Source organism: Achromobacter colocynthidis, from assembly GCF_057334535.1.
In genome coordinates, this window is the sequence record NZ_JBHFIZ010000006.1 from 149,002 (window position 1) to 196,681 (window position 47,680).

General features: G+C 64.2%; 44 protein-coding genes. 28 read left to right on the top strand and 16 right to left on the bottom strand.

Annotated elements, in window-relative coordinates; genetic code table 11:
• Positions 1 to 74 precede the first annotated feature (74 nt).
• The 6 genes from ACE04A_RS03605 (at position 75) to ppa (ending at position 6,079) form a co-directional block, all read left to right on the top strand.
• Positions 75 to 794 (top strand): TerC family protein, encoded by a 720-nt coding sequence (locus tag ACE04A_RS03605; RefSeq protein ID WP_100857878.1) that lies wholly within the window; start codon positions 75 to 77, stop codon positions 792 to 794.
• Between the two features lie 118 nt (positions 795 to 912).
• A complete protein-coding gene (hemC, locus tag ACE04A_RS03610) occupies positions 913 to 1,860 on the top strand; it encodes a hydroxymethylbilane synthase (RefSeq protein WP_448718469.1) in 948 nt (315 codons plus the stop codon).
• Positions 1,860 to 2,660, top strand: a complete 801-nt coding sequence (locus ACE04A_RS03615) for a uroporphyrinogen-III synthase (protein ID WP_448718468.1) — start codon at positions 1,860 to 1,862, stop codon at positions 2,658 to 2,660. Before hemC ends, ACE04A_RS03615 begins: the two co-directional genes overlap by 1 nt.
• 37 nt (positions 2,661 to 2,697) lie before the next feature.
• Positions 2,698 to 3,891, top strand: a complete 1,194-nt coding sequence (locus ACE04A_RS03620; RefSeq protein WP_279997502.1) for a uroporphyrinogen-III C-methyltransferase — start codon at positions 2,698 to 2,700, stop codon at positions 3,889 to 3,891.
• Positions 3,892 to 3,896: 5 nt separating this feature from the next.
• Positions 3,897 to 5,516 carry a heme biosynthesis HemY N-terminal domain-containing protein gene (locus tag ACE04A_RS03625; protein WP_259251659.1) on the top strand — a complete coding sequence of 540 codons (1,620 nt, stop codon included), beginning with the start codon at positions 3,897 to 3,899 and terminating at the stop codon, positions 5,514 to 5,516.
• A gap of 32 nt (positions 5,517 to 5,548) precedes the next feature.
• Entirely contained in the window at positions 5,549 to 6,079 is a 531-nt protein-coding gene (gene ppa, locus ACE04A_RS03630; RefSeq protein WP_050446009.1) for an inorganic diphosphatase, read from the top strand.
• On the opposite strand, the gene ACE04A_RS03635 is transcribed toward ppa, so the two are convergent.
• From ACE04A_RS03635 to ACE04A_RS03650, 4 genes are all read right to left on the bottom strand, one after another.
• Positions 6,080 to 6,916, bottom strand: a complete 837-nt coding sequence (locus ACE04A_RS03635; RefSeq protein ID WP_100857093.1) for an IclR family transcriptional regulator — start codon at positions 6,914 to 6,916, stop codon at positions 6,080 to 6,082.
• Positions 6,917 to 6,931: 15 nt separating this feature from the next.
• The gene (locus ACE04A_RS03640) at positions 6,932 to 7,693 is read right to left on the bottom strand and encodes an SDR family oxidoreductase (RefSeq protein WP_485819864.1); all 762 of its coding nucleotides are present in this window, start codon (positions 7,691 to 7,693) and stop codon (positions 6,932 to 6,934) included.
• Positions 7,693 to 8,904 carry an ABC transporter substrate-binding protein gene (locus tag ACE04A_RS03645; protein ID WP_279997500.1) on the bottom strand — a complete coding sequence of 404 codons (1,212 nt, stop codon included), beginning with the start codon at positions 8,902 to 8,904 and terminating at the stop codon, positions 7,693 to 7,695. Before ACE04A_RS03645 ends, ACE04A_RS03640 begins: the two co-directional genes overlap by 1 nt.
• 100 nt (positions 8,905 to 9,004) lie before the next feature.
• A complete protein-coding gene (locus tag ACE04A_RS03650; RefSeq protein WP_050446001.1) occupies positions 9,005 to 9,403 on the bottom strand; it encodes a cupin domain-containing protein in 399 nt (132 codons plus the stop codon).
• A 172-nt stretch (positions 9,404 to 9,575) separates the two neighbouring features.
• On the opposite strand from ACE04A_RS03650, the gene ACE04A_RS03655 reads away from it, so the two are divergent.
• The 7 genes from ACE04A_RS03655 to ACE04A_RS03685 all read left to right on the top strand — a co-directional run bounded on the left by ACE04A_RS03655 (position 9,576) and on the right by ACE04A_RS03685 (position 15,041).
• Positions 9,576 to 10,355 (top strand): SDR family NAD(P)-dependent oxidoreductase, encoded by a 780-nt coding sequence (locus ACE04A_RS03655; RefSeq protein WP_485819865.1) that lies wholly within the window; start codon positions 9,576 to 9,578, stop codon positions 10,353 to 10,355.
• A gap of 10 nt (positions 10,356 to 10,365) precedes the next feature.
• On the top strand, positions 10,366 to 11,136 hold the full coding sequence (locus ACE04A_RS03660; protein WP_050445998.1) for an ABC transporter ATP-binding protein: 771 nt from the start codon (positions 10,366 to 10,368) through the stop codon (positions 11,134 to 11,136).
• A 1-nt stretch (position 11,137) separates the two neighbouring features.
• Positions 11,138 to 11,830, top strand: a complete 693-nt coding sequence (locus ACE04A_RS03665; protein WP_050445997.1) for an ABC transporter ATP-binding protein — start codon at positions 11,138 to 11,140, stop codon at positions 11,828 to 11,830.
• 13 nt (positions 11,831 to 11,843) lie between these two features.
• Positions 11,844 to 13,721 carry an ABC transporter permease gene (locus ACE04A_RS03670; RefSeq protein ID WP_485819866.1) on the top strand — a complete coding sequence of 626 codons (1,878 nt, stop codon included), beginning with the start codon at positions 11,844 to 11,846 and terminating at the stop codon, positions 13,719 to 13,721.
• Entirely contained in the window at positions 13,721 to 14,023 is a 303-nt protein-coding gene (locus ACE04A_RS03675; RefSeq protein ID WP_259251653.1) for a Dabb family protein, read from the top strand. Before ACE04A_RS03670 ends, ACE04A_RS03675 begins: the two co-directional genes overlap by 1 nt.
• Before the next feature lie 151 nt (positions 14,024 to 14,174).
• Positions 14,175 to 14,870 (top strand): fumarylacetoacetate hydrolase family protein, encoded by a 696-nt coding sequence (locus ACE04A_RS03680; RefSeq protein WP_050445993.1) that lies wholly within the window; start codon positions 14,175 to 14,177, stop codon positions 14,868 to 14,870.
• 39 nt (positions 14,871 to 14,909) lie between these two features.
• Positions 14,910 to 15,041: an entericidin A/B family lipoprotein gene (locus ACE04A_RS03685; protein ID WP_006218367.1), complete on the top strand. Its 132-nt coding sequence runs from the start codon at positions 14,910 to 14,912 to the stop codon at positions 15,039 to 15,041.
• An 83-nt stretch (positions 15,042 to 15,124) separates the two neighbouring features.
• Here the strand turns inward: ACE04A_RS03685 and ACE04A_RS03690 are convergent, their stop codons facing one another.
• From ACE04A_RS03690 to ACE04A_RS03700, 3 genes are read right to left on the bottom strand one after another with little or no spacing between them, the layout of a single operon-like run.
• Complete coding sequence (locus tag ACE04A_RS03690) at positions 15,125 to 16,825, bottom strand: PhoH family protein (RefSeq protein ID WP_259251652.1); 1,701 nt, start codon at positions 16,823 to 16,825, stop codon at positions 15,125 to 15,127.
• A gap of 57 nt (positions 16,826 to 16,882) precedes the next feature.
• Positions 16,883 to 17,347, bottom strand: a complete 465-nt coding sequence (locus ACE04A_RS03695) for a peroxiredoxin (RefSeq protein ID WP_100857083.1) — start codon at positions 17,345 to 17,347, stop codon at positions 16,883 to 16,885.
• Complete coding sequence (locus tag ACE04A_RS03700) at positions 17,344 to 17,805, bottom strand: Mth938-like domain-containing protein (RefSeq protein ID WP_050445990.1); 462 nt, start codon at positions 17,803 to 17,805, stop codon at positions 17,344 to 17,346. The genes ACE04A_RS03695 and ACE04A_RS03700 overlap by 4 nt, the downstream gene beginning before the upstream one ends.
• Positions 17,806 to 18,133: 328 nt before the next feature.
• Here ACE04A_RS03700 and alaC point away from each other — a divergent pair, with 328 nt between their 5' ends.
• The 4 genes from alaC (at position 18,134) to ACE04A_RS03720 (ending at position 22,484) form a co-directional block, all read left to right on the top strand.
• Entirely contained in the window at positions 18,134 to 19,321 is a 1,188-nt protein-coding gene (gene alaC / locus ACE04A_RS03705) for an alanine transaminase (protein WP_006218372.1), read from the top strand.
• Between the two features lie 47 nt (positions 19,322 to 19,368).
• Positions 19,369 to 20,673 carry a homoserine dehydrogenase gene (locus ACE04A_RS03710; protein WP_046805560.1) on the top strand — a complete coding sequence of 435 codons (1,305 nt, stop codon included), beginning with the start codon at positions 19,369 to 19,371 and terminating at the stop codon, positions 20,671 to 20,673.
• Positions 20,670 to 22,079: a threonine synthase gene (gene thrC, locus ACE04A_RS03715; RefSeq protein WP_259251651.1), complete on the top strand. Its 1,410-nt coding sequence runs from the start codon at positions 20,670 to 20,672 to the stop codon at positions 22,077 to 22,079. The genes ACE04A_RS03710 and thrC overlap by 4 nt, the downstream gene beginning before the upstream one ends.
• Positions 22,080 to 22,262: 183 nt before the next feature.
• Positions 22,263 to 22,484, top strand: coding sequence for a YgdI/YgdR family lipoprotein (locus tag ACE04A_RS03720; protein ID WP_259251649.1), 222 nt, complete (start codon positions 22,263 to 22,265; stop codon positions 22,482 to 22,484).
• Between the two features lie 73 nt (positions 22,485 to 22,557).
• Here the strand turns inward: ACE04A_RS03720 and ACE04A_RS03725 are convergent, their stop codons facing one another.
• Together ACE04A_RS03725 and pepN are read right to left on the bottom strand one after the other, a co-directional pair.
• Complete coding sequence (locus ACE04A_RS03725; RefSeq protein WP_259251648.1) at positions 22,558 to 23,577, bottom strand: class 1 fructose-bisphosphatase; 1,020 nt, start codon at positions 23,575 to 23,577, stop codon at positions 22,558 to 22,560.
• Positions 23,578 to 23,586: 9 nt separating this feature from the next.
• Positions 23,587 to 26,292 carry an aminopeptidase N gene (pepN, locus tag ACE04A_RS03730; RefSeq protein ID WP_448718463.1) on the bottom strand — a complete coding sequence of 902 codons (2,706 nt, stop codon included), beginning with the start codon at positions 26,290 to 26,292 and terminating at the stop codon, positions 23,587 to 23,589.
• A gap of 150 nt (positions 26,293 to 26,442) precedes the next feature.
• On the opposite strand from pepN, the gene ACE04A_RS03735 reads away from it, so the two are divergent.
• Entirely contained in the window at positions 26,443 to 27,090 is a 648-nt protein-coding gene (locus ACE04A_RS03735; protein WP_279997495.1) for a DUF4136 domain-containing protein, read from the top strand.
• A gap of 87 nt (positions 27,091 to 27,177) precedes the next feature.
• Here the strand turns inward: ACE04A_RS03735 and ACE04A_RS03740 are convergent, their stop codons facing one another.
• Entirely contained in the window at positions 27,178 to 27,561 is a 384-nt protein-coding gene (locus tag ACE04A_RS03740; RefSeq protein ID WP_485819867.1) for an H-NS histone family protein, read from the bottom strand.
• Positions 27,562 to 28,376: 815 nt separating this feature from the next.
• Here ACE04A_RS03740 and tldD point away from each other — a divergent pair.
• From tldD to glcF, 6 genes are all read left to right on the top strand, one after another.
• The gene (gene tldD, locus ACE04A_RS03745; RefSeq protein WP_050445979.1) at positions 28,377 to 29,837 is read left to right on the top strand and encodes a metalloprotease TldD; all 1,461 of its coding nucleotides are present in this window, start codon (positions 28,377 to 28,379) and stop codon (positions 29,835 to 29,837) included.
• A 278-nt stretch (positions 29,838 to 30,115) separates the two neighbouring features.
• The gene (aroG, locus tag ACE04A_RS03750; protein WP_100857077.1) at positions 30,116 to 31,189 is read left to right on the top strand and encodes a 3-deoxy-7-phosphoheptulonate synthase AroG; all 1,074 of its coding nucleotides are present in this window, start codon (positions 30,116 to 30,118) and stop codon (positions 31,187 to 31,189) included.
• Between the two features lie 151 nt (positions 31,190 to 31,340).
• Entirely contained in the window at positions 31,341 to 32,750 is a 1,410-nt protein-coding gene (locus tag ACE04A_RS03755; RefSeq protein ID WP_100857875.1) for an FAD-binding oxidoreductase, read from the top strand.
• A gap of 163 nt (positions 32,751 to 32,913) precedes the next feature.
• Complete coding sequence (locus tag ACE04A_RS03760; RefSeq protein ID WP_100857076.1) at positions 32,914 to 34,413, top strand: FAD-linked oxidase C-terminal domain-containing protein; 1,500 nt, start codon at positions 32,914 to 32,916, stop codon at positions 34,411 to 34,413.
• Between the two features lie 11 nt (positions 34,414 to 34,424).
• Complete coding sequence (gene glcE / locus ACE04A_RS03765; protein ID WP_485819868.1) at positions 34,425 to 35,531, top strand: glycolate oxidase subunit GlcE; 1,107 nt, start codon at positions 34,425 to 34,427, stop codon at positions 35,529 to 35,531.
• Between the two features lie 6 nt (positions 35,532 to 35,537).
• Entirely contained in the window at positions 35,538 to 36,773 is a 1,236-nt protein-coding gene (glcF, locus tag ACE04A_RS03770) for a glycolate oxidase subunit GlcF (protein ID WP_448718460.1), read from the top strand.
• Between the two features lie 77 nt (positions 36,774 to 36,850).
• Here the strand turns inward: glcF and ACE04A_RS03775 are convergent, their stop codons facing one another.
• From ACE04A_RS03775 to ACE04A_RS03795, 5 genes are all read right to left on the bottom strand, one after another.
• Positions 36,851 to 38,290, bottom strand: coding sequence for an NAD(P)(+) transhydrogenase (Re/Si-specific) subunit beta (locus tag ACE04A_RS03775; RefSeq protein ID WP_448718459.1), 1,440 nt, complete (start codon positions 38,288 to 38,290; stop codon positions 36,851 to 36,853).
• The gene (locus ACE04A_RS03780) at positions 38,287 to 38,604 is read right to left on the bottom strand and encodes an NAD(P) transhydrogenase subunit alpha part 2 (protein WP_006224972.1); all 318 of its coding nucleotides are present in this window, start codon (positions 38,602 to 38,604) and stop codon (positions 38,287 to 38,289) included. Before ACE04A_RS03780 ends, ACE04A_RS03775 begins: the two co-directional genes overlap by 4 nt.
• Before the next feature lie 2 nt (positions 38,605 to 38,606).
• Positions 38,607 to 39,725, bottom strand: a complete 1,119-nt coding sequence (locus tag ACE04A_RS03785) for a Re/Si-specific NAD(P)(+) transhydrogenase subunit alpha (RefSeq protein WP_438857892.1) — start codon at positions 39,723 to 39,725, stop codon at positions 38,607 to 38,609.
• A gap of 488 nt (positions 39,726 to 40,213) precedes the next feature.
• Entirely contained in the window at positions 40,214 to 41,089 is an 876-nt protein-coding gene (locus tag ACE04A_RS03790; protein WP_259251639.1) for an N-formylglutamate amidohydrolase, read from the bottom strand.
• 70 nt (positions 41,090 to 41,159) lie between these two features.
• Positions 41,160 to 42,149: a Bug family tripartite tricarboxylate transporter substrate binding protein gene (locus tag ACE04A_RS03795; protein ID WP_259251638.1), complete on the bottom strand. Its 990-nt coding sequence runs from the start codon at positions 42,147 to 42,149 to the stop codon at positions 41,160 to 41,162.
• Positions 42,150 to 42,408: 259 nt separating this feature from the next.
• Between ACE04A_RS03795 and ACE04A_RS03800 the strand changes: the two genes are divergently transcribed.
• From ACE04A_RS03800 to ACE04A_RS03810, 3 genes are all read left to right on the top strand, one after another.
• Entirely contained in the window at positions 42,409 to 43,335 is a 927-nt protein-coding gene (locus tag ACE04A_RS03800) for a LysR substrate-binding domain-containing protein (RefSeq protein ID WP_259251637.1), read from the top strand.
• A 7-nt stretch (positions 43,336 to 43,342) separates the two neighbouring features.
• The gene (gene mnmA, locus ACE04A_RS03805) at positions 43,343 to 44,461 is read left to right on the top strand and encodes a tRNA 2-thiouridine(34) synthase MnmA (RefSeq protein ID WP_259251636.1); all 1,119 of its coding nucleotides are present in this window, start codon (positions 43,343 to 43,345) and stop codon (positions 44,459 to 44,461) included.
• A 104-nt stretch (positions 44,462 to 44,565) separates the two neighbouring features.
• Positions 44,566 to 45,387 carry a sulfite exporter TauE/SafE family protein gene (locus ACE04A_RS03810; protein WP_100857068.1) on the top strand — a complete coding sequence of 274 codons (822 nt, stop codon included), beginning with the start codon at positions 44,566 to 44,568 and terminating at the stop codon, positions 45,385 to 45,387.
• 119 nt (positions 45,388 to 45,506) lie between these two features.
• Here ACE04A_RS03810 and ACE04A_RS03815 read toward each other — a convergent pair whose 3' ends face one another.
• Positions 45,507 to 46,118, bottom strand: coding sequence for a glutathione S-transferase (locus tag ACE04A_RS03815; RefSeq protein ID WP_100857067.1), 612 nt, complete (start codon positions 46,116 to 46,118; stop codon positions 45,507 to 45,509).
• A 161-nt stretch (positions 46,119 to 46,279) separates the two neighbouring features.
• On the opposite strand from ACE04A_RS03815, the gene purB reads away from it, so the two are divergent.
• Positions 46,280 to 47,656 (top strand): adenylosuccinate lyase, encoded by a 1,377-nt coding sequence (gene purB, locus ACE04A_RS03820; RefSeq protein ID WP_259251635.1) that lies wholly within the window; start codon positions 46,280 to 46,282, stop codon positions 47,654 to 47,656.
• The last annotated feature ends 24 nt before the right edge of the window (positions 47,657 to 47,680 follow it).

A 47,680-nucleotide genomic window follows, 5' to 3' on the forward strand; every position in this document is an offset into this window, starting at 1 on the left:
GCCGCGCGCGGCGCGGCGGGATGGCCGGCTCGGGACCGGCCTTTCTTTTCATAAATGCCTTCGGGGGTTCTATAGTGCTTGAGTTTTTCCAGACGCTGAGTTGGGCAGCGGTATTCCAGATCATTCTCATCGACATCCTGCTCGGCGGCGATAACGCGGTCGTGATCGCGTTGGCGTGCCGCAATTTGGCGCCCAAGCAGCGCATGCAGGGCATTCTTTGGGGCACCGCGGGCGCCATCATCCTGCGTGTCGTGCTGATCGCTTTTGCGTTGACGCTTCTGTCGATTCCGTTCCTGAAGGTCGTTGGCGGTTTGTTGCTGGTCTGGATCGGCGTCAAGCTCCTGGTCCCCGAAGACGATGCGCATGGCAACGTGAAGGGCGGAACGTCCATCGCCGCCGCCATCAAGACCATCATCATCGCCGACTTCGTGATGAGCCTGGACAACGTGATCGCCATTGCCGGCGCGGCCCAGAACGCCCACGCCGACCATCAGATCGGCCTGGTTGCCTTCGGCCTGATCGTCAGTGTGCCGATCATCATCTGGGGCAGCACCCTGGTCCTGAAGCTGATCGACAAGTATCCGCTGGTGGTTACCTTTGGCGCGGCTCTGCTGGGCTGGATCGCGGGTGGCATGCTGATTACCGATGTGGTTGTCGAACGTCAATTCGGTGTTCAGCCGACTACGGTTAAAATCGCTGCAGAAATTATCGGCGCCTTGCTCGTTGTTGTCCTTGGACGGTGGCTTGCAAGCCGCAAAACCGCTTCCAAGGAATCAGCACATGAGTCTGCGTAGATCCGTCGATCCCCAGCAATCCGAATCGGGCCTGAGCCTCCTTCAGGGCCTTTTCGTGCTGGCCATCCTCGGGATAGTCGCGACGGTCATCGTCTCCAATTTCGTTTGATGACCGCTCGTGTCTCTTCCGCAACGCCTGGTCATTGCGACCCGCGCCAGCCGGCTTGCCCTTTGGCAAGCTGAGCATGTGCGCGACCGGCTGCGCACGCTGTACCCAGCGTGCGCGGTTGAGCTTCTTACCCTGACGACCCGAGGCGATCAGATCCTGGACCGAACCTTGTCCAAGGTCGGTGGCAAAGGTTTGTTCGTCAAGGAACTTGAAAACGCGTTGCTCGACGGACGCGCTGATCTGGCCGTGCACTCCTTGAAGGACGTGCCGGTGGATCTGCAAGCTCCGTTCGAGCTGTGCGCCATTCTTGATCGCGCGGATCCGCGCGATGCCTTCGTATCCAATCGCTATGCCAGCCTGGCAGATCTGCCGGCGGGCGCGGTCGTGGGTACGTCCAGCCTGCGCCGCGAATCGCAGATACGCGCGCGCTTTCCGGAACTGGTGGTCAAGCCGCTACGCGGCAATCTGGACACCCGCCTGGGCAAGCTGGATAAAGGCGAATACGACGCCATTGTGCTTGCGGCGGCCGGTCTGGAGCGCCTGGGTCTGGCCGAACGCATCCGTAGCCTGCTGGACCCGGCCGATAGCCTGCCGGCCGCGGGGCAGGGCGCACTCGGCATCGAAATCCGCAACGACCGCGACGACATGCGCGCGTGGCTGGCGCCGCTGATCAGCGCGTCCACCACCTCGTGCGTGCTGGCCGAACGGGCAGTGTCGCGCAAGCTGGGTGGTTCCTGTCAGGTGCCGTTGGCGGCGTTCGCCCAGATCTCGGGCGATACGCTGTCGCTACGTGCGCTGGTCGCCTCGCCGGATGGCAAGCGCATGGTCCACACGGCCCGCAGCGGCCCCGTGGCCGATGCTGAAACGCTGGGCGAAGCCGCTGCACAAGAGCTGCTGGATGCCGGCGCCGCCGCCATCCTCCAGGAACTGCTGCAAGCCGATCCCCGGCCGGACTGATGTCCAGCCCCGCCCGAGTCGCCGTCCTGACGCGGCCCGAGGGCCGCAACGAGGCGCTGGCCGGCCGTCTGACCGACGCCGGCTGGCACGCCTGCACGCTTCCCGCGCTGGAAATTCATGCGTTCGACGTTCCCGCCGCGCAGTTGCCGCGTCCGGCGGACTTCGACATGGTCGTGTTCGTCAGTGGCAACGCGGCCAAGCAATACCTGCGGCAACTCTCGGCGGTGCACGACGAAGGCGCCTGGCCTGCTCAGGTGATAGCCGCCACGGTCGGCCCCGCCAGCGCGCAAGCGCTGCGCGAATCGGCCGCCTTTTGCGCGAATACAACAGTCTTGCATCCTGGCGACGACGCGCCCAGCCACGATTCCGAAGCCTTGTGGGAAGTCCTTTGCGGCCTGCCCGGCTTGCCGTCCCGCGTGCTGCTGGTGCGCGGCACGCAGGGCCGTGACTGGTTGGGCGACAAGCTTGAGGCTCACGGCATAGCCGTCACGCGCCACGCGGCCTATCTCAGGCGTCCGGCTGTCTGGGATGCCGAGGCGCTGGCGGCGTTGAGGCGCTGGGCGGACGCGGGCGTTTTCGCCACCTGGCTCATCACCAGCGGCGAGGGCGCGGATGCCATACGCGCGAACCTGGACGCGGCGGGCCTGGCGCCATGGTGGCAGCAATGCCGTTTTGTGCTGACCCACCCTTCGCTCGCGCGGCGCGTCTTACCCGCCTGTCATGGCGCCGACGCTTCAGCAATGGTAAAAATCTGCTTGCCCAACGACGAGTCGATATTCCAGGCTTTTGTTGCTGCTTGATTCGTTGCATCGGACTGACACCGAATACAATCGCGTCATGACAGACAAGACTCCCGCTACCGATCCGGTCGTTCACACGGCCGCCCCGGGCGCAAGCGCGCCCGCATCGGCCCCGGCCGATCCCGTCAAGGCCCGTCCGGCCAAGCGCGGCAATGGCCCTTTGGTCACCGCCCTGATAATCGTCATCCTGCTGGCCGTCGGCCTGGGTTATGCGCTGTGGAAGCAACGCACCCAGTTTGTGTCCGCCGGACGCGAGGTGGCTTCCCGTATCGACACCCTGACCGCCGACGTGGCGCAGGCACGCAAGGACACGCGCGAAGCGCTGGCCTTGGCCCAGGCGCAAGCCGGCCGCGTGGGCGAGCTTGAAGACACCGTCCGCGAAACGCAAAGCCAATACAACGCGCTGCAACTGGCGTGGCAGAACTTCAATGACAGCGCCAGCGATGAACTGCTGGCCAACGACGTTGAGCGCCTTCTGACCATTGCCAACCAGCAATTGCGCCTGGCCGGCAACGTCTCCAACGCCATCGTTGCGCTGGAAACCGCGCAATCGCGCTTGGCGCGCGCCGACCGCCCGCGTTTCTCCAGCCTGCAGCAAGCCATCAACGGCGACCTGGATCGCCTGCGCGCGGTGTCCACCGTGGACATCCCCGCCCAATCCGCGCGCATCGAGCGCCTGGTGGCGCTGGTGAGCAAGGCGCCGTTGCTGGTGCCCGATTCCGTGGCCCCTGGCGTGGCCGCCGCTGGCGAAAACCAACCGGCTGTCGCGCCCGCGCCTGCCATTGATCCGCAAGCCGGCCTGCCCGCTGACGCGCCGTGGTGGCAGCGTTGGCGCGCGGAAGTTGTCTCGTGGCCCGGCCGCGCCGGGTCGGCACTGGCCCAGGAATTGGGCGGCTTGATCACCATCCAGCGCGTTGACGAACCCGCCGCGCTGCTGCTGTCGCCAGAACAGGCCGATCAAGTGCGCGGCACGCTGCGCCAGCGCCTGTTGACCGTCCAGCTGGCCATGCTGATGCGTCAACCGGCCGTCTGGAAGAGCGAGCTCGACAACGTGGGCGTGACCTTGTCCAAGTACTTCGACAGCCGCTCCCCCGACACCGTCGCCGCGCAGACGCTGGCACGCGAGTTGGCGCAGACCGACATCGCCGTGCGCATGCCCGAAGTGGCTGACAGCTTGAACGCCGTGGCCGCCTTGCGCGCCGCGGGTTTCAAGACTAGCGAGCAGGACTGAGCCTTATGCGTACCTGGTTCTGGACACTGCTGCTCGCCGTCATCGCCGTCGCCCTGGCGGTGGTGCTGCGCTCGCATTCCGGCAACGTGCTGTTGCTGGTCTGGCCGTGGCGCATCAACATGTCGCTCACGCTGGCGGTGCTGCTGGTCGTGGCGACCTTCATCGTGCTTTATGTGGGCCTGCGCCTGTTGGCCTGGCTGCTTGCCATTCCGGACCGCGTCCGCGTGTGGCGCGGCAAGCGTGCGCAGGCGCGCGACCATGAATTGCTGGAACGCGGCTGGATCGGCCTGCTGGAAGGCCGCTACGCCGTCGCCGAAAAAGACCTGACCAAACTGCTCGACCAGACCAAGGTGCAGACGCGCCGAGTGCTGGCCGCCTTGTCCGCGGCTCGCGCCGCGCACGGCTTGGGCGAGTTCGATCGTCGCGACCGCCTGTTGGCCACCGCGCAAGAGCAGGCCGGTACGGATCCGGGCATGGTTGAAGCCACGGCAACGGTATCGGCCGATATGCTGCTGGACCAAGGCCGCCCCGAACGCGCGCTGGCAGTGCTTGCGCCCTTGGCTGACGGCGGCGCTCGCCACCTGCACACGATGCGCCTGCTGCTGCGCGCGCACACTGCGCTGCATCACCACGATCAGGTCTTTACCCTGGCTCGCGGCCTGGTGCGCCGCAACGCGCTGGCTCGCTCCGAAGCCGACGCCCTGATCGACGCTTCCGGCGCGGCGCGCTTGCGCGCGGCGGCCCATGGCGACGGCTGGCGCGCCATCTGGAAAGACCTGAAAGCCGAAGAGCGCCTGCTGCCCGACATCGCCTTGTCTGGCGCCGCCGCCTTTGATGCCGCGGGCGAAGCCAACGAAGCGGCGCGTGTGCTGGAAGCCGCCATTGCCGTCAAGTTCAACCCGACCTTGGTGGCGGCTTACGCTCGCTGCGAAGCCGAGCAGGTGTCGCGCCGCCTTGCCAAGGCCGAGACGTGGCTGCAGCAGCGCCCGACCGACCCGGACCTGCTCACCGCGTTGGGCATGCTGTGCCTGAACGGGCAATTGTGGGGCCAGGCCGAGCGTTATCTCTTGCGCAGCCTGAGCCGGCGCAGCGACGCGCAGACGCATGCTTTGTTGGGCAGCCTCTACGACCGCCTGGACCGGCCCGCCGACGCCATGCGTCACTGGCGCCTGGCAACCGCCGCCAGCATGGCGCTGCCGGTGTTGGCGGCCGATGCCGCCTTGCCCGCCGCGGATACCGGTTCCGATCCGTATCACCTGGACGCCGAAGGCGGCTATGCGGTGGGCATGTCGGACACGGACGGCGATGCCGACGTCACCGGCGATTACCCGCCGCTGCCGCCCGCGGTGGCGGCTTCGGCCTCTGACTACGTGCTGGACCCGGATGCCCGCGTCAGCCGCGACCAGCGCGACCGCGCGCTGGCGCCCGAAGACGCGCCGCTGGCCGGCGGCACGTCCGACATTGACGAGTACTTCGACAGCGCCCCGATTCCGGCGGCGGCTTTCGATGATCCCGTGCCCACGTATACGCCAGCGCCCGCCGCCAGCCCGAAGCCCACGCCCGCCCCGGCATCGGCACCGGTGCCGGCGACCAAGCCGCCGTTCAAGGACGACGGCTCGCTTTGAACATTTCTTCAGACAAACAACAAGGTTGAATCATGAGTCTTGATCGCGTCTCCCCTGGCAAGAAGCTGCCGGAAGACTTCAACGTCATCATCGAAATCCCCATGAACGCCGACCCGGTGAAGTACGAGGTCGACAAGGACACGGGCGCGATTTTCGTTGACCGCTTCATGCTGACCGCCATGCACTACCCGTGCAACTACGGCTACATCCCGCAAACCCTGTCGGAAGACGGCGACCCCGCCGACGTGCTGGTCCTGACCCCGTTCCCCATCCAGATCGGCGCCGTCGTGCGCTGCCGCGCCATCGGCGTGCTGGAAATGGACGATGAGTCGGGCGGCGACGCCAAGCTGTTGGCCGTGCCGATCGAAAAGCTGTACCCCCCGTACCGCAATATCAAGTCGTACGAAGATCTGCCGACCGAAGACGTCGCCCGCATCCAGCACTTTTTCGAGCACTACAAAGATCTCGAAAAGGGCAAGTGGGTCAAGGTCAAGGGTTGGAAGGGCGTGGACGCCGCTCACGAAGAAATCGTGAACAGCGTCGAACGCTACAACAAGGCCTGATCAGGCTTTGGTCCGCGCCGGTGATGCACCGGCCGGGACCCTGATGCGGCGCGGCCGCGACGGCATGATGCCGATCGCCGCCGCGCCGTTGCTTTGTGGGGCTTGCAGGTTCTGCGACACCTCGGCCGCCGCCACCTGGATGCGCGCCTGCAATACTTCCAGGCGCTGCGGCGAGGTATGCGCCTGGGCGGCAATGAACACCAGGCTGCCCACCACTTTCTGCTCGGGGCTGAAGATGGCCGCGCCGATCCCCATCAGGCCACGGTCGACCTCGCCGTGCGACACGCAAACGCCCGCCGTGCGCAGCCGCTTCAGGTTGGCGCGGAATTCGTCCCAGTCTTCGCCCAGTCCGGCTTCGCGGATTTCGGCCGCGTGCCACAGCATCAGGTTGCGCAACTGGTAGGGCGGCAGGTTCGCCAGGATGGGCTTGGCCGTGGCGCCCCGGAACATGGGGAAGGGCCGACCGCGCGCGTAGCTCGATTCAATGGAGTTGTCGGTCCAGTAGCGGTCCACGCACATGACCTTGTCGCCGTAATAGCTGCATAGCATCAGGTTGGCGTGCAGTTCGTCGCCCGTGGCGCGCATGACGTCGCGCGCGGCGCGCATCAAGGGATCGTGCTGGCGCAGATGGCGGTCCAGTTCAATGATGCGCGAACCCAGCACATAGGCGCCGCCCGCCGTGGGTGCCAGCAGCCCGCTTTCGGTCAGTGACTTCAAATACCGATACGCCGTGGCGCGCGAGCAATCCAGATGCGCCATGACGTCCTCCTGGAACGCGGCGGTGGTGTCGTCGCGAAAAAGGTCGAGTATGGACAGCATGCGATCGGGAGTGCTCATTGCTTCGGGACGTGCCTAGTGAATGTGGAAGCCGCCGTTGACGTCGACCACGATGCCGGTTGAATACGAGGACAGGTCCGAGGCCAGGAAGAGTATGGCTTGCGCCACTTCGGCGGGTGAGCCGAAGCGTTGCAGCGGAATGCCCTGTTTGAGTTCTTGTTCCCAATTTTCGCCGAATTTTCCCAGCGTCATGTCGGTTTCAATAATGCCCGGCGCCACGCAGTTGGCGCGCACGCCACGCGGGCCTAGTTCGCGTGCCAACGCCTTGGTGAAGCTGATGACGCCGCCCTTGGACGCCGCGTAGTGTGATCCGCCCAGCAGCCCGCCGCCGCGCAAGGCGGCAGTGGACCCCAGGTTGACGATGGCCGGTTGCCGCGTGCTTTCCAGCAATGCGGGCAGGGCGGCGTGTGTGACGTTGTAGGTGCCGGTCAGGTTGACGTCCACCATGCGACGAAATTCCTCTTCGGGCAAATCCCAGATGCGCGTGGCGGCGACGATGCCGGCGTTGTTGACCAGCACGTCGATGCCGCCCAAGGCCGCGTTGGCCAGTTCCATCGCGGCCTCGCACGAGACGCCGCGCGAGACATCGCAGTGCAGATTGACGCGGCGATCGCTCAGCGCGCTGGCGCCGCCTTCGGGGTAGGCATGGTCCAGCACCGCGACGGTGGCGCCTTGCGCAAGAAACAGGGCGACGACCGCCGCGCCGATGCCACGGGGGTGGGCGCCCCCCGTGACGACGGCGCGCTTGCCGGCCAAGAGCGACAGCGCGCCGTCCATCACGACTTCACCAGCGAGCAGCCGCCGTCCTTGAGCGGGCGGAACGCCTGTTCGGCCGGAATCTTGCGCACCAGCTTGTAGTAGTCCCACTCGCGCTTGGACTCCGACGGCTTCTTGACCTGGAACAGGTACAGGTCGCGCATGATGCGCCCGTCTTCGCGGATACGGCCGTTCTCGGTCATGAAGTCATTGATGGGCGTCTCGTGCATTTTCTTCAGCACGGGTTCTGATGCATCCGAGCCCGCGGCCTTGATGGCGTTCAGGTAGTGCATCGTGGCGCTGTAGTTGCTGGCCTGCACCATCGACGGCATGCGGCCCGTGCGCTTGAAGTAGCGTTCGGACCACTGGCGTGCCTTGTCGTCCTGATCCCAGTAGAAGGGTTCCACCAGGTTCAGCCCCTGCGCGTATTCCAGCCCCACGCTGCGCACGTCGACGATGCTCATGAAAAGCGCGGCCACGCGTTGCTTGCTGCCCATGATGCCGAACTCGAATGCCTGCTTGATGCTGTTGATGGTGTCGCCACTGCCGTTGGCCAGGCCGATGACCTGCGCTTTCGATGCCTGCGCCTGCAACAGGAACGACGAGAAGTCCGAGCTGGCGATGGGATGGCGCACGCTGCCCACCACTTGCCCGCCCTTGGCCTTCACCACGGCCATGGCGTCGCGTTCCAGCGAATGGCCGAAAGCGTAGTCGGACGTGATGAAGAACCAGCTCTTGCCGCCGTCTTCGATCACGCCATTGGCCACGCCGGTGGCGTAGGCATAGGTGTCGTAGGTCCAGTGCATGCCATTGGGCGAACACGCCTTGCCGGTCAAGTCGGCCGAGCCCGCGCTGGTGAAGATCACCACGCGCTTCATCTGGCGGGTCAGGTCCTGCACGGCCAAAGCGATGGCCGAGTTGGGCACGTCCAGGATCAGGTCCACCTTGTCGTTTTCGTACCAGCGCCGCGCGATCGACACCCCGATGTCCACCTTGTTCTGATGGTCGGCCGAGATCACTTCGATGGGCTTGCCCAGCACCTTGCCACCGAAATCCTCAACCGCCATCTTCACGGCCTCGACGCCGAACTTGCCGGACAGGTCCGCCATCATGCCGGACTGGTCGCCCAGCACGCCGATCTTCACGACATCGTCCGATACCTGCGCCATGGCGGGCACGGACAGGGCGCCCAACACGCAGGCGGCAAGGCTGTTCTTGAAACGGGTCTTCATGGGGTGTCTCCTTGGGGGCTAGTTCTTTTGCGCGCCGCCCTGTGCCGGGCGGTCACGCGGGATATGGCAGGGTCTTTGCAGGGTTGAAAAGCCGGGTGGCCTATTCCAGCGTCTGGCCGGCGTAGGCGTCGATGAACAGATTGGGCTTGAGAAAAAAGCTGAGCACCAGCGCGCCGTTGGGCGCGCGGGCCACGTGCTGGTTGCCGCGCGGACGCCAGACGTAATCGCCCGCGCAGACCTCGCCTTCGGCGTCCACGATGGAGCCTTCCAGCACATAGGTTTGTTCGACTTCCACGTGTTCGTGCAGCGGCAGTTCGGTGCCGGGCTGCCAACGGAACAGGGCGGTGAGCAGGCCGCTTTCCTTGTCCTGCATCAGCACCTTCATGTCGATGCCTTCCACCTGCGTGGGCTTCCAGGGCAGCTCGGCCACTTTCAGAAAGCGCGATGCCAGGGGCGGCAGCGCATTGGCGGCGGGGCAGCCGGGGGTTTCGAGGGCCATGATTGTCTCCTAGCCATTACTCGTTATCGAAGATAAAGCAAAAATCTTGTTATTGAGCGTTTAAAAATAGTCGCGTATATTGAGATTGATGTCAACTTTGTTTTTGCAGCCGGAAAGCAAGGACGACACAGGCCGGACCTAGAGATTCGGTGCATAAAACAAGGAGACAAGCTTGAAACACGACTATCTGGACCAGACGTTCGGTCTGGCGGGGCGCGTCGCGCGGGGGACGGGCGCGGCCCGGGGGCTGGGCTACGCCATTGCCGAAGCCCTGGGTCGAGCGGGCGCGCGGGTGGTGGTCAACGACCTGTCGCAAGCCGCGTGCGATGCCGCCGCCACGAAGCTGGCGGCGCTGGGTATCGACGCCCATGGCGCGCCCTTCGACGTGGCCGACGCCGGAGCGGTATCCGACGCGGTGGCTCAGATGGAAGACGCCGGCCTGGCCATTGACGTGTTGGTCAGCAACGCCGGCAATCAAAATCGCAAACCCGTGGTCGAGATGACGCCCGCCGAATGGCAGGCCTTGCAGAACGTGCACGTGAACGGCGCCTTTCATTGTGCGCGCGCCGTGCTGCCGGGCATGGGCAAGCGCGGTTTCGGCCGTATCGTGTTGATGTCTTCGGTGGCGGGGCAGGCCACCATGCCCAACATTGCGGCCTATGCCACCGCCAAGGGCGCCATCGCCGCTTTCACGCGGGCATTGGCCGTGGAATATGGCGCCAGCGGCGTGACGTGCAACGCGCTGGCGCCGGGTTTCGTGCGCACCGACTTCACGCAGGGCCTGCAAGACAACCCGCAGTTTCAATCGTTCCTGTCGGCCTCGGTGCCGGTGGGCCGTTGGGCGACGCCGGAAGATGTCGCGCCCGCCGTGGTGTATCTGGCCTCGAAGGCCGCTTCGTTCGTCAACGGGCATGTCCTGGCGATCGATGGCGGCCTGTTGGCCCGCATGTAAGAGGCCCATCATGACGACCCCAAGCACCCAAGCGGTTCTGTCCGCCCAGGGGCTGGTCAAGCGCTTTGGCGGCTTCAATGCCGTCGACGGCGTGACCCTTGCCCTGCACGAAGGCTCCATCCACGCCCTGATCGGCCCCAACGGCGCCGGCAAGACCACCTGCTTCAACCTCCTGACCAAGTTCCTGACGCCCGATGAAGGCGTCATCCACTACCGTGGCCGCGATATCACGGCGCTGGCGCCGGAACAGATCGCGCGCCTGGGCATCGTGCGGTCATTCCAGATCTCGGCGGTGTTCCTGGGCCTGACGGTGCTTCAGAACATGCGTGTGGCGCTGATGCGCCAGCATGGCGACGGCATGCGCTTCTGGCGCAGCCGGCGCAGCGTGGACCACCTGAACGAACGCGCGATGGAACTGCTGGACGCGGTCGGCCTGGCCAATCTGGCGGACGCGACGGCGGCGCTCTTGCCCTACGGCCGCAAGCGCGCGCTTGAGATCGCGATGACGCTGGCGCTGGAGCCCGAGATCATGCTGCTGGACGAACCCATGGCCGGCCTGGGCCAGGAAGACGTGGTCCGCATCACGGCGCTGATCCGGCGCGTGTCGGCCAATCGCAGCATTCTGATGGTCGAACACAACCTGTCCGTGGTGGCGGACCTGTCCGACACCATCACCGTGCTGGCGCGCGGCGCCGTGCTGGCGCAGGGCGACTACGCGGCGGTGTCGCGCGACGAGCGCGTCATCACCGCGTACATGGGTTCGGACGAGGAGGCGCACTGACATGCTGGCAATCAAGGACCTTAACGCCTGGTACGGCGAATCGCACGTGCTGCACGGCGTGAACATCGACGTGAATCGGGGTGAACTCGTCACCATCCTGGGCCGCAACGGCGCGGGCAAGACGACCACCTTGCGCGCCATCATGGGCATCATGGACAAGCGGCGCGGCTCCATCCGGCTGAACGGCCAAGAAACCGTGGGCATGGCGCCGCACCGCATTCCGCGTCTGGGCGTGGTCTATTGCCCCGAAGAGCGCGCGGTGTTCCGCAGCCTTAGCGTCACCGAAAACCTGATGCTGCCGCCACGGCTGGCCGACGGCGGCATGTCGCTGGACGAGATCTACACGCTGTTTCCAAACCTGCGTGAACGCAGCGCCAGTTCCGGCGGCAACCTGTCGGGCGGCGAGCAGCAGATGCTGGCCATCGCGCGCATCCTGCGCACGGGCGCCCAATTGATCCTGCTGGACGAGCCCACCGAAGGCTTGGCGCCCGTCATCGTGCAACAGATCGGGCAAGCCATCCGCACGCTGAAAGCGCGCGGCTTCACCATCGTGCTGGTCGAGCAGAACTTCCGCTTTGCGACCAAGGTGGCCGACCGCCACTACGTCATGGAGCACGGCTGCGTGGTGGATCAGTTGTCGGCGGATGAGGCGCGCAGCGATCCCGCCCGGATCGCGGCGCGCCTGGGCGTCTGAAAGGAGAATCCCTGTGTTCGAAATTTTCGGTGTGCCGTCCTCGGCGCTGTTCGGCCAGCTTCTGCTTGGCCTGATCAACGGTTCTTTCTACGCCTTGCTCTCGATCGGGCTGGCGGTGATTTTCGGCCTGTTGAACATCATCAACTTCGCCCATGGCGCGCAGTACACGGCCGGCGCGTTCCTGGCCTGGATGCTGCTGAATTACCTGGGCGTGAACTACTGGGCCGCGCTGGTGCTGGTGCCGCTGATCATGGCGGTGTTCGCCGTCGTGGTCGAACGCTTGCTGATTTCCCGCACCTATCGCATGGACCACTTGTATGGGCTGCTGCTGACCTTTGGCATTGCCCTGCTGATTGAAGGGGGGCTGCGCCAGGCCTATGGCGTGTCGGGCTTGCCCTACACCATCCCCAAGGCGTTGACGGGGGGCGTGAACCTGGGCTTCATGTTCCTGCCGTGGTATCGCGGCTGGGCGGTGGTGGTGTCGTTGGTGCTTTGCCTGGCGGTATGGGTGCTGATCGAGAAAACGCGCGGGGGCGCCATGCTGCGCGCCGCGACCGAGAACCCCACCATCGTGCGTTCGTTCGGCATCAACGTGCCCTTGCTGATCACGCTGACCTACGCGCTGGGCGTGGCGCTGGCCTCGGTGGCGGGCGTGATCGCGGCGCCCATCTACCAGGTGAGCCCGATGATGGGGTCGAACCTGGTCGTGGTGGTATTCGCGGTGGTGGTGATTGGCGGCATGGGGTCCATCATGGGCGCCATCGTCAGCGGCTTCGGGCTGGGCATCATCGAAGGCCTGACCAAGGTGTTCTACCCCGAGGCCGCCAACCTGGCGATCTTCATCATCATGGTGCTGGTGCTGCTGTGCAAGCCGGCCGGGCTGTTCGGCAAGCCCTTGCAGGTGCAAAACGTGCTGGCGGCCGAAGCCACGCGCCAACCCGTGCAACTGAGCCGTCGCGCGATGCGCGTGTCGATGGCGGTGCTGGCCGTGGTGGCGTTGGCCGCGCCCTGGTTCGTCTACCCCACGTTCCTGATGAAGGTGTTGTGCTTCGCGCTGTTCGCCGCGGCATTCAATCTGCTGGTGGGCTATGTGGGCCTGCTGTCGTTCGGCCATGCGGCATTCTTTGGCGCGGCCGCGTATGCAACCGGCATCGTGATGAAGTTGTTGGGCGCCACGCCGGAACTCGGGCTCTTGGCGGGCGTGGTGACGGGCGGGCTGCTGGGGCTGGTGTTCGGCGCCATCGCCATCCGTCGCCAGGGCATCTACTTCGCGATGATCACCCTGGCGTTGTCGCAACTGGTCTACTTCATTGCGGTGCAAGCGGGCTTCACGGGTGGTGAAGACGGCTTGCAAAGCGTGCCGCGCGGCAAGCTGTTCGGCATTTTTGATCTGCAAAACGTGATGCCGATGTACTACTTCACGCTGGCCGTATTTGCCCTGGGCTATGCCTTCGTGCTGCGCGTGCTGAACTCCCCGTTCGGTGAAGTGATCCGGTCGGTGCGCGACAACGAGCAGCGGGCGCGCTCATTGGGATATTCCACGTCGCGCTACAAGTTGCTGGCGTTCACGCTGTCGGCCTCGGTGGCGGGCTTGGCGGGCGGGCTGAAGGTGCTGGTGTTCGGCGTGGCGTCGCTGACGGACGTGCACTGGCATGCCAATGGCGAGGTGGTGCTGATGGCGCTTCTGGGCGGCATCGGCACGGTATTCGGTCCGCTGGTCGGCGCCCTGACGTTTGTATCCCTGCAGAATTACCTGGCGCCGCTGGGGTCGTGGGTGCTGATCGTGCAGGGGGCAATCTTTGTTCTATGCGTGCTGCTGTTTCGAGACGGCATCATGGGCTTGGTGTCGCGCGCCTGGTTGGCCGCGACGGGCGCTAAAAAGGAGTCCTGATGTTCCTGCATGTGGTGATGTTGCAACTGTCGCCCGCCGCCAACGGCGATTTTCATGCCCGCGTTCAGGGCTATTGCGAGCGGATCCTGGCCGAATGCGAGGGGGTGTCGGGCTATGCGTTCCGGCCTAACCAGGCCAGCCGGGCCGATGGCCTGACGCACGCCGTGGTGGCGGCTTTCACGGACAGCGCGGCGCATGACCGCTACCAGGTGTCGCCCGCGCATCAGGAAATGAAAACCTACATGGCCGATTTCATCGAGCGCCTGGTGGTGTTCGACGGCGAAATCCCTACGTTTTCCTGAACGCAGGCTGGGCGCGCCGTGCCGCCCGGAACGGGATAAACTCGCGGTTGATTTTTATTGCCGGGCGGCCCCCGGCTGAGAATGCCCCCGGTCGCCGGGGGTAAGATATTGGCCGGTTTACAGTCACGTACTTGTCATAGGTTGATCGCTCATGGACTACGTATTACCTCCCCAACCGCCCGTGGCGGTCCCCGTTGCCGGCAGCGCCGCGCTGTTCCCGGTGCGCCGCGTCTACTGCGTGGGCCGCAACTACGCCGAACACGCCAAGGAAATGGGTTTCACCGGCCGTGAAGACCCGTTCTTCTTCTGCAAGCCCGCCGACGCCGTGCGTTCGGTGGCCGACGGCGAGACGGGCAAGATGACGTACCCGCCCAAGACCTCGAACCTGCATTACGAAATGGAGTTGGTCGTGGTGCTGGGCAAGGGCGGCCGCGACATTCCGGTCGACCAAGCCAACGATTGCGTGTGGGGCTACGCGCTGGGTCTGGACATGACCCGCCGCGACCTGCAAGGCGAAATGAAAAAGCAGGGCCGCCCCTGGGAAATCGGCAAGGCCTTCGATGAGTCCGCCCCGATCGGCCCGATCCACCCGCGCAGCGTCGTCGGTACGCTGGACAAGGGCGCGATCTGGCTGGACGTGAACGGCCAGCGCAAGCAGGCGAGCGACATCTCGCAGATGCTGTGGAATATTCCGGAAAGCATTTCCTACCTGTCGGGCCTGTTTGAACTGCAACCGGGCGACATCATCTTCACCGGCACGCCCGAAGGCGTGGGCGCCGTGGTGCAAGGCGATGTGATCACCGGTGGCGTGGAAGGGCTGGGCGAACTGCGCGTGCAGATCGTCTGACCCCTTTGCTTCGATAATTTTTGTTCAGGAGTTGACAGCATGCGCGGCAAGATCGTGCTGACCGCCTTTGTCGTATTCGGATTCGTGCTCGCCGGTTGCAATACCGTGGCGGGCATGGGCCGCGATATGTCCCGGGCCGGCAATGCCATCACCAACGCGGCCGACAAGTAAGAACGTCGGCCTGGGTGTCCAGGCAAGAAAAAGCCCCTTGAAGCGATTCAAGGGGCTTTTTTTATGCGAAGGAGAACAGTGCCTTACAGCACATCCCCCGCGTAGTCGGCCAGGCGCGAACGTTCGCCGCGCTGCAAGGTGACGTGGCCGGAATGCGGCCAGCCCTTGAAGCGGTCGACGACGAATGTCAGGCCCGAGCTGCCTTCGGTCAGGTACGGCGTATCGATCTGGGCAACGTTGCCCAGGCAGATCACCTTGGTGCCGGGGCCCGCGCGGGTCACCAGCGTCTTCATCTGCTTGGGCGTAAGGTTCTGCGCTTCGTCGATGATCAGGTACTTGTTCAGGAACGTGCGGCCGCGCATGAAGTTCAGCGACTTGACCTTGATGCGCGAACGGATCAGGTCCATGGTAGCGGCGCGCCCCCAGTCCCCGTTGCCTTCGCCTTCGCCCATATTGAGCACATCCAGGTTGTCTTCCAGCGCGCCCATCCAGGGCAACATCTTTTCTTCTTCCGTGCCGGGCAGGAAACCGATGTCTTCGCCGACAGGCACCGTGACGCGCGTCATGATGATTTCGGTGTAGCGCTTGGTTTCCAGTACCTGCGTAATGCCGGCCGCCAGCGCCAACAGCGTCTTGCCCGTGCCCGCCTGGCCCAGCAGCGACACGAAGTCGCACTCCGGGTTCATCAGCAGGTTCATGGCGAAGTTCTGCTCGCGGTTGCGCGCCGTGATGCCCCAGACGTTGTTCTTGCCGTGGGTGTAGTCGCGCAGGGTGGCCAGCACCGCCATCTTGCCGCTGACTTCGCGCACCTGCGCGTAGAGCGGCATCTGGCCTTCGAAGTAAACGAACTGGTTGACGACGAACTGTGAGCACAGCGGGCCGTGGATGCGGTAGAAGGTGGTGCCGCCTTGCTGCCACGATTCCACGTCCTTGCCGTGCTTGTTCCAGAAGTCTTCGGGCAACTGCATCACGCCCGAATACATCAGGTCCGAGTCTTCCAGGACGTGATCGTTGAAGTAGTCTTCCGCCGCCATGCCCAGCGCACGCGCCTTCAGGCGCATGTTGATGTCCTTGGACACCAGCACCACTTCACGCTGCGGGAATTTTTCTTGCAAGGCGCGGACCACGCCCAGGATCTGGTTGTCGGCCTTGCCCATGGGCAAGTCGGACGGCAGCGTGCTGTGGATGGCGGTCGTCTGGAACATCAGGCGGCCGGTGGCATCCTTGTTGCCCAGCTTGGCCAGTTCCAGCCCTTCGTCCAGTTGCGTGGCGTCTTGAACCAGCGCGTCCAGCGAGCGGCTGACCTGGCGCGCGTTGCGCGCCACTTCCGACATGCCTTTCTTTTGGTGGTCCAGCTCTTCCAGCGTCATCATCGGCAGGAAGATGTCGTGCTCTTCAAAGCGGAACAGCGAGCTGGGGTCGTGCAGCAGCACGTTCGTGTCCAGGACGAACAGCTTGCGCGGTTCGTTCTGGGCGCGCGGCTTGGCGCGTTTGGTCGGGCTGGATGCGGCCTTGGCCGGACGCGCCGGTGTGCTGGCGGCGGGTGCGGGGGCAGGCGGAGGCACTTGGCGAGCAGGCGCGGGAATCTGCGCCTTGCGGGCCGGCGTCGTCATGCCGTCGAGTTCAGGCTGCATGAGCAGCTCGTCGTCGTCATCGGCAAGCACGGCTTGGGCGTTGGACTGCGCAGCGGCAGTCTTGGTGGTGCGGGCCTGCGCCCGGGCGGTTTCGCCCGAGGGGAAGGTCAGGATGGCTGCGGGACGGGTGGGCAACTTCGGAAGCGGCATATGCGTCACTCTCCAGGGTGGGCCAGCTATAGCGCCTGACGGCTGTTCCTAGTACGGCTAACCGATGCTTTTTGCGGCCTGCAGGACTTCCTTGGCGTGGCCCGGGACCTTCACCCCGCGCCACTCCTGCACCAGCACGCCATAGGCGTCGATCAAAAAGGTGCTGCGCTCAATGCCTCGCACCTGCTTGCCGTACATATTCTTCTGCTTGATGACGCCGAACAGATTGCACACGGTTTCGTCGGCGTCGGAGATGAGGGGGAAAGGAAGTTCGTACTTGGCCTTGAAGTTCTCATGCGACTTCAGCGAGTCGCGCGAGATACCGATGACCACGGCGCTGGCCGCCAGGAATTCGGCGTGCAGGTCGCGGAAGTCCTGGCTTTCGGTGGTGCAGCCAGGCGTGTTGTCCTTGGGGTAGAAATACAGGATCACGGCGCGGCCCTGGCATTGGTCAAGGCTGATCGGACCAATGGTGCTTTCCGCGGTGAATGGCGGGGCGGGCTTGCCGATGCTGGGCGTCATTTCTGTGATTCTCCGTTGGGAGGGATAAGGGCGACGACCACGCGCCGGCCCTCGGCCATCAGGATGTTGTAGGTGCGAGAGGCGGCGTGCGTGTCCATGATCTCGACGCCGATTCCCATGGCCAACAGGGGACGCAACACTTCGGGACGCAGGAACTGTTGCCGGGCGCCCGTGCCCACCAGCAGCACTTCGGGCGCATTGGCCGGGCGGCTGGGGCTGGCTTCCGGTTCATCCAGGAAGGCCATCGGGTCGCGGACGGGCTCGGTCAAACCGGCCGCCTGATGCAACAGGGAAGAGGTGATGTCGGCCGGCGATGCAGCGGGCCATTCGGCAACTTCGCCTTCGGGGCCAAATGCGACCGACGAAGAAAAACGGACTTGGTTGACCTCGATGTAACCCTCACCGTAGGCGGTGACGGTGTTCAGCGCGGCCGTTGCAGGATCGGTATGCAGCTTCAATAAAAACTCCGGCTTGATGGGCTTGATGATAGCGCATCAGACTCGCCATGGGTTGCAGTGTTGGGGGCTTCGTTGCTCGACGGTATAAGCGGATTCCCTGCCTTGCAACAACGTGGTTTTTGGCGCTTGTGGGCAGTCGAAAAAAAGCCTGTCTTTTCAATGGGGAAACGGACCCGTTTTCACCCCATTTGCCGCATGGCCGTCGTTGCGCTAGATTACAGGGTTTTGCTGCGCTGCAAACGTGAGCTGGCGCGGCTTTGAGCCCTTTTCCCCTTCGCGCGACCGCGCCCTGGTTTTTTCGCCCTTTCCGCCCCTAAGGATTCCCATCATGAGGAAGTTCTCTCGCATCGAGCGTTTGCCCCCGTACGTTTTCAACATTACTGGCGAGCTCAAGATGGCGGCGCGTCGGCGGGGCGAGGACATCATCGATATGTCCATGGGTAATCCGGACGGCGCAACGCCCAAGCACATCGTCGACAAGATGGTTGAGGCCACCTCGCGCCCGACCACGCACGGCTATTCGGTGTCCAAGGGCATCCCGCGTCTGCGCAAGGCCATCTGTGACTGGTATCAGCGCCGCTACGCGGTCGAGTTCGACCCGGATTCCGAAGCCATCGTCACGATCGGCTCCAAAGAAGGCCTGGCGCACTTGATGCTGGCCACGCTGGATCGCGGCGACACGGTGCTGGTGCCCAACCCCAGCTACCCGATCCACATCTATGGCGCGGTGATTGCCGGCGCCAACATCCGCTCGGTGCGCATGACGCCCGGCGTCGACTTCTTCGAAGAGCTGGAACGCGCGGTGCGCGAATCCATCCCGAAGCCCAAGATGATGGTGCTGGGCTTTCCCAGCAACCCGACCGCGCAGTGCGTGGACCTGTCGTTCTTTGAGCGAGTCGTGGCGCTGGCCAAGGAACACGACATCCTGGTGGTGCATGACCTGGCCTACGCCGACATCACGTTCGACGGCTACGTGGCGCCGTCCATCATGCAAGTGCCCGGCGCGCGCGATGTGGCCGTCGAGTTCTTCACGATGAGCAAGAGCTACAACATGGCGGGCTGGCGCATCGGCTACATGGTCGGCAACCGCGAGCTGGTCAACGCGCTGGCGCGCATCAAGAGCTATCACGACTACGGTACGTTCACGCCGATCCAGGTGGCGTCCATCGCCGCTCTGGACGGCCCGCAGGATTGCGTGAGCGAGATCGTGGCCCAATACCAAAGCCGCCGCGACGTGCTCGTGCGCGGTCTGCATGAAGCAGGTTGGAATGTGGAAATTCCCAAGGCGTCCATGTATATCTGGGCGCAGATCCCCGAGCCCTACCGGGCGATGGGCTCTTTGGAATTTGCCAAGCGTGTCCTGTCGGATGCGAAAGTGGCCGTGTCCCCCGGGATCGGCTTCGGCGAGTATGGCGACGACTACGTACGCTTCGCTCTTATCGAAAACGAGCAGCGCACCCGGCAAGCGGTGCGCGGCATCAAAGATATGTTCCGCAAGGACGGATTGCTGAAATGAATACCCCTGAACGCTCACCCGTCGCGCAAGGCCCCGAGGGCGGCGCGATGCGTCCCATGAAGGTGGGCCTGCTTGGTCTTGGCGTGGTTGGCGGCGGCACGTGGACCGTGCTGTCGCGCAACGCGGAAGAGATCGCCCGCCGCGCCGGCCGCCGCATTGAAGTCACCCGCGCCGCCGTGCGCGACGTGGCCAAGGCGCGCGCTCGCGTGGGCGACTCGATTCTGGTCGATACCGATGTGCACGCGCTAGTGCGCGACCCGGAAATCGACATCGTCGTTGAATTGATCGGCGGCGACACGCTGGCGCTGGAACTGGTGATGGAAGCCATCGCCAACGGCAAGCATGTCGTCACCGCCAACAAGGCGCTGCTGGCCAAGCACGGCAACGAGATCTTCGCCGCCGCCTACGAGCGCGGCGTCATGGTCACGTTCGAAGCCGCGGTGGCCGGCGGCATCCCCATCATCAAGGCGATCCGCGAAGGCCTGACGGCCAACCGCATCCAGTGGGTGGCCGGCATCATCAACGGCACCACCAACTTCATCCTGTCCGAAATGCGCTCGCGCGGGCTGCCGTTCGCCGACGTGCTGGCCGAAGCCCAGCGCCTGGGCTACGCCGAAGCCGATCCCACCTTCGACGTGGAAGGCGTGGACGCCGCGCACAAGCTGACGCTGCTGGCCTCGCTGGCCTTTGGCGTGCCGGTCCAGTTCGACCGCGCCTACATCGAAGGCATCTCGCAACTGGCCGCCGAAGACATCGAACACGCCGAGCGCCTGGGCTACCGCATCAAGCTGCTGGGCGTGACCAAGCGTCGCCCCGACGGCATCGAGCTGCGCGTGCATCCGGCCCTGGTGCCGTCCGAGCGTTTGCTGGCCAATGTGGAAGGCGCGATGAACGCCGTGCTGGTCAAGGGCGACGCGGTCGGCCCCACGCTGTACTACGGCCAGGGCGCGGGCGAAGAGCCCACCGCATCGGCCGTGGTGGCGGACCTGGTCGACGTGACGCGCCTGCACACCGCCGACCCGGGCAACCGCGTGCCGCACCTGGCCTTCCAGCCGGATGCCATGTCGGACACGCCGATCCTGCCGATCGAACTCGTCAGCACGTCTTACTACCTGCGCCTGCGCGTGGACGACCAGCCGGGCGTGCTGGCGGACATCGCCCGCATTCTGGCCGACCGTTCCATTTCGATTGGCTCGATGATCCAGCAGCCCTCTCACATTGGCGGCGCCGACATCATCTTCCTGACGCATGAGGCCGTGGAAGGCAACATCAATCAGGCCATCGAGCGTATCGAGGCGATGCCGTTCGTGCGGTCCAAGGTCACCCGCTTGCGCGTGGAGAACCTGACATGAAATACATCTCGACCCGTGGCGGCATGGCCGCCCAACCGTTTTCCGACATCCTGCTGGAAGGCCTGGCGCCGGACGGCGGCCTGGCCGTGCCGGAACAACTGCCGCAAGTGTCCGAGCAAATGCTCGAGTCCTGGCGCGGCCTGTCGTATGCGGATCTGGCGTTCGAAGTGCTGTCGCTCTTCGCCACCGACATTCCCGCCGACGACCTGCGCCGCCTGACGCGCGCCGCCTACACGCAAGAAATCTTCAACAGCGAAGACATCGTGCCGCTGCGTCCGCTGGACGGCGGATTGACGCTGCTGGGCTTGTCGGAAGGCCCGACGCTGGCGTTCAAGGACATGGCCATGCAGTTCCTGGGCCAGGTCTTCGAATACGTGCTGGCCAAGCGCGGCACCACGCTGAACATCGTGGGCGCCACGTCCGGCGACACGGGTTCGGCTGCCGAATACGCCTTGCGCGGCAAGCAGGGCGTGGCGGTGTTCATGCTGTCGCCCCATGGCCGCATGAGCACCTTCCAGCGCGCGCAGATGTATTCGCTGCAAGACGAAAACATCCACAACATCGCGGTGCGCGGCGTGTTCGATGAAGCCCAGGACATCGTCAAGGCTTTGGCCAGCGACCTGGACTTCAAGACCAAGTACCGCCTGGGCGCGGTCAACTCCATCAACTGGGCGCGCATCGCCGCCCAGGTGGTGTATTACTTCCACGGTTGGTTGCGCGCCACCGACAAGCCGGGCCAACAGGTGTCGTTTGCCGTGCCGTCGGGCAACTTCGGCAACATCCTGTCGGGCCACATCGCGCGCAGCATGGGCTTGCCGGTGCGCCGCCTGGTGCTGGCCACGAACGAGAACAACGTGCTGGAAGAGTTCTTCCGCACGGGCGTTTACCGTCCGCGTCCGGCCGAGCAGACCTACGCCACCTCCAGCCCGTCCATGGACATCTCACGCGCATCGAATTTCGAACGCTTTGTCTTTGATCTGGTGGGCCGCGACGCCGCCCGCGTGAAGGCCTTGTGGACCACGCTGGCGCAAGATGGCTCGTTCGACTTGTCCGACCTGAAGCCGCAGTTTGAATCGCGCTACGGTTTCGTGTCGGGCCAAAGCTCGCACGAGGCCCGCTTGGCGACGATACGCGCGCTGTACGACGAGACCGGCGTGCTGGTCGATCCGCACACGGCGGACGGCGTGAAGGTGGCGCGCGAATTCGTCGAGCCGGGCGTGCCGATGCTGGTGCTGGAAACCGCCTTGCCGGCGAAGTTCTCCGAGACCATCGAAGAAGCCCTGGGCCGTCCGGCAACGCCGCCGGGCAACCTGGCCAATCTGGAATCGCTGCCGCAGCGCGTGGAAATCATGGATTGCACGCTGGCTGATGTACGCCGCTTCATCGAGGCCAACGCGAAGGTCTGAACCTGTAACCGCTTGCGGTTTATGTAAGTGCAAAAACCCCTTGCCGGTTCATCCGCAAGGGGTTTTTTATAATGTGGGACGCGGGTATTACGTTCTTTCGCAATTTGGCCACAACCCGACACCTTATTGGGGCCAGGTTCCCGATACAGTGAATTCACCTATTCACACTTGGAGAACACGCCCATGAACCTGAAGACCATGACGTTGGCCCTGGTGGTGACCGGAGTTGGGGTACTGGCCGGATGCTCGTCGCCCTCGGTCATTCAGCAACGGGACGGGAGCTCGACCGTGACGCCCGATACGCCGTCTTACGATGAAGATGCCGGCATGTATGAGTACGACAAGGACGGCAAGAAAGTCAAAGTCAACAAGGACGATGTGAAGTCCATCGAAGAGGTCAAGTGACCGCCGTTGCGCCAGAGCCGCAATGAAAAAAGCCCCTTGAGCAATCAAGGGGCTTTTGCTTTTCAGCGTGGCATTACTTCGCCGCTTCCTCGGCGTGGTAGCGGCCCACGCGCTCGACTTCGTTCTTCGAGCCCAGGATCACGCTGACGCGCTGGTGGAGTTTGTCGGGCTGGATGTCCATGATGCGCTGGACGCCGTTGATCGACGCGCCGCCGGCCTGTTCGACCAGGAAGCTCATCGGGTTGGCCTCATACATCAGGCGCAGCTTGCCGGCCTTGCCGGGTTCGCGGGCGTCCCAGGGGTACATGAAGATGCCGCCGCGGGTCAGGATGCGATGCACGTCGGCCACCATCGAGGCGATCCAGCGCATGTTGTAGTCCTTGCCCAGGGGGCCGGTCGAGCCGGCCAGGCAATCGTCGATGTAGCGCTTCACGGGCGGAGCCCAGTGGCGCATGTTCGACATGTTGATGGCGAATTCCTTGGTGTCTTCGGGCACGCGGATGTTCTCGTGCGTCAGTACCCAGGAACCCATTTCGCGGTCCAGCGTGAAGCCCACCACGCCATTGCCGATGGTCAGCACCAGCATGGTCTGCGGGCCGTACACGGCATAGCCGGCCACAACCTGCTTGTTGCCCGGTTGCAGGAAGTCGTCTTCGCAGACCGGCGCGCCGGACACGTTGTGCGGTGCCTGCAGCACCGAGAAGATGGTGCCGATGGAGACGTTCACGTCGATGTTGGACGAGCCGTCCAGGGGATCGAACAACAGCAGGTATTCGCCCTTGGGGTAGCGGTTCGGAATCAAATGGATGGTTTCCATTTCTTCCGACGCCATGGCCGCCAGGTGGCCGCCCCATTCGTTGGCTTCGAGCAGGATCTCGTTGGACAGCACGTCCAGCTTCTTCTGCACTTCGCCTTGGACGTTTTCGCTTTCCAGGCTGCCCAGGACGCCGCCCAAGGCGCCCTTGCTGACCGCATGGCTGATGGCCTTGCAGGCCCGCGCGACCACTTCGATCAGCAGTCGTACTTCCGGCGCCAGGGCTTGGGCGGAGCGTTGTTGCTCCACCAAGTATTGAGTGAGTGTTTTACGTTTCAAGAGGGTCTCCTATGCTGCGAATTCTAAAGCCTTGGATACGATTTCCTGCACGTTGCGCGACAGCCCCTCGTGGGCGCGCACCTGTTGCAAGGCGGCCTGCATGGGCGCGCGCAGGGCTGGCACGAAGCGCGACCAGTTGTCCAGCGCGCGCGCCAGCCGGGCCGCGATTTCGGGGTTCAATGCGTCCAGCGCCAACACCTGCTCGGCCCAGAATGCGTAGCCCGAGCCGTCCGGGTGGTGCATGCCGCGCGCGTTGTTCAGGCAGAACTGGAAAATCAGCGCGCGGGCGCGGTTGGGGTTGCGCAGCGTGAAGGCGGGGTGCGTCATGAGCTCGCGCGCGGTGTGTACCGTGGTCGAGCGCGCGGCGGCCTGCAAGGCGAACCACTTGTCGACCACCAGCGGGTTGTCGCGCCACTTGTCGTAGAACGCCGCCAGCGCTTCCTGCGGGAAGTCGCCCTGGCCGTAGTTGATCAGGGCGGACAGCGCGGCCATGCTGTCGGTCATGTTGCCGGCGCGTTCGTACTGCTGTTCGGCCAGGCGCTGGGCGTCGTGCTCGCCCGCGGCCAGCAGATGGCTCAGCGCCAGGTTCTTCAGCGCGCGCATGCCGGCGGGCACCGGCGCGGGGCTGTATTCGCCCGGCGTCTGGTTCTGTTCGAAAGTCAGGCGGAACTCGGCGGCCAGTTGGCGGCCCAGTTCGGCGCGCAGGAAGTCGCGGGCCACGGCCAGTGCGGGCGGGTCCACGGCGTGCATGCGCTCGGCCAGCGTCTTCTCGGACGGCAGGGCCAGCGCGCGGGCGCGGTAGGCGGCGTCGATAGCCGGGTCGGTCAGCAGCGCGCGCCAGGCGTTGATGAAGGCGGCGTCGGCATGCAGGGTACGACCCGCCTGGCGGGCTTCGGCCAGGGCCAGGATCTGGCGCGTGGCCAGTTCCTGGCCGGCTTCCCAGCGGGCGAAGGGGTTGGTGTCGTGCGCGGACAGCAGCGCCAGTTCTTCGTCGGTCCAGTCATAGTCGACGATGACGGGGGCTGAGAAATCGCGCAGCAACGACGGCACGGGGCGCTCGCCGATGTCTTCGAACACCCATTGCTGGCTGGGCGTGGTCAGCTCCAGCAGCGCGGTTTCCTGGACGGCGCCGTCGTGGCGCAGGGGCAGGGCGCGGCCGTCCTGGTCCAGCAGGCCGATCGCAAACGGGATGTGGTACGGCGCCTTGACGTAATCGGCGCCGGCTTTTCTCTCGACGCCCACCGGCAGGCATTCCTGGGTCAAGGTGACCGTGCAGCGGCGCGTGGCGGCATCATGTTCAAGCTTGACGGCCACTCGCGGCGTGCCGGCCTGGCGATACCAGCGGCGGAAGACGGACAAGTCGCGGCCGGGGTGTTGGCGGACGTAGACCGATTCCATGGCGTCGACGAAGTCGTCGCAGGTGACGGCCTGGCCGTCGTGGCGGCGGAAGTATTCGTCCATGCCGGCGCGGAAACCTTCTTCGCCCAGCAGCGTGTGCTGCATGCGGATGACTTCGGCGCCTTTTTCATACACGGTTGCCGTGTAGAAGTTGCCGATTTCCTGGTAGCTCTCGGGGCGGATGGGGTGGGCCATGGGGCCGGCGTCTTCGGGGAACTGGGCGGCGCGCAGCGCCACCACGTCGTCGATACGCTTGACCGCGCGCGCGCTGGCCGCCGCGGCGGCATCCATGTCGTGCGCCATCATGTCGGCGCTGAATTCCTGGTCGCGGAAAACCGTCAGGCCTTCTTTCAGGCTCAATTGGAACCAGTCGCGGCAAGTGACGCGGTTGCCGGTCCAGTTGTGAAAGTATTCATGGCCGATCACGGATTCGATGCCTTCGTAATTGGCATCCGTGGCGCTGTCGGCGTCGGCCAGCACATAGGCGGCGTTGAAGATGTTCAAGCCCTTGTTTTCCATCGCGCCCATATTGAAGTCATGGACGGCGACGATCATGAAGCGGTCCAGATCCAGTTCCAGGCCGAAGCGGGTTTCATCCCAGCGCAGGGCGCGGACCAGCGAATCCAGCGCCCATTCGGTCTTGGTTTCGGAACCCGGGTCGCTATAGACCTGAAGCAGCACGTCGCGGCCGCTGGCCGTCTTGACGGTGGTTTCACGGTGCGTCAGGTTGCCGGCCACCAACGCGAACAGATAGCAGGGCTTGGGGAACGGGTCTTCCCATTCCACTTCATTGCGGCCATCGGGTAACTGGCGCGAGGCCATGAGGTTGCCGTTGGACAGCAACACCGGGTATTGCGGCTGGGCGCGCAGCGTGACGCGATACCGTGACATCACGTCAGGACGGTCGGCAAACCACGTAATGCGGCGAAAACCCTCGGCTTCGCATTGCGTGAAGAAATTGCCGCCGGATACGTACAGGCCCATCAGCGTGGAATTGGCGGACGGCTTGCAGCGGCTGATGATCTCGACGGTGGCGTCGGCCGGCAGCCCGTAAATGGCCAGATTCTGCTCGGACAGGTGATAGCTGTCTGCCGTGAGCGCAGCCCCATTGACGCCTACCGACACGAGTTCCAGGTCTTCTCCATCCAGGATCAAGGCCGCGTCGGCGCTGGCGCCGGGCTTGCGTTGCACGTGCATCGTGCAGCGCACCTCGGTGGCGTCAGGCGCCAGATCGAAGGCCAAAGCGACTTCGGGAATGTCGTAGGGGTAGGGCTGGTAATCCTTGCGATAAACGGTAATGGGCGTGTCGGTGCGCATGGAGTTGCAGTCCTGGTTGAACGAGGGGTCTATTGTAGTAGGTGGGCGCGATGCGTCGTCTGGGGCTTGCGGGCTACGGCAAACTTTTTGCATTGCCCCCAGTCAAAGCTCAGTATGATGGCGCCGTCGTGCGCAACAGGAGTCGCAAAAATGTTCCAAATGTCATCGTTCAGTGTGGGCCGCTGGGCTGGATTATTGACTTTGGCGGGGGCGCTGACGTTGACGGGTTGCGCCGCGCCCACCGTGTCGGCGCGCGTCACCTCATTCCAGCAATGGCCCACCGGTGTGGAAGGGCAGACTTATCAGTTTGTGGTCGCGGACCCCAACCAGCTCAATAATCTGGAATATCAGTCTTACCAGGACATGGTGCGCGCCGGCATCGGTGCGACCGGCTTGGTGGAAGCGCAGCCGGGTGCCAAAGGGCGCTTCGATGTGTCTTTCACTTATGGCACGAGCCAGACGCAGGTCATGGTGCGTCGAGCCTACGACCCCTACTTCTACGGTGGCTATGGCTATGGCGGCTACGGGGGCTTTTATGGGGCGCGCCCATGGGGGCCAGGCTTTGGCTACTGGGGGCCGGAGTGGGTGGATGTGCCCATGGCCGTGCAACGCAACTCGCTCAGCCTGAAGATCCGCGATACCCAGCGCGGGGGCGCCGAGGTATATCGTTCCACCGCCTTCATACTGAGTCAGGGTGATGATTTCATGCGCACAATGCCGTATCTGGTGCGCGCGATATTCGACAATTTCCCGGGAAATAATGGGGCGGAACGTGAGATCGAGTTCCCGCTGAGGTAAGCGCGGGGCCGTTCCATCGGCAAGATTCAAAAATAAATCGGCGCACCAATTTGGTGCGCCGATTTATTTCTTACTACAGAATAGGTTTTATTCTTTGATAAGAAAACTGTCGCGGGTGGCGCCGGAAGCTTCTTCGGCTGCAAGCCAGCGCGGTGCTTTACCGCGACCGCTCCAGGTTTCGCCAGTTTGCGGATGGCGGTACTTGGGCGCGACTGCGCGCTGGGGGGCGGTTGCCGGGCGGGCAGCCGCGCCAGCCTTGCGTCGGCCGCCGGGAGCCACGCGGGCGGGCTTGCCGGTGCCGTAAGCCGCAATGATCTCTTCCGGGGTAATGTCGTATTCGCGCATGGACGTGATGATGGAGCTGATCACGGGCTTGCGACGCTTCGTTTGAAGGACTTCCGCCTTCTTTTGAAGCTTGTTGATTTCCTTCTCGATCTTTGCTTGCAGTGCTGCGTATGTTTCTCGGGCCATGGTTTATTCCTGATTATGGAACTGCTTTAATCGCCGGCGGAGTTATGTTTATTTGTTGTGCTTCGCATAATACATAAGTTACGGCTTGACTTCTCTATTTTCGACCTAATTACTTTGTATCAAAAGGGCCGCAAAGCCTGTGGGTATGCGGCCGGGCACCAGAAGCAAGATTTGGGAAGGATATTCCTAAATTTGGGATGGTTTGAAACAAATGGCAGGTTGGTTCACAAGGCGGACGAATGCGGCAAACAATGCCCACCAAGACCCTGTTTTGTTTCAAATGGCGAGCAAATCCAAGTGTATGACCGGTCACACCGAACCATTTTCGGGTGGATGGGGCATCCATTTAACGGACCGGGTTCAAGCTTCATTTCAGATCGTCGTCAGGAGCCAGGCCGGGTTCTCTGAATTGCCTTGGCGAAGCGGCGTTATGCATTTTGGCATTGCGCATTTCTCGGATTGATATGGCTGACAAAAGTCATCGCCGGATCGCGTCTTTGTATTTTCTCGAGCTTGTATGACGACTTTCGACGATCTGCTTCCCTTGTAGGCCAAGGCAGGTTGGCAAGCGCAAAATCCAGGTGGGTGAGGGAACCGGGTTGTTATGGGGCGGAACAATATTTGGTTGTAATTGCTTAACTTGATACTCACTCTTGCGCTGCTATTTGCTTCACTTCCCAATAATGTCCAAGGGGGCGACGCTTGATCTTGACGCGGGCGGGACGCCGGACCCCGGTCGGCGGTACGATACGGTCTTGCGCATCAATGCAAAGCGCGCGCGCTCATGCCGCGCCGATGCCCCCTGAATAGAGCCTATGAAAATCACTGATCCCGCTATTGCTTCCCTTGCCACCGCCAAATCGCTACTGCTGGACCCTTGGGGCCTGACCGAAGCGGACATGGCTCGCGCGCTGGGTGAGATCTTCACCCACAAGGTCGATTACGCCGATCTGTACTTCCAGTACACGCGCAGCGAGGGCTGGAGCCTGGAAGAGGGCATCGTCAAGACCGGCAGCTTTTCGATCAGCCAGGGCGTGGGCGTGCGTGCCGTGAGCGGCGAGAAAACCGCCTTTGCCTACTCGGATTCGCTGTCCGCCGACGCGCTGCTGTCCTCGGCGCATGCCGTGCGCGGCATTGCGCGTCGCGGGGCGGGCAAGGTCAAGGTGGCCGCGCAGGTCGAGGCCGAAATGGGCCGCAGCCTGTACGCCGACATTGATCCCGTGGCGACCTTGAGCGCCCCGGAAAAGGTGGCGCTGCTGGAACGTATCGAGCGTATGGCGCGTGCGCAAGACCCGCACGTGATTCAGGTGATGGCGGGCTTGGGCGCTGAATACGATGTGGTGCTGGTGGCGGGCAGCGATGGCCGCCTGGCCGCGGATGTGCGCCCGCTGGTACGCCTGTCGCTGACCGTGATCGCCGAACGCAACGGCCGCCGCGAAATGGGTCACGCCGGGGGCGGCGGACGCCTGGGGCTGGCGTACTTCACCGACGAAATGCTGCAAGGCTATGTGGAACGCGCCGTGCACGAAGCCATGGTGAACCTGGAAGCGCGCCCCGCGCCCGCCGGCGAGATGACGGTGGTGCTGGGGTCGGGCTGGCCGGGCATCCTGCTGCACGAGGCCGTGGGCCACGGGCTGGAGGGCGACTTCAACCGCAAGGGTTCCAGCGTGTTTTCGGGCCGCATTGGTGAGCGCGTCGCCTCCAAGGGCGTGACCGTCGTGGACGACGGCACCTTGCCGGACCGCCGTGGCTCGCTCAACATCGACGACGAAGGCAACGCCACCCAGCGCAACGTCCTGATCGAAGACGGCATCTTGCGCGGCTACATGCAAGACACGTTGAATGCCCGCCTGATGAAGACCGCCGCCACCGGCAACGGCCGCCGTGAATCGTTCGCGCATCTGCCGATGCCGCGCATGACCAATACGTACATGCTGGCCGGCGACAAGCCTGCCGAAGAAATCGTGTCGTCCGTCAAGCGCGGCCTGTACGCCGTCAATTTCGGCGGTGGTCAGGTTGACATCACCAGCGGCAAGTTCGTGTTCTCGGCATCCGAGGCCTACATGATCGAAGACGGCAAGGTGACCTACCCGGTCAAGGGCGCCACGCTGATCGGCAACGGCCCTGACGCCATGACCCGCGTCACCATGATCGGCAACGACCTGCAACTGGATTCGGGCGTGGGCACCTGCGGCAAGGACGGCCAAAGCGTGCCGGTGGGCGTGGGCATGCCGACCGTGCGCATGGAAGGCCTGACCGTGGGCGGCACCGCCTGATCGCAAAACGGGGCCGCCACATCCGATTAAAAACGATGTGACGGCCCAAAAAAATTGTGCTAGAGTCGTTTCCCATGAAATTCGCGTCCCCCGCCTTTTACTTTTATTTTTATAAGTTTCTGAAGCCGCTGGCGGAGGAAGGGACGCGCTCAATCTGAAGTTTGGAAAGAATCCCCCCCAAAAAAGCCGCCAGCGAACTGGCGGCTTTTTTTGTGCCGCCGGGATCGGAATAGACCGATCGGATTGGACCCGTTGGCGGGCAACCCAGGAGCAGTACCGTGTCACACAATACCGACGACCTTCGCATCCGAGAAATCAAGGAACTGAATCCGCCCGCGCACGTGATGCGTGAGTTCGCGTGCACCAAGGAGGCGTCCGATACCGTGTTCGCCGCCCGCCAGGGCATGCACCGCATTCTGCACGGCATGGATGACCGCATGATCGTCGTGATCGGCCCGTGCTCGATCCACGACACCCGTGCCGCCATTGAATATGCGAAGCGTCTGAAGCCGGTGCGTGACCGCCTGAGCGCCGACCTTGAAATTGTGATGCGCGTGTATTTCGAAAAGCCGCGCACCACGGTGGGCTGGAAGGGCCTGATCAATGATCCGGACCTGGACGGCAGCTTCGACATCAACAAGGGCGTGCGCGTGGCCCGTGAACTGCTGCTGGACATCAACAGCATGGGCTTGCCGGCGGGCTGCGAGTTCCTGGACATGATTACGCCGCAGTACATCGCGGATCTGGTCTCCTGGGGGGCGATCGGGGCGCGCACGACGGAAAGCCAGGTGCACCGCGAGCTGGCATCCGGCCTGTCGTGTCCGGTGGGGTTCAAGAACGGCACGGACGGCAATGTGAAGATCGCGGTCGACGCGATCAAGGCCGCGTCGCAGCCGCACCACTTTTTGTCGGTGACCAAGGGCGGGCATTCCGCCATTGTGTCGACGGCGGGCAATGAAGACTGTCACGTCATCCTGCGCGGCGGCAAGACGCCGAACTACGATGCGGCCAGCGTGGACGCAGCGTGCCATGACGTGTCCAAGGCCGGACTGGCGCAACGCATCATGGTCGACGCCAGCCACGCCAACAGCAGCAAAGACCCCGAAAACCAGCCCCGCGTCATCGACGACGTGGCGCGCCAGATGGAAGCGGGCGACGCCCGGCTGGTCGGCGTCATGGTGGAAAGCCACCTGCTGGGCGGCCGCCAGGACATGGTGCCCGGCAAGCCCCTGGTTTACGGCCAGAGCATTACCGACGGCTGCATCGATTGGGATGCGTCGGTTGCCGTGCTGGAACGCCTGGCACAAGCCGTGCGCGAGCGCCGCCGCGTTGCGCTGACGTCGGGCAAGTAGTCGGGCAAGTAAGCGGGACACGCCGCAAGCCGTCTTCCTGGGGCGGTTTGCGGTGCAGCATGCGTAGCGGCGTAGAATATTTGGGTTGACGAACCTTGCGACCCGCGCGAACCCTCGCGCATTCCGCGAAATCCCCGAGAACACGCTGATCATGAACGCTCCCTTGCACGCTGAAACGTTGCGCCGTCCGGTGCCCGCCGCCTGTCTGGATGCCTTGCGCGCGCGCTTTGGCGACCGCCTGTCCGAGTCCGCCGCCGTCCGTGAACATCACGGCCGCGACGAATCGCCGTATCCCGCCATGCTGCCCGACGCCGTGGTCTTCGCGCACAGCACCGAAGACGTGGCCGCGGTTGCCAAGCTGTGCAACGAACATCGCGTTCCCTTGATTCCCTATGGCGCCGGCTCGTCGCTGGAAGGCCATATCCTGGCGATCCAAGGCGGCATCAGCCTGGACCTGTCTCAGATGAACCAGGTGCTGGCCATCAACGCCGAAGACCTGACCGCCACGGTGCAGGCAGGCGTGCTGCGCAAGCAGCTCAACGAAGAAATCCGCAGCACCGGTTTGTTTTTCCCGATTGATCCGGGCGCCGACGCCAGCTTGGGCGGCATGGCAGCCACCCGCGCGTCGGGCACCAATGCCGTGCGCTACGGCACCATGCGCGAAAACGTCATGTCGCTGACCGTGGTGACGGCCGATGGGCGCATCGTTCGCACGGCGGGCCGGGCGCGCAAATCGTCCGCGGGCTACGACCTGACGCGCATCTTCGTGGGTAGCGAAGGCACGCTGGGCATCATCACCGAAGTCACGGTTCGCCTGTATCCGCAGCCTGAGGCCGTGTCGGCGGCGGTCTGCAACTTTGAGACGCTGGATGACGCCGTGCAAAGCGTCATCGAAATCATCCAGATGGGCGTGCCGGTGGCGCGCGTGGAGTTCATGGACGCGGCCAGCGTGCGGTCGGTGAACCAGTACAGCAAGCTGAGCCTGCGCGAAACGCCGCTGCTGGTGTTTGAATTCCATGGCAGCCCGGCCGGCGTGCAAGAGCAAGCCGAAACCGTGCAAGCCATTACCGCCGAACATGGCGGCATGGACTTTGAATGGGCCGAACGCCCCGAAGACCGCAGCCGTCTGTGGACGGCGCGCCACAACGCCTACTTTGCCGGCCTGCAATTGCGGCCCGGCTGCCGCGCCAGCACCACCGACGTCTGCGTGCCGATCTCGCGCCTGGCTGACTGCGTGCGCGACACCGTTGAAGAGTTGGAGCGCGCCAGCTTCCCGTACACCATCGTGGGCCACGTTGGCGACGGCAATTTCCATGTGCTGATGTTGTTGGACGCCGACAATCCGAAGGAATGGGAAGAGTCGGAAACGATCAACCACAACCTGGTGCGCCGCGCGATCGCCGCTGACGGCACCTGCACGGGCGAACACGGCGTGGGCTTGCACAAGATGCAGTTCATGGCGGAAGAACATGGCGACGATGCGCTTGAACTGATGCGCAGCCTGAAGCATGCGTTTGACCCGAACAACATCTTGAACCCGGGCAAGATCGTGTCCTGGTAAACCCCTCGACGCACCCCATCAAGCCGACGCATTCGCCGTCGGCTTTTTTGCGTCTGATACGCGCGCAATTACTGCTAGTTACGTATCCGGCGAGCCGCTTATCCCATGGATGCGGGTAAATCCCGGCCTGTGTTCATAGTGCGCTCGCGCTATTGTTGCGCTCATGAATTCACTGGTCGAAACCGGCCTGGCACAAGTGCAGGCGCCTTATTCGTTGCAGCAGCTCATCGAGGCGTTGTCGGCCGCGTTGCCCGCGCACTGCGTCTTGTTCCGCGAGGAAGATACTCGCCCCTACGAATGCGACGGCCTGTCGCTGTATCGCGCGCTGCCGGCCGTTGTTGCACTGCCTGAAACCGAAGAGCACGTGCAAGCCGTCATGCGGATCTGCAAGCGCTTGAACGCGCCCGTGGTGGCGCGTGGCGCGGGCACCGGTTTGTCGGGCGGCGCCATGCCGCATAGCCAGGGCGTGTTGCTGGGGCTGTCCAAATTCAACCGCATCAAGCATATCGATTTGGCCAGCGCCACGGCGGTGGTGCAGCCCGGCGTGCGCAACCTGGCCATTTCCGAAGCGGCGGCGCCCTATGGTTTGTATTACGCGCCGGACCCGTCCAGCCAGATCGCCTGTTCCATCGGCGGCAACGTGGCTGAAAACTCCGGCGGCGTGCACTGCCTGAAGTACGGCCTGACCGTGCACAACGTGCTGCGTGTGCGGGTCGTCACGATTGATGGCGACATCGTAGAACTGGGTTCCGAAGCGCCCGATGCGCCGGGCCTGGATCTTCTGTCGGTCTTCATCGGTTCCGAAGGCATGTTGGGCGTGGTCACCGAAGTGACCGTGAAGCTGATCCCCAAGCCCGCTTGCGCGCAGGTCGTGATGGCCAGTTTTTCCAGCGTCGAGGCGGCGGGCAATGCCGTCACGCAAGTGATCGCGGCGGGCATGATTCCCGCCGGCCTGGAAATGATGGACCGCCGCGCCACGCATATGGTGGAACCCTTCGTGCGCGCGGGCTACGACATGGACGCGCAAGCCATTCTGCTGTGCGAGTCCGACGGCACGCCCGACGAAGTGGCGCACGAGATTGCGCGGATGGAAGCGGTGTTCCGCGATGCGGGCGCCACGCGTTGCCAGGTGTCCACGTCGGAAGCCGAACGTCTGAAATTCTGGGCAGGCCGCAAGAATGCGTTTCCGGCGGCGGGCCGCGTGTCGCCCGATTACTACTGCATGGATGGCACGATTCCGCGTCGCCATCTGGCGCGCGTGCTGGGCGCTATCGAACAGATGGAAGACGAATTCGGCCTGCGCTGCGCCAACGTGTTCCACGCGGGCGACGGCAATCTGCACCCGCTGATTCTGTTTGATTCGAACAAGCCGGACGAGGTGGAACGTGCCGAAAAATTCGGCGCGGCCATTCTTGAACTGTGCGTGCAGGTAGGAGGCACCGTGACCGGAGAGCACGGTGTGGGTATGGAGAAAATAAATCAAATGTGCGTGCAATTCTCTCGCGAAGAACTCGACGCGTTCCTGGCGGTCAAGCGGGCGTTCGACCCGCCGTGCCTGCTGAATCCTGAAAAAGTCATACCCACGCTGGCCCGCTGCGCCGAATACGGCAAGATGCACGTCCATGCGGGTGAGTTGCGGTTCCCCGATCTCGCTCGTTTCTAGGACGTATCCCTATGGATTTTGTCCTGTCGGAATTGTGCGACCAGGTCATGACGGCCCGTGCCGGCCACAAGCCGCTGTTTGTGATGGGTGGCGGCAGCAAGGCGTTCTACGGCAACTACCGGCCGGTCACGCCGCAAGATGGTCACTGCCTGTTGGATATGACGCCGTATCGCGGCATCGTCAGCTATCACCCTTCCGAGCTGGTGGTGACGGTGCGCGCGGGAACGCCCTTGGCCGAATTGGAAGCGGCGCTGGCCGAGAATGGACAGATGCTGGCCTTTGAACCGCCGCACTTCGCGGATACCGCGACGGTGGGCGGTTGCGTGGCGTCGGGCCTGTCCGGCCCGCGCCGCATGAGCGCCGGCGCGCTGCGTGATTTTGTACTGGGCACGCGGCTGCTGGATTCAGAAGGGCGGGTGCTGTCGTTCGGCGGTGAAGTCATGAAGAACGTTGCGGGCTACGATGTGTCGCGCCTGCTGGCCGGATCGCACGGCATCTTCGGCGCCATTCTGGATGTGTCGTTGAAGGTGGTGCCCCGCCCCATGGAAGAGCTGACCTTGGTGCTGCCCGCCACGCAGGCGCAGGCCTTGGCCAGCTTTGCGTTATGGCGTGGCAAGCCCTTGCCGATCTCCGCCACCAGTTGGACAGGCGGTGATGACAATGCCGAGGGCGTGATGCATGTGCGCCTGTCGGGCGCCCCGCCGGCAATCGCCAGCGCACGGCGCGTCGTGGGGGGAGACCCGCTGGCGCCCGATGCGGCCGATGCGTGGTGGCGGTCCCTGCGTGAGCAGACCCATGAATTTTTTCATGCGGACCGCCCGTTGTGGCGCCTTGCCTTGCCTCCCACCGCCGCGGTGCTTGGTCTGGGCCCGACCCTGATTGAATGGGGCGGCGGGCAGCGTTGGCTGTCCGGTCAGCACGACGCGGCCACGCTGCGCGAGACCGCCGCGCGGATGGGCGGGCACGCCACCTTGTTCCGCCTTGGCAATACCAAGCCGCCGGTTGACGGTGTCTTTCATCCCCTTGCGCCTGGCGTTGCGGCGATCACGCGCCGGCTCAAGCAGGAGCTTGATCCGTCCAGCCTGTTCAACCCTGGCCGCCTGGTTCTGGAGCTATAGCGCGTCATGCAAACCAACCTGGCATCCTGGGCCCGCGACACCGACTTGGGCAACGAGGCCGACGCCATTCTGCGTCGATGCGTGCATTGCGGTTTCTGCACGGCCACCTGTCCCACGTATCAGGTGCTGGGCGACGAACTCGACAGCCCGCGCGGGCGCATTTATTTGATCAAGCAGGTGTTGGAGGGCGCGCCGCCCACGCAATCCACGCAACTGCATCTGGACCGCTGCCTGACCTGCCGCAATTGCGAAACCACTTGCCCGTCGGGCGTGGAGTACGGGCACTTGATCGATATCGGTCGCAAGATCGTTGACGAGCGCGTGCCGCGTTCCTGGGCGGACAGGACCAAGCGCAATCTGCTGCGTCGAGCCATGTTGTCGCCGCTGTTCGCGCCCGCGATGCGGGTGGGGCAGGCGATGCGTGGACTGTTGCCTGAAGCGCTCAAGCGCAAGGTGCCCGAGCGCCGTGACGCGGGCGTGTTGCCCCAGGTTGCGGGGCACACGCGGCAAGTGCTGATGCTGGCCGGTTGCGTGCAGCCGGCCATGATGCCCACGATTGATGCCGCCACCATCCGGGTGCTGGACGCGGTGGGTATCGGTGCGCGCATTGCGCCGGGCGCGGGGTGCTGCGGCGCGGTCAGTTTCCATTTGGATGCGCAAGAAGCGGCGCTGGCGCAGATGCGTGGCAACATCGACGCGTGGTGGCCGCTGGTGCAAGACGGCGCGGTCGAAGCCATCGTCATGAATGCGTCCGGCTGCGGCGCGATGGTGAAGGAATACGCGCATCACTTGAAGCATGATCCCGCCTACGCGCAGAAGGCGGCGGATATCGTCGCGCTGGTCAAGGACGTGGCCGAGATCGTGGCGCCGCATGCCGCGCAACTGCGCGCGCGCTTGCCTGATGGCGTGCGTGCCGCCTTTCATCCGCCGTGCACGCTGCAACACTGGCAGGGCTTGCGGCCCTTGTCCGAGCAACTGCTGGTGGACTTGGGATTCAACCTGCAACCCTTCGCGGATCCGCATCTGTGCTGCGGATCGGCGGGGGCGTATTCCGTGTTGAACCCGAAGATCGCGCTGGAACTGCGCGATCGCAAACTGGGCGCCATTTCGGCCGGCGGGCCGGATGTGATCCTGTCGGCCAACATCGGCTGCATCGGGCATCTGCAAAGCGGCACCGACACGCCGGTGCGGCATTGGGTGGAAGTGGTGGACGAGCAGTTGCGCCAAGTGGCTGCGACCTAGGGGCAGGCCGTGCTGCCTGCCACGAATGCCTGTGGTCAGGCATTCGTGGACCTCTTGGGCTTGGGGCAATCAGCGGTCTATTCGACCGCTTTCACCATGTCTTCCAGCACTTTCTTCGCGTCGCCGAACACCATCATCGTGCGGTCCATGTAGAACAACTCGTTGTCCAGGCCAGCGTATCCCGAGGCCATGGAGCGCTTGTTCACGATCACGGTGCGCGCCTTGTAGGCCTCAAGAATGGGCATGCCGGCAATGGGCGACTTGGGGTCGTTCTTGGCGGCGGGGTTGACCACATCGTTGGCGCCCAGCACCAGCACCACGTCGGTCTGCGCGAACTCGCTGTTGATGTCTTCCATTTCGAAGACCTGGTCGTAGGGCACTTCGGCCTCGGCCAGCAGCACGTTCATGTGGCCCGGCATGCGGCCGGCGACGGGGTGTATGGCGTACTTGACCGTCACGCCGCGCTCGGTGAGCTTGGTCGCCAGTTCCTTCAGCGCGTGCTGCGCGCGCGCCACGGCCAGGCCGTAGCCCGGCACGATGGTGACGCTTTCGGCGTTGCTCATGAGGAAGGCCGCGTCATCCGCGCTGCCCGACTTGACGCTGCGCTGCTGCGCCGCGCCCGCATCCGCCGCGCCGCCCGTCTGCCCACCGAAGCCGCCCAGGATCACGTTGAAGAACGAGCGGTTCATCGCCTTGCACATGATGTAGGACAGGATGGCGCCGGACGAGCCCACCAGCGAGCCGGCAATGATCAGCATCGGGTTGTTGAGCGAAAAACCGATGCCGGCCGCGGCCCAGCCCGAGTAGCTGTTCAGCATCGACACCACCACCGGCATGTCGGCGCCGCCGATCGGGATGATGATCAGCACGCCCAGCACGAAGGCGATCAGCGTCATGATGATGAACGGCGTCCATTCCTGCGTCAGCATGAACCAGACGCCGCAGCCCAGCATCACCAGCGCCAGCGCCAGGTTCAGCATGTGCTGGCCCGAAAAGACGACGGGCGCGCCTTGGAACAGCCGGAACTTGTACTTGCCCGACAGCTTGCCGAACGCGATGACCGAGCCCGAGAACGTGATGGCGCCCACGAACGTGCCGATGAAGAGTTCGAATCGGTTGCCGGTGGGAATCAGCATGCCGGCCGGCACGATGCCGAACGCATGCGGTTCGGCCACCACCGCCACCGCGATGGCCACCGCCGCCAGGCCGATCATGCTGTGCATGAAGGCAACCAGTTCGGGCATTTTCGTCATCTCGACGCGGCGCGCCATCAAGGTGCCGATGGAGCCGCCCACCAGCAGGCCCAGCACGACCCAGCCCAGGCCGATGGTGGCGGTGCCCTCGCGCGCCAGGCCGATGATGAGCGCCGCCGTGGTCAGCACCGCGATCGCCATGCCGGCCATGCCGAAGGCGTTGCCCAGCCGCGATGTGGTCGGGTGCGACAGGCCCTTTAGCGCCTGGATGAAGCAGATCGAGGCGATCAGGTAAAGCAGGGTGACCAGATTCAGCGAGATCATTTCGCTTCCTCCTTGCCCGGCTTGCGGTCTTTTTTCTTGAACATTTCCAGCATGCGCCGCGTGACGAGAAAGCCGCCGAAAACGTTCACCGCGGCAAGCGCCACGGCGAACACGCCCATGCCGCGCGCCAGCCCGCCTTCGGTCAGCGCGGCCGCCAGCATGGCGCCCACGATGATGATGGCCGAGATGGCGTTGGTGACCGCCATCAGCGGCGTGTGCAAGGCGGGCGTGACATTCCAGACGACGTGATAGCCGACATAGATGGCCAACACGAAGATGATGAGGTTCATCAGGGTGGGGTTGATCGCTTCCATGTTCAAGTCCTCCGCGCCACATTGCCGCCTTCGCATACCAGGCAGGCCGCCACGATTTCATCGTCGCGCTGGATCGCCAGCGCGCCGTCCGCATTGATGATGAGCTTCAGGAAGTCCATGACGTTGCGCGCATAGAGCGCGGACGCGTCGGTCGCGACCAGGCCCGGCAGGTTGGTCAGGCCGATGATCGTCACGCCATGCTTTTCAACGATCTGGCCTTTTTCGGACAGCGGGCAATTGCCGCCGCGCTCGACAGCCAGGTCGACCAGCACCGAGCCGGGCCGCATGGCGGCAACGGTGTCGGCGGACACCAGGGTCGGCGCGGGGCGGCCGGGGATCAGCGCGGTGGTGATGACGATGTCGGCCTGCTTGCAGCGTTCAGACACGAGCGCCGCCTGACGCGCCATCCATCCAGGAGGCATGGCGCGCGCGTAGCCGCCCTTGCCTTCGGCAATTTCGCGTTCCTCGTCGGTTTCAAAGGGCACGTCGATGAACTTGGCGCCCAGTGACTCCACCTGTTCGCGCGCGGCGGGGCGCACGTCGGACGCTTCAACCACCGCGCCCAGCCGCTTGGCCGTGGCGATGGCCTGCAACCCGGCGACCCCGGTGCCCAGCACGACGGCGCGCGCGGCTTTCAGGGTGCCGGCCGCGGTCATCATCATGGGAATCAGCCGGCCGTAGTGGTGCGCGGCCAGCAGCACGGCCTTGTAGCCGGCCAAGTTGGCCTGCGAAGACAGCACATCAAGGCTTTGCGCGCGCGTGATGCGGGGGGCTGCCTCCAGGGCGAAGCCGGTAAGCCCCGCGGCGGCCATGTGTTCAATGCCTTCGGCGTCGAACGGGTCGAGCATGCCGATGACGACGGCGCCCGGTTTCATGTGGGGCAATTCCGTGGGGGAGGGGGCGCGAACCTTCAGGACGAGTTCCGCGCCCAGGGCATCCTGGGTGGAACCGAGCGTGGCGCCCGCGGCCTCATAGGCGTCGTCCGGATAGCGGGCGGCGTCGCCTGCCCCACGCTCCACGACAACGGTGTGTTTGCCGCCCAGGTACTTCTTGACGGTCTCCGGTGTTGCTGCGACACGGGTTTCCCCGTCTCGGGTCTCTTTTGGTATCCCGATGTGCATCGACGCCTCTCCTCAGAAGGTTCGCCGTAGTTATACACGCTAATCTCGCCCCCACGCCGCGCTCATTGCATTCGCTTGCTGCCCCCCGAGGGGGCTGGCCCGCCTTGGGAGTGGCCCGAGGGTGTGTGCCCCCACGCTGCGCTCATTGCATTCGCTTGCTGCCCCCCGAGGGGGCTGGCCCGCCTTGGGAGCGGCCCGGCGGCGGGCCGTTGCCCCAAGAGGGTGTGCCCCCACGCTGCGCTCATTGCATTCGCTTGCTGCCCCCCGAGGGGGCTGGCCCGCCTTGGGAGCGGCCCGGCGGCGGGCCGGCTTCTCCTTCGCGCGCTCGTTGCTTGCGCATATCTTGGGCGGTTAGTTCTTTTGATTGAGGGCTTTTATAGGGCGAAAAAAAGCCCCATGGCGAACCATGGGGCTTGGGCTTTGCAGCCCACTTGCTCCGGCCAGTCTTACCACGCCGCTGGCCGGCACTTGCGCGTAAACGTCCGGCGTCAGGCCGTTTGCGCGCGAGTCCAGTTGATCAGCGCGGCGGTGAGGTCACGCAGATCGGCCTTCAGGCGGCCATAGTTTTCGCTGGGACGCAGCGTCACTTCGTCCATATACAACTTGCGGTTGATTTCGATCTGCAGGCTGTGGCGGCCTTCTTCGGGGCGGCCAAAGGCGCGCACCAGTTCCACGCCCTTGTAGGGATCGTTCACGGTCACGTTGTAGCCGCGTTCACGCAGCCACGCTGCAATGAATTCCCGGAAGGCCGGGTCGCTGGTGCTGCCGTCGCGGTCACCCAGCACGAAGTCGGGGTGGACCAGGCCGGGGCGGTCGGTGGCGAAGGCGCCGGCCACGCTGGGCATGGAGTGGCAATTGATATGCCAGACCTTGCCGAACTTCTTGTGGGCGGCATCCAGCACCTGACCGAGCGCGGCATGGTACGGCTTCCAGCAGGCGTTGATGCGGTGGCGCACTTCTTCCACCGTCAGCTTGCGGTTGTACAAGGGCGTGCCGTCATCCAGCATGCGCCAGATCAGGCCCTTGCCCAGCTTCACCTTGGGCGACGCGTTGATGGCGTCTGGCCAGGCTTCGTCCAGCAGCAATTCGTCGATCTCGTCGGGGGCGCGGTTGGCGTCGATGTAGGCGCGCGGGAACGCGGCTGCAACCATCGGCACGCCCTGGTCGAGCGCGTCGCCCCACAGGTCGTCAACCCAGGTGTCCTCGGCAGTGCGCAGCGCGCCAAAGTCCACCGCGGCGGCGAAGTCGGGAGGGTAGGCGGTGCCGCTGTGCGGAGAGTCCAGCACAAGCGGGGCCGAGGATTCCGAATCCGGATAGTGCTGCGGAAGGTCGAGCCGGTAAGACAGGGGTTGGGTAATTCGCATATAGAGGTACTGCGTTCGTGAATCGGAGGCCCCCCCCGCCGAAGACGGCGCGGCGGGGGCCGAAGATCGCTTAGTCGATCTTCACGTTGGCTTCTTTGGCGATGCGCTTGTTCTTGGCGATTTCCGCCGCGATCTGCTTGCCGAAGTCGGCCGAACTATTGGCGGCGGGCGAGGCGCCCAGCGCTTCCAGGCGCGTCTTGACGTCGGCTTCCGCGCTGACCTTCTGCACGGCGGCGTTCAGCTTGGCCAGGATGGGTTCCGGCAGCTTGGCCGGGGCAACCAGGCCAAACCACGACGAGTCGTTCACGGCCGGCAGGCCGGCTTCGGCGAACGTGGGCACGTCGGGCAGGGCAGCCACGCGCTTGGGCGCGGCGACGGCCATGGCGATCAGGCGGCCCGATTGCACGTGCGGCAGGGTGGACGGCAGGTTGTCATACATGACGTCGACCTGGCCGGCCAGCGCGTCGTTCAGCGCCGGGCCCACGCCACGGTAAGGCACGTGCATCAGGTCGGTGCCCGAGGACATCTTGAACAGTTCGCCCATCATGTGCGACACCGAACCGTTGCCGGCCGACGCGTAGGTCAGCTTGCCCGGCTCGCTCTTGGCCAGCTTGATGAGGTCGGCAATGTTCTTGGCGTTGACCTTGGGGTTGATCGTCATGATGTTCGGCACGGCCGCCAGGTTCGAGATGGGCGTGAAGTCCTTCTCGCCATCGAACGGCAGGTTCGGGTAGATGGCCGGGTTGATGCCGTGGGTGCTGACGGTGGCGATGCCCAGGACGTAGCCGTCCGGTGCGCTGCTGGCAACGAAGGCGCTGCCGATCGAGCCGCCGGCGCCGCCGCGGTTTTCAACCACCACGGTCTGGCCCAGTTCCTTGCTCAGCTTGTCTGCGAACAGGCGGCCGACGATGTCGGTGGTGCCGCCGGGCGGGAAGGGAACGATCAGGCGGATGGGCTTGCTCGGATACGCGTCTTCAGCGTGCGCGATACCCGAGGTCAGCGGCATGGCCAGGGTCGCGGCAGCGACACACAGGCCCAGTATTACGTTACGGCGTTGCATGGATTCCCCTAATAAATTGGAAAGCGGATGCGCAAAGGCAGACGCAAACGCAATGATTCTTTCCTGGCGGGGCAGTTTGCGCAAACGAAAGTTTCTCCGTAAGCTATGACTTTTTTTCATGCCTCTTGTTTGCCGACACGGATCGAGCGTTACTTTTGTGTAACTTTTCCGTCGCGCGGCGTCATCGCGAAGGCAGGGGATTGCATCCCCCGATCAAGCCCCGCTGGGGCGGGAGCCCCACGCTGCGTGGGGGCACTAAATGCGACGTTTCTGTCCCTCATTAACCGATCTGCAGGCGTTTGAAGTCGCCGCACGACACAGCAGCTTCACGCGCGCGGCGCAGGAATTGTGTGTCACGCAGGGCGCCGTCAGTAAACAGGTGAAACATCTGGAAGAGTTCGTCGGCGTCGAACTATTCCTGCGCATCAGGCAAGGCCTGGTGCTGACCGAGGCCGGCCGCAGTTATCTGACCAAGGTTCAAGCGGGCTTGGGCCAGATCGAAGCCGCCACCGTTGAGCTGATTGCGCACCAGGGGCAGGGCGGCACGCTCAACCTGACCTGTATGCCCACGTTCGGCGCGCGCTGGCTGATCCCGCGCCTGACGGCCTTCATGCGCTTGCGCCCCGACATCCATGTGGAATTCCTGCCGCACCGCCAGGGCTATGATTTTTCCACGCCCGAGCTGGACGCCGCCGTCCGCTTTGGCGAAGGCTTGTGGCCGGGCAGTGGCGCCGACTACATCGTGGGCCGCGAAATCGTGCCGGTGTGCAGCCCGCGCCTGATCCCGGGCGGCTGCCCCTCGCCAGAGGCGCTGCTGGCTTATCCGCTGCTGCACCATACGTCGGCGCTTGAAGGTTGGCGCGATTGGTTCGAGCAGGCCGGCTGCGACAGCCGGCGCAGCCTGGAAGGGGCGCGCTTTGATCAATACGCGCTGTTGTCCCAGGCGGCCGCCGCCGGTTTCGGTGTGGCGCTGATCCCGCGTTGCCTGATTGAAGACGAGCTGCGCGACGGCAAGCTGGCCGTGGCGATGACGCTGCCGATCCGCGCCCGCATGGGCTATTACCTGTGCTATCCCGAGCAGAAAGCCAACCTGCCCACCTTGCAGGCGTTTCGCGCCTGGTTGATGGAAGTCTCCCGGGCGGCCGAGCCGCAGCCCCGGGAAGACGCCGTGTCCGAACTAAAATAGCCGCATCATGAGTCAAATATCCACCAAGAAAGGCCGCGTGGTCGTAGGCATGTCGGGCGGGGTCGATTCTTCGGTCACCGCCTGGCTGCTCAAGCAACAAGGCTATGAGGTCGTCGGCCTGTTCATGAAGAACTGGGAAGACGACGACGATTCCGAATACTGCTCAACCCGCCAAGACCTGTTGGACGCCGCCAGCGTCGCGGACCTGGTTGGCGTTGAGTTCGAATTCGTGAACTTTGCCGCCGAATACAAAGACCGGGTGTTCGCGGAATTCCTGCGCGAATATTCAGCGGGCCGCACGCCCAACCCCGACGTGCTGTGCAATGCCGAGATCAAGTTCAAGGCTTTTCTTGACCACGCCATGGCGCTGGGCGCCGAGCACATCGCCACGGGCCATTACGCGCGGGTGCGCGAAGTGCCGGCGGCCGGCGGCGGCACACAGTTCCAGCTGCTCAAGGCGCTGGACGCCTCCAAGGACCAGAGCTATTTCCTGCATCGCCTGAACCAGGCACAGTTGTCGCGCACGCTGTTCCCGCTGGGCGAAATCCACAAGACCGAAGTGCGGCGCATTGCGCACGAGATCGGTCTGCACAATGCCGCCAAGAAGGACTCCACCGGCATCTGCTTCATTGGCGAGCGTCCGTTCCGCGAATTTCTGAACCGCTACCTGCCGACCGAGCCGGGCCCTATCCTGACGCCGGAAGGCCAGCAGGTGGGCCGCCACGAAGGCCTGTCGTTCTACACGCTGGGTCAGCGCAAGGGCCTGGGCGTGGGTGGCGTGAAGGGGCGCCAGCGCGAAGATGGCACGGCCGAGGCCTGGTACGTGGCGCGCAAGGACCTGGAACGCAACATCCTGTACGTGGTGCAAGGGCATGATCATCCGTGGCTGCTGTCCGGCCAATTGCAGGCGCAGGACGCCAGTTGGGTGGCGGGCCATCCGCCCGAGATCGCGAGCTATGGCGCCAAGACACGCTACCGCCAAGCGGATGCGGCCTGCCGTCTGGATAAGGCTGATGGCGACACCTTCGCCCTGGATTTCACCGACCCGCAATGGGCCGTGACGCCTGGCCAGTCGGCCGTGCTTTACGATGGCGATGTTTGCCTGGGTGGCGGCATCATTCTGTAGTGCGCGCCCCTGGGGGGCGTGTGTGATCAAGCAGGGCCCCGTGGGCGTGATGCCCGCGGGGCCTTGTTCATGAACCCAAGAATTCAAAACGAGAGGAGACGGTTGTGGATGTTTCGATGTTGATTTGCCTGCTGGTGCTGGGCGCTGTGGTCGGCTTTGCCGCGGGCCTGCTGGGCATAGGCGGCGGGATGTTGCTGGTGCCTTTCCTGACGATGCTGTTTGCCTGGCAGGGCATGCCGCCTGAATTGGTGGTGCATGCCGCCATTGCAACGTCGATGACGTCCATTCTGTTCACGTCCGTTTCCAGCGTGCGGGCGCACCAGCAGCGCGGCACGATCAAATGGAACATCGTGTGGGCCATGGCGCCGGGCATCATCATCGGCGGCCTGGTGTCGGGTGGCGCGGTCTTCGCCGCGCTCAGCACCTTGTGGTTGTCGTTGTTCTTCGCGCTGTTCGTCGGCTATTCGGGCTGGAGCATGCTGCGCAACAAGAAGCCCAAGCCGGCTCGCCAGATGCCGGGCGTGGTGGGCACCAGCGCGGCGGGGGCGGGCATCGGGTTCCTGTCCGGGTTGGTGGGCGCGGGCGGTGGATTCCTGTCGGTGCCGTTCATGGTCTGGTGCAACGTGGCCCTGCACAACGCGGTGTCGACCTCGGCGGCGCTGGGCTTTCCGATTGCGCTGGCAAACAGCGTGGGCTATGTGGTGTCGGGCCTGAATGAAGGCACGTCGCGTCCCGGCATGCTGGGCTACATCTATTGGCCTGCCTTGCTGGCGCTGGTGTGCACCAGCGTGCTGACCGCGCCGCTGGGCGCGCGGATGGCGCACCGCTTGCCGGTGCAGACGTTAAAGCGCGTGTTCGCCTGCCTGTTGTTCGCCTTGGCGGCGTACATGCTGTTCAAGGCCTGGCAGACTTTCGCGGGGCAATAGGGGCGATAGAGGCAAGAGGTCGGTGGCGGCGGCTTGCCATGCCGCTGCCGCAATGCAAACCGGCCGCGCGTGGCGGCCGGTCGTCAAGTGCGCATGCCTGATAGGCAGGCAGGCGCCCTTCAGGCGGTTTGGGGCAGGGTGTCGATGAACGACTGCCGCTGAGCCAGTTTGTCGTGCAAGCGGGCCAGGTTCAGATGGTTGGCGCGCCAGTCCAACGCGGCAAAGCGCAGATCCAGATAGCCCAGCGCGCAACCGACAGCGATGTCGGCCAGGCTGTAGTTGATGCCCATGCAGTGGGCGTTGTCGCCCAGGCTCTTGTTCATGGCATCCAGGCTGGCGTGGATCTTGCCGAATTGGCGTTCGATCCATTCCGGGCTGCGCTGAGCTTCGGGGCGCTGGTTTTCCTTGACGATGGCCACACAGGCGTCCAGGACGCCATCGGCGATGGCCTCCCAGCATTTGACGGCCGCGCGGTCGCGCCCCTGCTGGGGAATCAGGCGGGCCACGGGCGACAAGGTGTCCAGGTACTCGACGATGACGCGCGAATCAAATAGCGCGCCGCCATCTTCCATGACCAGGCACGGAACTTTGCCCAGCGGGTTGTACGTTTGGATCTGCGTGTCGGCGGACCAGACGTTTTCGAGTTCAAGCCGGTAGTCCAGCTTTTTCTCGGCCATGACGATACGCACTTTGCGTACGTATGGACTGGTAAGCGAGCCGATCAGTTTCATGGAGTCACAAGCGGAGTCGAAAAGCGGCCGAAGTATAGCAGGCCGCATGACGGTCACACCGTCCGCGGGTCGGAATCTTCGCCAGTTTGCCACAATGTTGCATGGCCTCGGATGATAAAATCGTCGGGTTTTCCCATCCGTAGCCATTTCTACCCCAGACCATGCAAATCGCCGATCAGTTGAGCCAACTTAATGCCCTTTCGCCATTGGATGGCCGTTACGCTTCCCGGAGCGACGCGCTGCGCGGTCTGCTGTCCGAAGCCGGCTTCATGGCGCACCGCGTCGAAGTCGAGGTGGCCTGGCTGGTCGCCCTGTCCGACGCCGGCCTGCCCGAGCTGCCCGCCTTTTCCCAGGCCGCCCGCCAGCGTCTGCAGCAGTTGGTGCAGGATTTTTCGGAATCCGACGCCGCGCGTATCAAGGACATCGAGCGCGTCACCAACCATGACGTGAAAGCGGTCGAGTACTGGCTGAAGGAAAAAGTGGCCGACGACGCCGAGCTGGCCCGCGCCGCCGAATTCATCCACTTTGCCTGCACGTCGGAAGACATCAACAACACCTCGCACGCGCTGATGTTGTCGCGCGCCCGCGATCAGGTGGTGGTGCCGCGCCTGCGCGAACTGGCCGCCAAGCTGAACGACATGGCGGTGGCCCAGGCCGACCAGCCGATGCTGTCGCGCACGCACGGCCAGCCGGCCAGCCCCACCACGCTGGGCAAGGAATTCGCCAACGTGGCCGCGCGCCTGAACCGCGCCATCGCCGCCGTCGAGGCCGTGGAACCGCTGGCCAAGCTGAATGGCGCCACCGGCAACTACAACGCCCACCTGTCGGCCTACCCGGAAATCGATTGGCCCGCCTTCAGCCAGCGCGTGCTGACCGGCCTGGGCCTGACCCAGAACCGCCACACCATCCAGATCGAACCGCATGACTGGATGTCGGCCCTGTTCGACGCCATCACGCGCGCCAACATCATCGTGCTGGACCTGGACCGCGACATCTGGGGCTATGTGGCGCTGGGCTACTTCAAGCAGCGCCTGAAGGAAGGCGAGGTCGGTTCGTCGACCATGCCGCACAAGGTCAACCCGATCGACTTCGAAAACTCCGAAGGCAACCTGGGCCTGGCCAACGCCGTGCTGCGCCACTTGGCCGACAAGCTGCCGATCTCCCGCTGGCAGCGTGACCTGACCGACTCCACCGTGCTGCGCAACCTGGGCGTGGGCCTGGGCTATTGCCTGGTCGCGTGGGATGCCTGCATGCGCGGTCTGGGCAAGCTGGAAGTCAATACGGCCGCTATCGATGCCGACATCGATGCTTGCTGGGAAGTGCTGGCCGAGCCGGTGCAAACCGTGATGCGCCGCTACGGCCTGCCGCAGCCCTACGAGCAACTCAAGGCCTTGACCCGTGGCAAGGGAATTACCGAGGAAGCCCTGCGCGAGTTCATCCAGGGCCTGGCCCTGCCGGAAGAGCCGAAGGCGCGCCTGTTGGCGATGACGCCTCGGTCATACATTGGACTGGCCGCCGAGCTGGCCCGGGCGGTATAGTCGCCATGCCGCGCGCGTCATGCG

Bases quoted from the DNA above. Each gene is read 5' to 3' on its own strand.
- glcF (WP_448718460.1), top strand. From the start codon at position 35,538: ATGCAAACCAACCTGGCATCCTGGGCCCGCGACACCGACTTGGGCAAC.
- ACE04A_RS03635 (WP_100857093.1), bottom strand. From the start codon at position 6,916: ATGAGCACTCCCGATCGCATGCTGTCCATACTCGACCTTTTTCGCGAC.
- ACE04A_RS03735 (WP_279997495.1), top strand. From the start codon at position 26,443: ATGTTCCAAATGTCATCGTTCAGTGTGGGCCGCTGGGCTGGATTATTG.
- ACE04A_RS03815 (WP_100857067.1), bottom strand. From the start codon at position 46,118: ATGAAACTGATCGGCTCGCTTACCAGTCCATACGTACGCAAAGTGCGT.
- ACE04A_RS03785 (WP_438857892.1), bottom strand. From the start codon at position 39,725: ATGCACATCGGGATACCAAAAGAGACCCGAGACGGGGAAACCCGTGTC.
- ACE04A_RS03795 (WP_259251638.1), bottom strand. From the start codon at position 42,149: ATGCAACGCCGTAACGTAATACTGGGCCTGTGTGTCGCTGCCGCGACC.
- ACE04A_RS03620 (WP_279997502.1), top strand. From the start codon at position 2,698: ATGACAGACAAGACTCCCGCTACCGATCCGGTCGTTCACACGGCCGCC.
- ACE04A_RS03780 (WP_006224972.1), bottom strand. From the start codon at position 38,604: ATGGAAGCGATCAACCCCACCCTGATGAACCTCATCATCTTCGTGTTG.
- ACE04A_RS03710 (WP_046805560.1), top strand. From the start codon at position 19,369: ATGCGTCCCATGAAGGTGGGCCTGCTTGGTCTTGGCGTGGTTGGCGGC.
- ACE04A_RS03755 (WP_100857875.1), top strand. From the start codon at position 31,341: ATGAACGCTCCCTTGCACGCTGAAACGTTGCGCCGTCCGGTGCCCGCC.
- ACE04A_RS03790 (WP_259251639.1), bottom strand. From the start codon at position 41,089: ATGCGAATTACCCAACCCCTGTCTTACCGGCTCGACCTTCCGCAGCAC.
- mnmA (WP_259251636.1), top strand. From the start codon at position 43,343: ATGAGTCAAATATCCACCAAGAAAGGCCGCGTGGTCGTAGGCATGTCG.
- ppa (WP_050446009.1), top strand. From the start codon at position 5,549: ATGAGTCTTGATCGCGTCTCCCCTGGCAAGAAGCTGCCGGAAGACTTC.
- ACE04A_RS03645 (WP_279997500.1), bottom strand. From the start codon at position 8,904: ATGAAGACCCGTTTCAAGAACAGCCTTGCCGCCTGCGTGTTGGGCGCC.
- ACE04A_RS03640 (WP_485819864.1), bottom strand. From the start codon at position 7,693: ATGGACGGCGCGCTGTCGCTCTTGGCCGGCAAGCGCGCCGTCGTCACG.
- ACE04A_RS03760 (WP_100857076.1), top strand. From the start codon at position 32,914: ATGAATTCACTGGTCGAAACCGGCCTGGCACAAGTGCAGGCGCCTTAT.
- ACE04A_RS03775 (WP_448718459.1), bottom strand. From the start codon at position 38,290: ATGATCTCGCTGAATCTGGTCACCCTGCTTTACCTGATCGCCTCGATC.
- ACE04A_RS03665 (WP_050445997.1), top strand. From the start codon at position 11,138: ATGCTGGCAATCAAGGACCTTAACGCCTGGTACGGCGAATCGCACGTG.
- pepN (WP_448718463.1), bottom strand. From the start codon at position 26,292: ATGCGCACCGACACGCCCATTACCGTTTATCGCAAGGATTACCAGCCC.
- ACE04A_RS03720 (WP_259251649.1), top strand. From the start codon at position 22,263: ATGAACCTGAAGACCATGACGTTGGCCCTGGTGGTGACCGGAGTTGGG.
- tldD (WP_050445979.1), top strand. From the start codon at position 28,377: ATGAAAATCACTGATCCCGCTATTGCTTCCCTTGCCACCGCCAAATCG.
- ACE04A_RS03800 (WP_259251637.1), top strand. From the start codon at position 42,409: ATGCGACGTTTCTGTCCCTCATTAACCGATCTGCAGGCGTTTGAAGTC.
- glcE (WP_485819868.1), top strand. From the start codon at position 34,425: ATGGATTTTGTCCTGTCGGAATTGTGCGACCAGGTCATGACGGCCCGT.
- ACE04A_RS03650 (WP_050446001.1), bottom strand. From the start codon at position 9,403: ATGGCCCTCGAAACCCCCGGCTGCCCCGCCGCCAATGCGCTGCCGCCC.
- ACE04A_RS03675 (WP_259251653.1), top strand. From the start codon at position 13,721: ATGTTCCTGCATGTGGTGATGTTGCAACTGTCGCCCGCCGCCAACGGC.
- ACE04A_RS03660 (WP_050445998.1), top strand. From the start codon at position 10,366: ATGACGACCCCAAGCACCCAAGCGGTTCTGTCCGCCCAGGGGCTGGTC.
- ACE04A_RS03685 (WP_006218367.1), top strand. From the start codon at position 14,910: ATGCGCGGCAAGATCGTGCTGACCGCCTTTGTCGTATTCGGATTCGTG.
- ACE04A_RS03615 (WP_448718468.1), top strand. From the start codon at position 1,860: ATGTCCAGCCCCGCCCGAGTCGCCGTCCTGACGCGGCCCGAGGGCCGC.
- ACE04A_RS03690 (WP_259251652.1), bottom strand. From the start codon at position 16,825: ATGCCGCTTCCGAAGTTGCCCACCCGTCCCGCAGCCATCCTGACCTTC.
- thrC (WP_259251651.1), top strand. From the start codon at position 20,670: ATGAAATACATCTCGACCCGTGGCGGCATGGCCGCCCAACCGTTTTCC.
- ACE04A_RS03740 (WP_485819867.1), bottom strand. From the start codon at position 27,561: ATGGCCCGAGAAACATACGCAGCACTGCAAGCAAAGATCGAGAAGGAA.
- alaC (WP_006218372.1), top strand. From the start codon at position 18,134: ATGAGGAAGTTCTCTCGCATCGAGCGTTTGCCCCCGTACGTTTTCAAC.
- ACE04A_RS03625 (WP_259251659.1), top strand. From the start codon at position 3,897: ATGCGTACCTGGTTCTGGACACTGCTGCTCGCCGTCATCGCCGTCGCC.
- ACE04A_RS03695 (WP_100857083.1), bottom strand. From the start codon at position 17,347: ATGACGCCCAGCATCGGCAAGCCCGCCCCGCCATTCACCGCGGAAAGC.
- purB (WP_259251635.1), top strand. From the start codon at position 46,280: ATGCAAATCGCCGATCAGTTGAGCCAACTTAATGCCCTTTCGCCATTG.
- ACE04A_RS03680 (WP_050445993.1), top strand. From the start codon at position 14,175: ATGGACTACGTATTACCTCCCCAACCGCCCGTGGCGGTCCCCGTTGCC.